This is a genomic window from Companilactobacillus formosensis, from assembly GCF_005405305.1.
Lineage (GTDB): Bacteria > Bacillota > Bacilli > Lactobacillales > Lactobacillaceae > Companilactobacillus > Companilactobacillus formosensis.
Genome location: NZ_BJDU01000008.1, coordinates 66,858 through 124,528 on the forward strand (window position 1 = coordinate 66,858; position 57,671 = coordinate 124,528).

The 57,671-nt window shown below is 34.3% G+C and carries 62 protein-coding genes (2 of these 62 cut by a window edge); 23 read left to right on the forward strand and 39 right to left on the reverse strand.

The window, feature by feature from the left end; genetic code table 11:
* Nucleotides 1-370, reverse strand: partial view of an aldo/keto reductase gene (locus FFM65_RS09775; protein WP_119318564.1) — the 5' end (the start) only. It extends 500 nt beyond the left edge of the window; 370 of the gene's 870 nt are visible here — the first part of the coding sequence; it begins with the start codon at nt 368-370; the stop codon falls past the left edge of the window.
* A 116-nt stretch (nt 371-486) separates the two neighbouring features.
* The gene (locus FFM65_RS09780; protein ID WP_119318563.1) at nt 487-1,143 is read right to left on the reverse strand and encodes a histidine phosphatase family protein; all 657 of its coding nucleotides are present in this window, start codon (nt 1,141-1,143) and stop codon (nt 487-489) included.
* Nucleotides 1,144-1,298: 155 nt separating this feature from the next.
* Here FFM65_RS09780 and lplA point away from each other — a divergent pair, with 155 nt between their 5' ends.
* The gene (lplA, locus tag FFM65_RS09785) at nt 1,299-2,321 is read left to right on the forward strand and encodes a lipoate--protein ligase (RefSeq protein WP_119318562.1); all 1,023 of its coding nucleotides are present in this window, start codon (nt 1,299-1,301) and stop codon (nt 2,319-2,321) included.
* A 314-nt stretch (nt 2,322-2,635) separates the two neighbouring features.
* Here lplA and FFM65_RS09790 read toward each other — a convergent pair whose 3' ends face one another.
* From FFM65_RS09790 to FFM65_RS09830, 9 genes are all read right to left on the reverse strand, one after another.
* Nucleotides 2,636-3,205, reverse strand: coding sequence for a hypothetical protein (locus FFM65_RS09790; protein ID WP_119318561.1), 570 nt, complete (start codon nt 3,203-3,205; stop codon nt 2,636-2,638).
* 57 nt (nt 3,206-3,262) lie between these two features.
* Complete coding sequence (locus FFM65_RS09795; protein ID WP_119318560.1) at nt 3,263-3,448, reverse strand: hypothetical protein; 186 nt, start codon at nt 3,446-3,448, stop codon at nt 3,263-3,265.
* A gap of 157 nt (nt 3,449-3,605) precedes the next feature.
* Nucleotides 3,606-3,794, reverse strand: coding sequence for a hypothetical protein (locus FFM65_RS09800; protein WP_059074792.1), 189 nt, complete (start codon nt 3,792-3,794; stop codon nt 3,606-3,608).
* Between the two features lie 88 nt (nt 3,795-3,882).
* Nucleotides 3,883-4,626, reverse strand: coding sequence for a hypothetical protein (locus FFM65_RS09805; protein WP_119318559.1), 744 nt, complete (start codon nt 4,624-4,626; stop codon nt 3,883-3,885).
* Nucleotides 4,627-4,655: 29 nt separating this feature from the next.
* The gene (locus tag FFM65_RS09810) at nt 4,656-5,429 is read right to left on the reverse strand and encodes a hypothetical protein (protein ID WP_119318558.1); all 774 of its coding nucleotides are present in this window, start codon (nt 5,427-5,429) and stop codon (nt 4,656-4,658) included.
* A complete protein-coding gene (locus tag FFM65_RS09815) occupies nt 5,422-6,135 on the reverse strand; it encodes an ATP-binding cassette domain-containing protein (RefSeq protein ID WP_119318557.1) in 714 nt (237 codons plus the stop codon). The genes FFM65_RS09810 and FFM65_RS09815 overlap by 8 nt, the downstream gene beginning before the upstream one ends.
* A gap of 15 nt (nt 6,136-6,150) precedes the next feature.
* Nucleotides 6,151-6,903: a hypothetical protein gene (locus FFM65_RS09820; RefSeq protein ID WP_162897976.1), complete on the reverse strand. Its 753-nt coding sequence runs from the start codon at nt 6,901-6,903 to the stop codon at nt 6,151-6,153.
* On the reverse strand, nt 6,893-7,633 hold the full coding sequence (locus FFM65_RS09825; protein WP_119318555.1) for an ATP-binding cassette domain-containing protein: 741 nt from the start codon (nt 7,631-7,633) through the stop codon (nt 6,893-6,895). The genes FFM65_RS09820 and FFM65_RS09825 overlap by 11 nt, the downstream gene beginning before the upstream one ends.
* Nucleotides 7,626-8,000 carry a GntR family transcriptional regulator gene (locus FFM65_RS09830; RefSeq protein ID WP_119318554.1) on the reverse strand — a complete coding sequence of 125 codons (375 nt, stop codon included), beginning with the start codon at nt 7,998-8,000 and terminating at the stop codon, nt 7,626-7,628. The genes FFM65_RS09825 and FFM65_RS09830 overlap by 8 nt, the downstream gene beginning before the upstream one ends.
* Nucleotides 8,001-8,235: 235 nt before the next feature.
* Here FFM65_RS09830 and FFM65_RS09835 point away from each other — a divergent pair, with 235 nt between their 5' ends.
* Nucleotides 8,236-8,781, forward strand: coding sequence for a hypothetical protein (locus FFM65_RS09835; RefSeq protein ID WP_137610114.1), 546 nt, complete (start codon nt 8,236-8,238; stop codon nt 8,779-8,781).
* 14 nt (nt 8,782-8,795) lie between these two features.
* Here FFM65_RS09835 and FFM65_RS09840 read toward each other — a convergent pair whose 3' ends face one another.
* On the reverse strand, nt 8,796-9,146 hold the full coding sequence (locus FFM65_RS09840; protein ID WP_119318552.1) for a hypothetical protein: 351 nt from the start codon (nt 9,144-9,146) through the stop codon (nt 8,796-8,798).
* 116 nt (nt 9,147-9,262) lie between these two features.
* Here FFM65_RS09840 and FFM65_RS09845 point away from each other — a divergent pair, with 116 nt between their 5' ends.
* The 12 genes from FFM65_RS09845 (at nt 9,263) to FFM65_RS09895 (ending at nt 21,762) form a co-directional block, all read left to right on the forward strand.
* Nucleotides 9,263-9,469: a hypothetical protein gene (locus tag FFM65_RS09845; RefSeq protein WP_010019015.1), complete on the forward strand. Its 207-nt coding sequence runs from the start codon at nt 9,263-9,265 to the stop codon at nt 9,467-9,469.
* A 171-nt stretch (nt 9,470-9,640) separates the two neighbouring features.
* Nucleotides 9,641-10,933 carry a GTPase HflX gene (hflX, locus tag FFM65_RS09850; protein ID WP_119318551.1) on the forward strand — a complete coding sequence of 431 codons (1,293 nt, stop codon included), beginning with the start codon at nt 9,641-9,643 and terminating at the stop codon, nt 10,931-10,933.
* A gap of 140 nt (nt 10,934-11,073) precedes the next feature.
* Nucleotides 11,074-12,711: a peptide ABC transporter substrate-binding protein gene (locus tag FFM65_RS09855; protein WP_119318550.1), complete on the forward strand. Its 1,638-nt coding sequence runs from the start codon at nt 11,074-11,076 to the stop codon at nt 12,709-12,711.
* Nucleotides 12,712-12,734: 23 nt separating this feature from the next.
* Nucleotides 12,735-13,667, forward strand: a complete 933-nt coding sequence (gene opp3b / locus FFM65_RS09860; protein ID WP_010019019.1) for an oligopeptide ABC transporter permease — start codon at nt 12,735-12,737, stop codon at nt 13,665-13,667.
* Nucleotides 13,667-14,692, forward strand: a complete 1,026-nt coding sequence (locus FFM65_RS09865; RefSeq protein ID WP_119318549.1) for an ABC transporter permease — start codon at nt 13,667-13,669, stop codon at nt 14,690-14,692. Before opp3b ends, FFM65_RS09865 begins: the two co-directional genes overlap by 1 nt.
* A 16-nt stretch (nt 14,693-14,708) precedes the next feature.
* Nucleotides 14,709-15,755, forward strand: a complete 1,047-nt coding sequence (locus FFM65_RS09870) for an ABC transporter ATP-binding protein (RefSeq protein WP_119318548.1) — start codon at nt 14,709-14,711, stop codon at nt 15,753-15,755.
* Nucleotides 15,755-16,681: an ABC transporter ATP-binding protein gene (locus tag FFM65_RS09875; RefSeq protein WP_119318547.1), complete on the forward strand. Its 927-nt coding sequence runs from the start codon at nt 15,755-15,757 to the stop codon at nt 16,679-16,681. Before FFM65_RS09870 ends, FFM65_RS09875 begins: the two co-directional genes overlap by 1 nt.
* Before the next feature lie 414 nt (nt 16,682-17,095).
* On the forward strand, nt 17,096-17,239 hold the full coding sequence (locus FFM65_RS12195; protein WP_161936662.1) for a hypothetical protein: 144 nt from the start codon (nt 17,096-17,098) through the stop codon (nt 17,237-17,239).
* 615 nt (nt 17,240-17,854) lie between these two features.
* On the forward strand, nt 17,855-18,361 hold the full coding sequence (locus FFM65_RS09880; protein WP_059074806.1) for a YagU family protein: 507 nt from the start codon (nt 17,855-17,857) through the stop codon (nt 18,359-18,361).
* Nucleotides 18,362-18,368: 7 nt separating this feature from the next.
* The gene (locus tag FFM65_RS09885; RefSeq protein ID WP_119318545.1) at nt 18,369-19,682 is read left to right on the forward strand and encodes an MFS transporter; all 1,314 of its coding nucleotides are present in this window, start codon (nt 18,369-18,371) and stop codon (nt 19,680-19,682) included.
* 11 nt (nt 19,683-19,693) lie between these two features.
* Nucleotides 19,694-21,022, forward strand: a complete 1,329-nt coding sequence (locus tag FFM65_RS09890) for a replication-associated recombination protein A (RefSeq protein ID WP_119318544.1) — start codon at nt 19,694-19,696, stop codon at nt 21,020-21,022.
* Nucleotides 21,023-21,171: 149 nt separating this feature from the next.
* Nucleotides 21,172-21,762 carry a hypothetical protein gene (locus FFM65_RS09895; RefSeq protein ID WP_119318543.1) on the forward strand — a complete coding sequence of 197 codons (591 nt, stop codon included), beginning with the start codon at nt 21,172-21,174 and terminating at the stop codon, nt 21,760-21,762.
* 41 nt (nt 21,763-21,803) lie between these two features.
* Here the strand turns inward: FFM65_RS09895 and FFM65_RS09900 are convergent, their stop codons facing one another.
* From FFM65_RS09900 to FFM65_RS09970, 15 genes are all read right to left on the reverse strand, one after another.
* The gene (locus FFM65_RS09900) at nt 21,804-22,634 is read right to left on the reverse strand and encodes a PTS system mannose/fructose/sorbose family transporter subunit IID (protein WP_119318542.1); all 831 of its coding nucleotides are present in this window, start codon (nt 22,632-22,634) and stop codon (nt 21,804-21,806) included.
* Nucleotides 22,631-23,467 (reverse strand): PTS mannose/fructose/sorbose/N-acetylgalactosamine transporter subunit IIC, encoded by an 837-nt coding sequence (locus FFM65_RS09905; protein ID WP_119318541.1) that lies wholly within the window; start codon nt 23,465-23,467, stop codon nt 22,631-22,633. Before FFM65_RS09905 ends, FFM65_RS09900 begins: the two co-directional genes overlap by 4 nt.
* Before the next feature lie 23 nt (nt 23,468-23,490).
* On the reverse strand, nt 23,491-23,985 hold the full coding sequence (locus FFM65_RS09910; protein ID WP_119318540.1) for a PTS sugar transporter subunit IIB: 495 nt from the start codon (nt 23,983-23,985) through the stop codon (nt 23,491-23,493).
* A 10-nt stretch (nt 23,986-23,995) separates the two neighbouring features.
* Nucleotides 23,996-24,409 carry a PTS sugar transporter subunit IIA gene (locus FFM65_RS09915; RefSeq protein ID WP_119318539.1) on the reverse strand — a complete coding sequence of 138 codons (414 nt, stop codon included), beginning with the start codon at nt 24,407-24,409 and terminating at the stop codon, nt 23,996-23,998.
* Nucleotides 24,410-24,519: 110 nt separating this feature from the next.
* Nucleotides 24,520-27,078, reverse strand: coding sequence for a sigma 54-interacting transcriptional regulator (locus FFM65_RS09920; RefSeq protein ID WP_119318538.1), 2,559 nt, complete (start codon nt 27,076-27,078; stop codon nt 24,520-24,522).
* A 151-nt stretch (nt 27,079-27,229) separates the two neighbouring features.
* The gene (locus FFM65_RS09925) at nt 27,230-28,051 is read right to left on the reverse strand and encodes a sugar phosphate isomerase family (RefSeq protein ID WP_119318537.1); all 822 of its coding nucleotides are present in this window, start codon (nt 28,049-28,051) and stop codon (nt 27,230-27,232) included.
* Nucleotides 28,052-28,070: 19 nt separating this feature from the next.
* Complete coding sequence (locus FFM65_RS09930) at nt 28,071-28,784, reverse strand: sulfite exporter TauE/SafE family protein (protein ID WP_255311502.1); 714 nt, start codon at nt 28,782-28,784, stop codon at nt 28,071-28,073.
* Nucleotides 28,785-28,822: 38 nt separating this feature from the next.
* A complete protein-coding gene (locus tag FFM65_RS09935) occupies nt 28,823-29,995 on the reverse strand; it encodes a diphosphate--fructose-6-phosphate 1-phosphotransferase (protein ID WP_119318535.1) in 1,173 nt (390 codons plus the stop codon).
* Between the two features lie 90 nt (nt 29,996-30,085).
* Nucleotides 30,086-30,988 carry an aldose 1-epimerase family protein gene (locus tag FFM65_RS09940; RefSeq protein WP_255311501.1) on the reverse strand — a complete coding sequence of 301 codons (903 nt, stop codon included), beginning with the start codon at nt 30,986-30,988 and terminating at the stop codon, nt 30,086-30,088.
* Nucleotides 30,989-31,000: 12 nt separating this feature from the next.
* A complete protein-coding gene (locus FFM65_RS09945) occupies nt 31,001-32,473 on the reverse strand; it encodes a glycoside-pentoside-hexuronide (GPH):cation symporter (RefSeq protein ID WP_245954257.1) in 1,473 nt (490 codons plus the stop codon).
* 184 nt (nt 32,474-32,657) lie between these two features.
* Nucleotides 32,658-33,452, reverse strand: a complete 795-nt coding sequence (locus FFM65_RS09950) for a sulfite exporter TauE/SafE family protein (protein ID WP_119318532.1) — start codon at nt 33,450-33,452, stop codon at nt 32,658-32,660.
* A 100-nt stretch (nt 33,453-33,552) separates the two neighbouring features.
* Nucleotides 33,553-35,013, reverse strand: coding sequence for a lactate racemase domain-containing protein (locus FFM65_RS09955; RefSeq protein ID WP_119318531.1), 1,461 nt, complete (start codon nt 35,011-35,013; stop codon nt 33,553-33,555).
* Nucleotides 35,013-35,882 carry a triose-phosphate isomerase family protein gene (locus FFM65_RS09960; RefSeq protein ID WP_119318530.1) on the reverse strand — a complete coding sequence of 290 codons (870 nt, stop codon included), beginning with the start codon at nt 35,880-35,882 and terminating at the stop codon, nt 35,013-35,015. Before FFM65_RS09960 ends, FFM65_RS09955 begins: the two co-directional genes overlap by 1 nt.
* The gene (locus FFM65_RS09965; RefSeq protein ID WP_119318529.1) at nt 35,882-36,997 is read right to left on the reverse strand and encodes a class II fructose-bisphosphate aldolase; all 1,116 of its coding nucleotides are present in this window, start codon (nt 36,995-36,997) and stop codon (nt 35,882-35,884) included. The genes FFM65_RS09960 and FFM65_RS09965 overlap by 1 nt, the downstream gene beginning before the upstream one ends.
* Nucleotides 36,998-37,015: 18 nt before the next feature.
* Complete coding sequence (locus FFM65_RS09970) at nt 37,016-38,041, reverse strand: LacI family DNA-binding transcriptional regulator (protein WP_010019046.1); 1,026 nt, start codon at nt 38,039-38,041, stop codon at nt 37,016-37,018.
* 350 nt (nt 38,042-38,391) lie between these two features.
* Here FFM65_RS09970 and FFM65_RS09975 point away from each other — a divergent pair, with 350 nt between their 5' ends.
* Genes FFM65_RS09975 through larC form a run of 3 tightly spaced genes read left to right on the forward strand, consistent with a single transcriptional unit; the run spans nt 38,392 to nt 40,163 of the window.
* Nucleotides 38,392-38,931, forward strand: a complete 540-nt coding sequence (locus FFM65_RS09975) for an ECF transporter S component (RefSeq protein ID WP_162897975.1) — start codon at nt 38,392-38,394, stop codon at nt 38,929-38,931.
* Nucleotides 38,921-39,394 (forward strand): DUF1893 domain-containing protein, encoded by a 474-nt coding sequence (locus tag FFM65_RS09980; protein WP_119318527.1) that lies wholly within the window; start codon nt 38,921-38,923, stop codon nt 39,392-39,394. The genes FFM65_RS09975 and FFM65_RS09980 overlap by 11 nt, the downstream gene beginning before the upstream one ends.
* Nucleotides 39,387-40,163, forward strand: coding sequence for a nickel pincer cofactor biosynthesis protein LarC (larC, locus tag FFM65_RS09985; protein WP_137610116.1), 777 nt, complete (start codon nt 39,387-39,389; stop codon nt 40,161-40,163). Before FFM65_RS09980 ends, larC begins: the two co-directional genes overlap by 8 nt.
* 53 nt (nt 40,164-40,216) lie before the next feature.
* Here the strand turns inward: larC and rpiA are convergent, their stop codons facing one another.
* The 3 genes from rpiA to FFM65_RS10000 all read right to left on the reverse strand — a co-directional run bounded on the left by rpiA (nt 40,217) and on the right by FFM65_RS10000 (nt 42,876).
* Complete coding sequence (rpiA, locus tag FFM65_RS09990) at nt 40,217-40,879, reverse strand: ribose 5-phosphate isomerase A (protein WP_119318525.1); 663 nt, start codon at nt 40,877-40,879, stop codon at nt 40,217-40,219.
* 506 nt (nt 40,880-41,385) lie between these two features.
* Nucleotides 41,386-42,108 carry a C40 family peptidase gene (locus tag FFM65_RS09995; protein ID WP_119318524.1) on the reverse strand — a complete coding sequence of 241 codons (723 nt, stop codon included), beginning with the start codon at nt 42,106-42,108 and terminating at the stop codon, nt 41,386-41,388.
* Nucleotides 42,109-42,312: 204 nt separating this feature from the next.
* Nucleotides 42,313-42,876, reverse strand: coding sequence for a guanylate kinase (locus FFM65_RS10000; RefSeq protein ID WP_119318523.1), 564 nt, complete (start codon nt 42,874-42,876; stop codon nt 42,313-42,315).
* Between the two features lie 84 nt (nt 42,877-42,960).
* Here FFM65_RS10000 and FFM65_RS10005 point away from each other — a divergent pair, with 84 nt between their 5' ends.
* Complete coding sequence (locus FFM65_RS10005) at nt 42,961-43,170, forward strand: hypothetical protein (RefSeq protein ID WP_010019054.1); 210 nt, start codon at nt 42,961-42,963, stop codon at nt 43,168-43,170.
* 42 nt (nt 43,171-43,212) lie between these two features.
* Here FFM65_RS10005 and FFM65_RS10010 read toward each other — a convergent pair whose 3' ends face one another.
* Both FFM65_RS10010 and FFM65_RS10015 read right to left on the reverse strand, forming a co-directional pair.
* A complete protein-coding gene (locus tag FFM65_RS10010) occupies nt 43,213-44,142 on the reverse strand; it encodes a hypothetical protein (RefSeq protein WP_119318522.1) in 930 nt (309 codons plus the stop codon).
* A 128-nt stretch (nt 44,143-44,270) separates the two neighbouring features.
* The gene (locus FFM65_RS10015; RefSeq protein WP_059074813.1) at nt 44,271-44,897 is read right to left on the reverse strand and encodes an LVIS_2131 family protein; all 627 of its coding nucleotides are present in this window, start codon (nt 44,895-44,897) and stop codon (nt 44,271-44,273) included.
* A 265-nt stretch (nt 44,898-45,162) separates the two neighbouring features.
* On the opposite strand from FFM65_RS10015, the gene nrdH reads away from it, so the two are divergent.
* Genes nrdH through nrdF form a run of 4 tightly spaced genes read left to right on the forward strand, consistent with a single transcriptional unit; the run spans nt 45,163 to nt 48,963 of the window.
* Entirely contained in the window at nt 45,163-45,393 is a 231-nt protein-coding gene (nrdH, locus tag FFM65_RS10020; protein ID WP_119318521.1) for a glutaredoxin-like protein NrdH, read from the forward strand.
* Nucleotide 45,394: 1 nt separating this feature from the next.
* Nucleotides 45,395-45,766, forward strand: a complete 372-nt coding sequence (gene nrdI, locus FFM65_RS10025) for a class Ib ribonucleoside-diphosphate reductase assembly flavoprotein NrdI (protein WP_162897982.1) — start codon at nt 45,395-45,397, stop codon at nt 45,764-45,766.
* Nucleotides 45,753-47,924: a class 1b ribonucleoside-diphosphate reductase subunit alpha gene (gene nrdE / locus FFM65_RS10030; RefSeq protein WP_119318519.1), complete on the forward strand. Its 2,172-nt coding sequence runs from the start codon at nt 45,753-45,755 to the stop codon at nt 47,922-47,924. The genes nrdI and nrdE overlap by 14 nt, the downstream gene beginning before the upstream one ends.
* Before the next feature lie 13 nt (nt 47,925-47,937).
* Nucleotides 47,938-48,963, forward strand: coding sequence for a class 1b ribonucleoside-diphosphate reductase subunit beta (gene nrdF, locus FFM65_RS10035; RefSeq protein ID WP_057811954.1), 1,026 nt, complete (start codon nt 47,938-47,940; stop codon nt 48,961-48,963).
* Between the two features lie 41 nt (nt 48,964-49,004).
* Here nrdF and FFM65_RS10040 read toward each other — a convergent pair whose 3' ends face one another.
* Complete coding sequence (locus FFM65_RS10040) at nt 49,005-49,448, reverse strand: MarR family winged helix-turn-helix transcriptional regulator (protein ID WP_119318518.1); 444 nt, start codon at nt 49,446-49,448, stop codon at nt 49,005-49,007.
* Between the two features lie 291 nt (nt 49,449-49,739).
* Between FFM65_RS10040 and FFM65_RS10045 the strand changes: the two genes are divergently transcribed.
* The gene (locus FFM65_RS10045) at nt 49,740-52,064 is read left to right on the forward strand and encodes an L-type lectin family protein (RefSeq protein WP_119318517.1); all 2,325 of its coding nucleotides are present in this window, start codon (nt 49,740-49,742) and stop codon (nt 52,062-52,064) included.
* 68 nt (nt 52,065-52,132) lie between these two features.
* On the opposite strand, the gene FFM65_RS10050 is transcribed toward FFM65_RS10045, so the two are convergent.
* From FFM65_RS10050 to FFM65_RS10075, 6 genes are all read right to left on the reverse strand, one after another.
* The gene (locus tag FFM65_RS10050) at nt 52,133-52,516 is read right to left on the reverse strand and encodes a DUF1634 domain-containing protein (protein WP_119318516.1); all 384 of its coding nucleotides are present in this window, start codon (nt 52,514-52,516) and stop codon (nt 52,133-52,135) included.
* Entirely contained in the window at nt 52,516-53,358 is an 843-nt protein-coding gene (locus FFM65_RS10055) for a sulfite exporter TauE/SafE family protein (protein WP_119318515.1), read from the reverse strand. The genes FFM65_RS10050 and FFM65_RS10055 overlap by 1 nt, the downstream gene beginning before the upstream one ends.
* The gene (locus FFM65_RS10060; protein ID WP_119318514.1) at nt 53,358-53,831 is read right to left on the reverse strand and encodes a hypothetical protein; all 474 of its coding nucleotides are present in this window, start codon (nt 53,829-53,831) and stop codon (nt 53,358-53,360) included. Before FFM65_RS10060 ends, FFM65_RS10055 begins: the two co-directional genes overlap by 1 nt.
* Nucleotides 53,832-53,840: 9 nt before the next feature.
* Nucleotides 53,841-54,737 (reverse strand): alpha/beta hydrolase, encoded by an 897-nt coding sequence (locus FFM65_RS10065; protein ID WP_119318513.1) that lies wholly within the window; start codon nt 54,735-54,737, stop codon nt 53,841-53,843.
* 13 nt (nt 54,738-54,750) lie between these two features.
* Nucleotides 54,751-55,941, reverse strand: coding sequence for an MFS transporter (locus FFM65_RS10070; RefSeq protein WP_119318512.1), 1,191 nt, complete (start codon nt 55,939-55,941; stop codon nt 54,751-54,753).
* A gap of 254 nt (nt 55,942-56,195) precedes the next feature.
* On the reverse strand, nt 56,196-57,671 hold the 3' portion of the coding sequence (locus tag FFM65_RS10075) for a helix-turn-helix domain-containing protein (protein WP_119318511.1). 138 nt of this gene lie beyond the right edge of the window; only the last 1,476 of its 1,614 coding nucleotides appear in the window; the start codon falls outside the window, past its right edge — the gene reads right to left on this strand; its stop codon occupies nt 56,196-56,198.

A 57,671-nucleotide genomic window follows, 5' to 3' on the forward strand; every position in this document is an offset into this window, starting at 1 on the left:
ATTTACGGAGAGATAATTCCACTTCTTGACGTAGAAATTCAGGTCTACCTAGTGGTATCCATTCATTAGGACCAGTCCGAACCTGTCCTACTTTATCAGAAATAAAGATTTTATCAGAATCAGGATATTCCTTTAAAGCTTGGGCTAAATAAGTATCGGCTTCCCAAGGTCCATAAGAATCGGCTGTATCAACAAAATTAACGCCCAAATCAAAAGCATTCTTGATCAAATCAACGGCTTGTTGAGGATCTTTATAAGCCCCCCAGACGCCCTTGCCTGTCAATTGCATCGTCCCGTATCCTAAACGGTTAACGACAAAATCTTTATCGAATTCAAATTTTCCTGCATTTTCAACGCTATTTTTTACCATTAAATCAACCTTCCACAAGGAGATTAGTATCCCATTGCAAAGTAAACCGTAATCTTTTTTGGAAAAATAAACAAACATTTGAACTATACAAAAAAACAGCCATTCAAATGACTGCTTTACAGATTTTGTTCAACTTTTTCATTATAATAAACAATTTTTGGTTCAAATTTTTTACCGTCAAAATGAACTTTAGTTAACGACAAATTGTCTGATTCCACCTGACTTAATAAGAATGGAGCATTCATATTGACCATTGCTGTCAAAATTGCACTATGCGTTACCACGATAACTGGCTTTGTTTCGACTGCTAATATTTTTTCAATGCCTTTGCCAAAACGATCCCAAAATTCTTTGCTATTTTCAGCCAGATGCTTAGGATCAAGCTTTGCCAATTTATCCTGCATTTGATTTGCATTCATTTCATCCAAAGTTTCTTCGACTGTTTTGCCGGCAATTTTCTTATAAACTTCTTTTTTAGATTGTCCTTCAAAGCTACCATAAAATTGTTCACGCAACTCTGGCATTGTTATCATATTCAAAGTTTTACCACCAGCGGCCTTCAGTCCATTATTTAATTCTGTTACCGTTTGGATCGAACGATTCGTATCGCTGCAATAAATATTTTCAGAAGTTTCACCTAAATTAACTAGAGTTCGCCCCATTTGATAGGAATCCTTGTGACCATTATCAGTTAAAGGAGTATCCGACCAACCTTGCATTTTGTCTAAATAATTGAAAAAAGTTTCACCACTACGTATAAAGTAAATATCCAATCGATCACTCCCTTAATAAAAACGTTTACTTTAGAAACTATTGTAATCTTGCAACTGATAAAACTCAATTTTCTAAAATTTATCTGCTTAATCGACTTTCTTCTATTATAAGTAAAGGCTTACAATAAAAGCATAAATAAGAAGGAGTGAAGAAAATGTTTTTTATTGATACCTCAAGAAATGGCAAACCAGTTTACAATGCCATTGTGAATCAATCATTAGATAATTATTTAGTCAACGACTTACGGCTACCAGGACACGGTTTGATTTTATACGTGAATAATCCTTCCGTCATCATTGGCGTGCATCAAAACGCTTATGCCGAAGTTAACTTCCCCTATCTCAAAGAAAAGAACATCCAATTAGTGAGAAGAACATCTGGTGGAGGTGCTGTCTACCACGATTACGGCAACTTCATCTTCGAAAATATCGTTATTGGTAACGATGAACACTTCGGTGAATATGACTACTTTGCTAAACCAATTCTCGATGCCTTACATGAAATGGGTGCTACTGATGCCCAAATGCATGGTCGAAACGATATCGTCATCGACGGCAAAAAGTTTTCTGGTATGACGATGTTTAAAGTTGGCGATTCTTTTGCAGCTGGTGGAACCTTGATGTTTGATCTCGACATGGACACTGCCAGTAAAGTTTTGACACCTGAAAAGGATAAACTTGAATCAAAAGGTGTTAAATCTGTCAACAAACGGATCACTAATATCAAATCTTACTTGGATGAACCTTATCGCAGCATGGATCCGGTTCAATTTAAGGATGAATTATTGAAGCATATTTTCAAGGTCGACAAATTATCCGACATCAAAACTTACAAACTAACTGATCATGATTGGGATATCATCGACTCTCGTTTGAAAGACAAGTATGATACTGACGCTTGGAATTACGGTAAGAACCCTGGTTTCACTAATTACGTTTCCAAACACTTCGATATCGGAACAGTTGCCTTCAACTTCTCACTCAAAGATGAAAAAATCTCCGATGTTAAAATCTACGGAGATTTCATCACAGGCGGCGATGTCAATTTAATTGAAAAAGCCTTACTTGGAGTTAAGTTTGAAAAATCAGCTTTAGTCGAAGCTCTATCGAAGGTTGATTTGAAGAATAATCTCGGTAACATCGAACCAGAACCACTAGTAGATTTATTATTATCGTAAAAAAAGCCATTCAGTTGTAAAAGGTTCTTTCTTAAATTAGGTTACCGTTAGATGACGTCTTCCGACAAATCCTAGTTTTATTCAAATTAATACAAAAACAAAATAAGCATCTATTCAGATATAGTCGATTAACTATTATCTGAGTAGATGCTTATTTGATTGATGATTAAAAATCATAAAAGCACTATCTAGTCTGGAATAGCAAAGGCTCCAAGTCGTGCCACATTGTTCCAGCCAAATTTGCTTTGTTATGGAGGACGGAATATTACTAATCGAAATCGAGAAAAAAAACTGTGAAAACTGAATAGCTTTTCTTATACGGTTTGTTCAAGTAACTCTACATCTCGCCCCGATTTAGAAGTGATTTGTTTCAAAGCTTGCTCGATTTTTTCATCTTCTGTAGCATCCATCGACAAGTCCAAAATTATTTCAAATCCATCTGTTGTTTTTAATTCAATATAAAATGGCGTCGCCAAATTGATTAGTAACTTTTGTGGCGCGTAAACATTAAAGAATACTCCACCAACAATATTTTCAGGAACCTTAATTCCTTCGCCACTAACTAGTGAAACCTTGGCAATTCGAGAAAATTCCAAGAATTCTTGGTTAGTTTTTGCTGGCACGATAATGGCTGATAACTTACGATCCAACGTACTGTAATCGTAAAAATAAATTCCTTTATCAGTAACTTCCCAATAGCCATAATTGTCATTAAGATTGATCGAATACAAAAATGGTCCAATGATTAAACACAAAATTGCAAACGCCCCAGCAATCATAATACTGTTAGAAAAAGTATAAATTAAAATCCCAATTATTAAACTGACCGCCACAATGACTAATAACGGTTTGTAACTGACTTTTCGTCCAAATTCTAAATTCATAATATACCTCTAAAAAATTTCATTCCTTTAAGAATACCATTTTTTAGTATATAGCGCTTACTTAATCAGGAATGCTCCTACGACAAGAAAGATTATGCCCATAATTAAAGAGAAGTAGACACCCATAAATACGTATGGTTGAGGATTTTTTACTTTTTCTTTGATGTTATTGTAAGTTTTCCGTCCAACATAAATTTGATAAATTCCCATAATAATTACGATTATTCCAATTAATTCAGTCATTATAAGCGCACCACCTTTTAACTCAATGATATGTCACTATCGAGTAAAAGAAAAAGGTTTGAGATTTTGCGTCTTTGGGGCCATGCAAAAGCTCAAAATCGTGTCGGCTATGTTCCAGCCAATCACAGGACTTTTACGGACGACGGCGTATTAACACCTAAGAAAAATACTTAGAAAAGTTAAACACCGAACTCACTACCGAAACTAGTCCCGTTACGACAATAATTAAGAATGCGATACCTTTTATGCTGCAGACGTCTTCCCAAGGAAACTTCAACAAGAAAGATAATCCTAAAATGCCGATCCAAAAATATTTTACTTTGTAAAAATCACGATTGAAGCTCACACAATCCCTTCTTTACTCCGTCTTTATTCTTAGTTTAGTTGAAAATTACTTTTTTATGCCAAGTTTATCCTGAATCAGCGATTTTTCATCATGAACGAGTTGTCTCTGATAAGTTCTCTAACAAATATAAGTCGATAAGCACAACCGTTATAACGATAAAACCTTCAACCAAACAAAGATTAGTAAATAAATTAGTTGGTACCTTTATGAATCGATACATACTAACAGCTGACATTTCGATTAAGCTCAAATAACTGATTCCAGCGGTAATTGCCACCATGAAGCAGTTAAACATTATTTTGAAAGCTTTTTGATTTTTAAAGGGCAAAATACTTTCCAAACACCCCATTGTTAGATGAATCAAAGTACTGCCGACCAAAATCAAAACAGTTCCTAAGAAAAATATTGCTAAATCTTTCAACAATAATTCTGTTTGCATATTACCATCGATGATCACTCGCAAGAAGGAAGTCTTTCCCATGTAATAATAAAGTGAAATCAGCAACATTCCACTTGAAACTAAGCAATAAGTGATATAAGCAATCAAAGATGTTAAAAAATCACTGAAGAATAACTTCTTATCACTAAGCGGAATCAAGCGATATTTATTGTTATTCAAAACTTGTCGACTGAATTTAATTAAACTGACCACACTCCATAGGTAAAACCCTGCCGACAGTGCAATCAAAAATACCGTTTTATACGACGAATTGAAGCTTATTTTTAAATAGTCAATCGTTATAACGGATAAAATTAATAGAAAATTCCAGCCTAAGATCAAGGCAATGCGTTTGAATTTGTTTCTAAGTAAATCTTTACTCACGTTGTACATAATAAAACCATCCCATAGTCATATTGTTATTAACGGATTGTTTCTACCCAGCGTTTCATTAAATAAATATTGATAAAACTAAAAATCACTAACCAAACAAACATAATTCCTGAAGTAATCCAAATAGCATTACTAAATTGTGAAAGCGTCTGTGCTCCCATGTATCCTGTTGTATAAATCAAGCGATAAACGTAACCTGTTGCAATATCAAAAATCACCGATGCAGCCCAAATTACTACTAGATAAAGAATAAAGGTCACAAACTTTTGCGATTTAAATGGTAAAAATTCTTTGATCCAACTGATTATAAAATGAACCAAAGTAATTCCACTCCACATAACTAAGGCTGTTAAAATCATAAAAATTATTACCCCAAAAGTTAATCCCATTCCAATATTAGAATTAGTAAAACCACTTGGATCGATACTGCCAAAATTGCCAATTGCATATAAAATGACCGCAATAATGGCCTCTAAAATTTGTAGATAGATAAAAGCTACAAAAGTCGTAAGCAAATTGCTTATATATAAGGTCGTATCAGTAACTGGTATCAAGCGATAGTTGTTACTTGTAAATATATGTTCATTTTTGCGTGACAACATGATAAAACTAACAAAATTGACGATTGTGACACTAATAATAAATGTTTCAAAGAAAAAATCGATTGTGGTATTAAAACCACTAGCGATAAGTCGCATAACAAACATGACGATTAAAGCCAAAATATCAATTCCAACGATCCAATTCATCAATCGCCACTTTTCTCGAATTAAATTTTTACTTAAACCAGCGAAATCATTCATTAGGTAAACCTCCTTCGTAGACTTTTTCGTAATACTCTTCGACACCTAAGTGATACTTTTCTTGAATCGATTCGACTGAACGCATTTCATAAACCGTCTTGTCTTTAATAATTACGATGTCATCCAACAAACTAGCAATTTCTGTCACGTAGTGATCACTAATAATGATTGTAGAATCATCCGACTTCCAACGAATAATACTACTAATGATCTTTTTGCGGGACATACTATCGATTCCACTCATCGGTTCATCTAACAAATACAATTTCGTATCTCGTGCTAAAGCTAAAGCAATTACTAACTTACCTAGAGTCCCGGTTGAAAGACTAGATAATCGTTTTGATTCATCCAATTCCAAATACTGAGCAATTTCTTGATACTTTTCCATTGAAAAATCAGGATAAACATTTTGGTAAAAGCTAACGATCTCATCTATTTTAGTATTGCGATTGAAACCACCTAATTCATCGCTCAAACTGACATTTTTCTTAATATTAGCCTTCTTAGTTTTACCATCTACCGTTATAACGCCTTCTTTAATGGAATTAACGCCTGCAATCAATCTCATTAAGGTCGTTTTACCAGCTCCATTTTCTCCTAGGAGTCCGATAATTTTTCCACTGACAATTGATAAGTTGATATTATCTAAAATAGTCTTGTAGTTTTTCTTGTACGTTAAATTGTTTATCTTAAGTAATTCTGTCATTTTATCTCCTCCTTTTTACTTAGTTGCTTCTGACCATCTATTCAATAGATATAAATTCAGAAATGTCAAAACAACATTCCAAGCTACTAATATCAGTAAACTCATATTGAGCATTCTCACGACACTGCTGAAACTAGTAGTAACTTCTCTTATCCCTAGAAGAATCGAAGTGTTGGCAGTAATAGCATTGAACGATACCATAACGGCCCAGATCACGATCAAAGTTAAAATTATTGTTGCAAAAGTTTGTTTTTTAATTGGCAAAAAATCACCTATTAGGGAAACTAACAAACGAATTACGACACTACCAACTAAAATCAACATGATTCCTAAAATAATTGCTGCGACTACTTCAAATTTGAACCAATATTGGCCAGCGCTGAAATCTTTAATCATAATTTGGTCATACGGATTTGGGAAAATCGCATAAGCACCAAAATAAACAATTGCCTCACCAACTAGTAAATAAATTACGGCGAAAAAGGCTGACAAAAAATTGCTGAAATAAAGTCCTTTGTCACTAATAGGAATCAACCGATACTTGCTGCTATCAAAAATATTAATGACCGACATTACCAAAAAGACTACACCGATGATAACAGCCATAAGGACGCCACCAGTCAAACTCGTTGGGTCAGTAATATTGAAAATTTTCTTGTAAAAAATCATCAATAATATGGCTAGCGCATGAAAACCTAAAATCAATGAGATTATTTTTCCACGTTGATGGAATAAGTCTTTATTAACTCGGCTAATACTACTCATCATCTGTACTCCCTTCGTAAACTTGTTCATAGTAAGCTTCAATACCCAAGTGATATTTAACTTGAATTTCTTCAACTGAATCTACTTCATAAATAGTTTGATCCTTAATAATAATCACATCATCCAATAAAGCGGCAATTTCTTTAACATAATGCGAACTAATTATCATCGTGGCATCGTCGTTTTTCCATTGAATAATGCTCTTTATAATCTTTTTCCGTGTCATAATGTCGATTCCATTCAATGGTTCATCCAATAAATAAAGTGGAACCTGACGTGCTAATGTTAAAGCAATCGTTAATTTTTCAGTTTCACCGGTCGATAATTTTTTTAAGTTTTGTCTATCATCAATAGCTAAGAAATCAGCCATCTCTTGATATCTCTCTAAAGAAAAATCCGGATAAACAGTCTGATAAAATTTAACAATGTCTCTGACACGATTGCGTTCAAACCAACTTCCAGCAAAAACATCTTTAAAGGCACTCTTGAGTGAATAAGTCGTACTAACACAAGACTTAATGGCTTCTTTACTGTCAATTCCTGCAACGTTGATCTGACCTGATGTCTTAGCATTCAAGCCAACAATCAACCGCATCAAAGTTGTTTTACCAGCTCCATTAGCTCCGAGTAAGCCGACAATTTTTCCGTTGTCTAAACTTAAATTGACCTTGTCTAAAATAACTTTATGATTCTTCTTATATCGAAGATCTTTAATTTCTAGTACCTTACTCATCGCCCTCATCCTTTTGTTTGACATAGTTTTTAAAGCTATCAATGATTTCTTGGTCGTTCATATTTAATGAATGCAATTTATTATATGTTGCATCAAACATTTCATTAACAATGTGTTTTCTTAATTCGTTCACAATCTGTTCATCCTCAGTTACAAAATTACCTTTACCACGTTGCGGAGTAATGACTTTTTCTTCCATCATCTCTTTAAGTGATTTTTGAACGGTATTAGTATTTGCAGAAAATTGAACTGCCAACTGTCTAACAGAAGGAAGCTGTGACCCTAGTTCATACTCATTACTGATAATCTTGCGATACAAAATATCCTTGATCTGTAAATAAATTGGTATGCTGTCGATATATTCCATCTTTTCACCTTCTCACTGTTCTAGTACACTAATACAGTATAACAGAGCAAACAAAAAAGCAATCGATTGCTGTCGATTACTTTTATTTATTTTCTAGTACGATTTGTCCACGATATTTTTATAACATCCAACAAAAATCATGCTATATTAACATTGAAATTGGGAATGGATACATAGAAAAGACTGATGTATCATGTTAAAATTCGGAAAAAAAGTCAATTACCGACCGCTAAATTTGAGCTTATTTACGGGACTAACGGTTGGGATTTTATTTGGCTCCAATATTTCACTAATACTTGGTGTCGAAGTTGGAATCATCATGTTTAGTGTCATGTTTCTCGGACATTATCTCCTTTTTCTACCGACAATCTTCAATTATTGGGAATCCAGTCCAAAATTTATCCGTTATAGCGATATCGATAAAACTACTAATCGTGTCATTGCCATGGTATTACCTACTAAATTGCCGATGAAGGTAATCGATAAAGCTAAAATCAAGGAGATAACTATTACTGGTTTACCACCAACTTATACCAATCTAACCGCTCAATTCATTGCGGCCGAAGAAGGTAGTTTGATGTATGGATTATTCTTGATGATCAATAATCCCGTCAAGATTCAACTCATTTTAAACGATAAGACTAAAATTAATTTAGATATTTCCAAAGACTACTTCACACATCCACAAACTACCCTCGCCAAATTAAGATTATTTTTAAACGAATTCAAAACTTCGAAAGTTAATTTATCGGAAGAAAATCTCAAATTTATCCAAGAATGAAAAAAATGCTTCTCCTACAATCGTAGGGAAGCATTTTTTGAATTAAGAATATCTATTAAAGAATAAGCTGTCTCGAAACTAGTCGTTCGTTGAGAAATCTGAGAAATTTGTTCCCACAAACGTCTCGAATAATCATTAAAAATCAAATGTTCATCACTTTTAGCATGGTTAACAGATTTGATCAATTCGTTAACTCGCTTGTCAAAGAGTGAACCACGATATTGTTTATTGGAAAGTTCTTGAACTGAGTTGGTTACTAGCTGCTCAATTTCTTGATTAATTACTGATTCATTAATTTGTTTGCTAAAAGACTTCTCGAATTCAACTAATAACGACAGCAATAATTTTTGTTTTGAATTATCCATTTGTATTTTCACCCGTATATTAATATAACTGATTTCGACTAGAATAGATACCATTTTTGTACGATTGTCTGGTGTATAATAAAACGTATACATTTTATTAATTATCAGGAGAAATTATGAATAAACAATTCTATAAAACAATCAATTTTTGGTATGGCGTTGCCATGCTAGTAGTCGGTATTATCTTTATCGATCACTCAACTGAATCAACTTGGCTTTTGATTGATGCTATCTTCATCATTGCCGCAGTAGTCTTCTTCTTATTAAGTCTCTTTCACAAACCAAAGCCCAAAAAAGAAAACGACCGCAATCCTTTAATGTAAAAAGCTATTTCTACCTATTATATAGCTTCAAAAGGTCTTCCATGTTATTATTTAAACAGTTTACTGAAAGGATGGTATTTCATCATGAGTACAAAAATTAATATCATTGCAAATAATTTATAAAAAAATGGCATTGTTACCCTGGGGTAATTAGTGCCACCAGGAGGAAACATGAAAGAATCTAACTTAACTTTTGAAAAAACACGTGTCATCATTGCCGGAGTCAGCCATTTACAAGCTGATTTTGAATATACGATGCAAGAACTCGCTTCACTAGTCGAAGCCAACAATATGGAAGTCGCTGATACGATCATCCAAAATGTCGATACCGTCAGCGGGGCTACTTACTTTGGTTCTGGTAAAGTTCACGAAATCAAGGAAATTGCCAATGCGGATGATGTTCAAATTGTCGTTTTAAATGACGAATTGACACCTTCTCAAATCCGTAATCTTGAAAAAGAAACTAAATTAAGCTTTATAGATCGAACAGAATTAATCTTACAAGTATTCTCAACTAGAGCTCAAACTAAACAAGCTAAGTTGCAAGTTGAAATTGCCAAACTTCAATATCAGTTGCCACGAATTCATCCATCAGGCAATCCTTTGGATCAACAATCTGCTTCTGGTGGTTTAGCTAACCGTGGTGCTGGTGAATCAAAACTAGAACTTGATCGTCGAGTTATTAGAAAACGAATCACCGCTTTACGTAACGAACTCAAAACGGTCGATAAGACTATCAACGTTCAAAGTAGACGTCGAACTAATACTTCTCTACCATTAGTTTCTTTAGTTGGTTATACGAATGCTGGTAAATCAACGACAATGAATGGATTGTTGAATTTCAACAAAGAAGATTCTCAAGACCGTAAGGTTTTTGAAAAAAATATGCTTTTCGCCACTTTGGATACTAGCGTTAGACGAATCGACTTGGAAGACAATACGAGTTTTCTACTTTCCGATACAGTCGGCTTTGTTAGCAAGCTACCTCACAATTTAGTTGAGTCCTTCAAGACCACTTTGAAGGAAGCCCAAGCAGCTGACCTCTTGATTCAAGTTATCGATGTCAGTGATGAGCATTGGAAGAATATGATCGACGTTACTGAAAAAACTTTAAAAGAAATCGGCGTGACTGATAAGCCAATGATTTACGCTTTTAACAAAGCTGATCTAAAAGAAGGTCAACAATTCCCTACTATCGAAGGCGACAATATTTATTATTCAGCCCTTGATAAAGAATCGATCGAAAAATTAGTTGATTTGATTAAATTAAAAATCTTCAATAACTACCAAAAGGCTGATTTACTAATACCTTACAGCGACCAAAAGATCACGGAAGAAATTTTACAAACCTCTCAAGTACTCAAAAAAGAGTTCACGAATGATGGTTCTTTGATTACTGCTAATTTAAGTCCCACAGAATTAGAAAAGTTTAATAAATATATCAAAGCAGAGATGTCTGAATAACAGATTTCTCTGTTTTTTTTTGCATTTTTGTCCATAATGTATTATTATTTTATAAACATTAGAATTTTTCTAATTAAGGGCATTGTGTTTTAATATTCATTAGTTTATTCTAAGAATAATTACTTTAGGGAGGTTAAACAATGAAATTCAAGAAGAAGTATTTACTTGCATTGTTACCGATATTTCTATTCGCATTAGTTCTGAGTGGCTGTGGTTCTTCCGCTGAAAAAGACAACAAAGATACCCTCTCAATCAGTTCTAGTGATGTTATTGCAACAATGGATTCATCTATGAACACCGATGTTATCGGAGCTCAAAATTTAACTAACACTATGGAAGGTCTTTACAGATATGATGGTAAAGATTTACAACCTGCCATAGCTAAGAAAGTCGTTAAACCTACTAATGGCGGTAAGGTTTATACTTTCCATCTAAGACATACTAAGTGGTCAAACGGCAAACCCGTAACTGCTAACGATTTCGTTTATGCATGGAGAAGAACCGTTGATCCAAAGACTGCTTCACAATATGCCTATATTTATACCGGTATTAAAAACGCTGACAAGATCAGTGCTGGTAAAAAGCCTGTAAATTCATTAGGTATCAAAGCTTTGGATAAATACACACTTCAAGTTACTTTGGAAGATGCCATTCCATACTTTAATACTTTGATGGCTAGTTCTACTTTCTACCCACAATACAAACCAGCAGTAGAAAAAGCTGGTAAACAATATGGTTTGAAGAGTAAAGGAATGGTCTTCAATGGACCTTTCAAACTAGTTAACTGGTCTGTTTCAAGTAATAGTTGGACTGAAGTTAAGAACAACTCATACTGGAACGCTAAGGCTGTTAAATTAAAGAAATTAAAATATTACGTTGTTAAGGATGCTAATACTGGTTTGAATCTTTACGATACTAACCGTATCAACCGTCTAGAAAAACTTGGTGGTGACACTGCTCGTCAAGTTTCAAACTACAAGACATTCTCAATGGATAAACAAACAGGTAACTTCTATCTTGAATTTAACCAAAAGAAATACAAATTCTTTAAGAATCCTAAGATCAGACAAGCTATCTCAATGGCTATCAATCGTGATCAATTAACTAATAACGTTCTTGGTAAGACTGGTGGTATCGAACACACAATGGTTCCAGTAGGCATGTCATACAACCCTACTACTAAGGTCGATTTCACTAAGGAAAAGATGCTTCAATCTTCAAATAAATATACTGAATACAATCCAACCGAAGCTAAGAAACTTTGGAAGGAAGGTATCAAAGAAACTGGTCAAAAAGATCTCAGCTTTACCCTTCTAGGTGATGATACTGATGGTGCCAAGAAACAAAACGAATACCTTCAAGGTCAACTAGAAAAGAACTTACCTGGATTGAAGATCACACTTCAAAACGTTCCATTTAAGTCTCGTCTAGATAAATCAACTAATGGTCAATTCGATATCGTTGTTACTGGTTGGAATGCCGATTATCCTGATCCTGTTACATTCTTGGATCTATTCACAACAACCAACTCACAAAATAATGGTAAATATTCTAATAAAGAATACGATGAATTGATCGACAAATCTAAGACAACTGATGCTACTGATGAAGATGCTAGATGGCAAGACCTTCTTCAAGCAGCTAAGATTTTAGCCGATGACGAAGGGGTCGTTCCTTTGTATCAAGCATATCAAGCCAACTTGACTAGAACTAACGTCAAGAATTACCGTATGACACCAAATGGTAGTTACAACCTTGTCACTGTCTACAAAAAATAACTAAAGGTGAGGGAGATTAAATAATGACTAAATATATTCTCAGAAGAATTTTTTATTTATTCTTGACCCTCTTCATTATTGCGACAATAACTTTCTTCCTGATGAAGATGCTTCCTGGTACACCGTTCTCTAACCAGAACCGTATGTCCGCGGAACAATTGAAGATCGTTAAAGCCCAATATGGATTGGATCAATCAGTATTTGTTCAATATGTTCGTTATCTTGGTGGGTTATTACAAGGAAATCTTGGTACTTCCTTCCAATTCAACAATGAACCCGTTACATTATTAATCGGTCAAAGACTTGCTCCATCAATGCAAATTGGTGCTCAAGCTATGATTGTTGGTACTATCTTCGGTATCTTGCTTGGTGCCGTTGCTGCTATTCGTAAAAACACATGGGTTGATACACTTGCAACATTCGTTTCAATTCTTGGTCTATCAATTCCATCTTTCGTTTTAGCCGTTTTACTTCAGTTCTACCTAGCCTACAAATGGAAGATTTACCCAGTTGCTCTATGGGACAACTTCCAATCAAGTGTCCTTCCAACAATTGCTCTAGCCGCATTGCCATTAGGTACTGTTGCTCGTTTCATGAGAACCGAAATGGTGGACGTTTTGAGTAGTGATTATATCGAATTAGCCAAATCAAAAGGTAACTCTAACTGGAAAGTTGTTACAAAGCACGCTTTACGTAATTCATTGATTCCAGTTGTTACTATCATCGGTCCAATGGCTGTTTCTGTTATGACTGGTTCCATGGTTGTTGAGAATATCTTCTCAATTCCTGGTATTGGTGAACAATTCGTTAAATCAATTACTACAAATGATTACCCTACTATCATGGGTCTTACAATCTTCTATTCATTCTTATTAATCATAGTTTACTTGATCGTCGATATCCTTTATGGACTAATCGATCCAAGAATTAGACTAGGAAACGGAGGTAAAGAATAATGGAACAAATTCCTCAAATTCCTAAGGAAAAATTTAAATTAGTTCATGATGATAACAACAAAGAGCAAGAAAAGCTTGGTACTCCTTCACTAACTTATATGCAAGATGTTCGCCGTCGTTTGTTCAAAAACAAGGTCGCCGTTGTCTGCTTAACTTTGTTATCAATTATCGTTTTAATCTCTGTCTTTGCCCCAATCATCGCACCACACAATCCTAATGCTCAACAAGTTACTATGTCTAACTTGCCTCCTAAACTAGGTCAATTGAACATCCCTGGATTCAATGGTTATCAAAACATGGGTGGTCACATGGTTGATGCTTATAAGCAAGCTGGTGCCCCTAAAGATGCTTTCTATCTTCTAGGTACTGACTACCTTGGCCGTGATCTTCTTTCAAGAATCATCTACGGTACTAGACTTTCACTAGTCGTTGCTGTTCTTGCTACATTAGTTGATCTTCTAATCGGAGTGCCTTATGGTATCGTTTCTGGTTGGAAAGGTGGCAAAACTGATACATTCATGCAACGTATCGTTGAAATTGTTTCATCAATCCCTAACTTGATCGTTGTTATCTTGATGATGATCGTTCTAAAACCAGGTCTAACATCTATCGTTATTGCGATTGCGATTACTGGTTGGGTTACAATGGCGCGTCTGGTACGTGCTCAGACCTTCCAGTTGAAGGAACAAGAATACATCTTAGCTGCTAGAACACTTGGTGAATCATCAACTAAGATTGCTACAAAGCACTTGATTCCTAACCTATCTTCAACAATTATTATTCAAACAATGTTTACAATTCCGAATGCCATTTTCTTCGAAGCTTTCTTAAGTTTCATTGGTATTGGTATTCCCGCACCAAACGCATCATTAGGTACACTTTTATCAGATGGTCAAAAAGCCTTCAGATTCTTACCTTATCAAATGTGGGCTCCGGCTATTATCTTGAGTATTATCATGATTGCCACTAACCTTCTTGGTGATGGTCTACGTGATGCCTTTGACCCACAATCATCTGATCATTAACTAAGGAGAAATCGAAATGGAAAAAATTCTAGAAGTAAAAGATTTACATGTAGACTTTGATACCTATAACGGTACTGTCCATGCCATTCGTGGTGTTAACTTCCATTTAAACGCCGGTGAAACCTTAGCTATTGTTGGTGAATCTGGCTCTGGTAAGTCCGTTACAGTTCGTGCCGTTCTACAATTATTGGCTTCTAACGCCAAAATTTCTAAAGGAGAAGTTCTCTATCACGGTGATGACCTTCTTCAAAAAAGTGATCAGGACATGGATAAACTCCGTGGAAATAAAATTTCAATGATTTTCCAAGATCCCATGACTTCACTTGATCCTACTATGACAATCGGTAAACAAGTTGCGGAACCACTTTTGATTCACAACAACGTTTCCAAAAAAGATGCCCTCCAACGTGCTGAAGAAGTGCTTCGCTTGGTTGGTATCCCTAATCCTAAAGCTAGAATGAATGATTACCCTCACCAATTCTCTGGTGGTCAACGTCAACGTATCGTTATTGCGATTGCTATCGTTGATTATCCTGAAATTCTTATCGCTGATGAACCTACAACAGCCCTTGATGTTACCGTTCAAGCGCAAATCATCGATCTACTAAAAGAATTGCAACAAAAGATTGGTACTTCAATCATCTTCATTACCCACGATTTAGGTGTTGTTGCTGGTATTGCTGACCGTGTAGCTGTTATGTATGCGGGACGCTTCGTTGAATACGGAACTGTTAACGAAGTATTCTACAATCCTCAACACCCTTATACTTGGGGCTTACTTGATTCCATGCCTACTCTAGACACTAGCGAATCTGATCGTTTGAATTCGATCCCTGGTACCCCACCAAACCTCTTGAATCCCCCAAAGGGCGATGCATTCGCTCCACGTAATAAATATGCTTTGGAAATTGACGAAGAAGAGCAACCACCATTCTTCAAAGTTTCTAAAACTCACTATGCAGCCACTTGGTTGCTACATCCAGATGCACCAAAGGTTACCCCACCCGCCGGCATCTTAAAACGTTTTGAAAAATTCCAAAAGTTAGGAGGCAATGCTAAATAATGGCAGATGAAAAACAAGTAATCGTATCCGTAAAACATCTAAAACAATATTTCAACATTGGCAAGCCTAACGAAGTTAAAGCTGTTGATGACGTTTCATTCGATATTTATAAAGGTGAAACTTTTGGCCTCGTTGGTGAATCTGGTTCTGGTAAGAGTACTACTGGACGTAGTATTATCAGACTTTACAATCCAACTGATGGACACATTTTCTTCAATGGCCAAGACATTAGTACTATCAAGGCTCATGGAACCAAGATGAAGGAATTCCGTCGTGAAATGCAGATGATTTTCCAAGATCCTTATGCTTCATTAAACCCAAGAATGAAAGTTAAGGATATCATCGCTGAAGGTCTTGATGTCCACGGTTTAGTTAAAAATGATGAGGAACGTGACCAAAGAGTCCGTGAATTGCTCGACATGGTTAACTTAAACCCTGAACATATGACTCGTTATCCATATGAGTTCTCTGGTGGTCAACGTCAACGTATCGGTATTGCCCGTGCTTTGGCCGTTGATCCTCAATTCATCATCGCCGATGAACCTATCTCAGCCCTTGATGTTTCTATCCAAGCCCAAGTTGTTAACTTGATGCAAGATATTCAAAAGAAACAAGGACTAACTTATCTCTTCATCGCCCATGATCTTTCCATGGTTAAGTACATCAGTGACAGAATCGCTGTTATGTACCGTGGTAAAATCGTTGAATTAGCTGAATCCAACGAAATTTACAACAATCCATTGCACCCCTACACACAAAGTCTTTTATCAGCTATCCCCGTCCCTGATCCAGAAGTGGAGAAGAAACGTACTAGAATCGACTTCGACCACAAGAGTCCTTTCAAAGACGATCAAAGACTTCAAGAAGTATTACCTGGCCACTTCTTATATTGCAGTAATGAAGAGGCTAAGAAGTATCAAAAATAGATTAGAAAATGAGTGCAGACATTTCCTAATCTATTCGACAAAATCCAAATCCAATACCAAACAAATATTATTTTACATAAGGAAAGGAGCTAGCCATTTGGCTAGCTCCTTTTGTATTTGCGTTTGTCATAAGCAATTTCTTCTTTCTTTTTAAATTCTATATATTTAAGGGGGAGGATAAATATATTGAAAAAATCTTGTTTTAATTTTTAATTATCTATTTTAAATGTTTCTTGTATAGTCATTGAGTCACCTCTTGTTTCTTGACTATGCTTATATAATAACGGCCAAATATGAAGTAACAATTGGGTTTTTGAGAAATAAATCGTAAGTAATTGTGAAGAAAAATCGACATTTAGTATTGTAGAAAACCTCGATTAGTGTAGGTATTCCGTCCTCCATAGCGAAGAGAATTTGGCTGGAACGATGTGGACACGACTTGGAGCCTTTGCTAAGCCCAGAACCGGGCAAAGTCTTCAAGCTCGGTCTTATTCTAAGCAACAAGTTGCTAAGAATAATCTCACATCTGAGCCAATTTTCTTCGCTATTCCGGACTAGATAGTACTTTTATTTTAAATTACTGAAATATAAAAAAATACTAACTGATTGATAGTGACAGCATTCTAAGACTAACTTAACTTGAAAAAGCAAAAAACTCGCCATTTCGACGAGTTTTCTTTTTTGTGATATTTGCGGGGAACAAATATCAAATTGTTTTTTAGGAAATTAATTTTTTATATCTTTAGGGGGGAGATATTTGAAAAAGCTTTTTATCTATGTGTTTATAAGGGGATTAAACTTTTTAAAAATAGAGTATTTATATAGGGGTTTATTTCTATTCATGTGTAAAGTGAGTTATCTAAGAAAATAATATCTTACGAGCGGTTTCCAATTTCATCCGGTCACTTCTTTCAAGTAAATTCTTTATTAGGGGGGGAATTCATAATTTATATTTTTAATAATCTTATAACTAAGAACAAATTGCTTTGTTGCTTTGTTATTTGACTATGCTTATATAATAGCGGGGATTTATGAAGTAATGATTGCTAAACTACGAATTAATTTATAACAATTTATGAAGAAATTATGACGTTATCTCAAGACTAATTAACTGAATTAGCATTTGAGCTGTTTTATACTTAAATTAAAATAATAATAAAGTGAGGGATTTTTATGAAATTAACGAAAGATCAAAAAGTCGATTTGAAAGCAGCCATTGTTGCGGGGACAGCTGCTGGTATCGTTTCTGGATTTGTCAAACTAGGATGGGAAAACGTCTTACCACCTCGTACTCCCGAACGTGATGCCGTCAACCCTCCTCAAACTTTGATGGAACAATTCGGTATTCCAAAGAAAATCACTCGTGGAACTTACACTTACTCTGAACAAAAAATGCCTTGGGCTAGTTTCTTAATGCACTTTGGTTTCTCCACTTCATTTGCCATTATTTATGAAGTTTTGTCAGAATATAAACCATTTATTAGAAAAGGATCTGGTGCAATTTTCGGTTTGGCCATCTGGGTAGCCTTCCATATTGGTATCATGCCTATGATGAAGACTGTTCCTAGTCCTAAAGATCAACCAACTGAAGAACACCTATCAGAGGCTCTCGGTCACATTGCTTGGATGTGGACCAACGATATTGTCGGCCGTGAACTCTATCGTCGTTTAACTAAGTAGGACGCTCTTGAATAAATGGAAAACCTCATTAACTGAACGAATCAGTTATGGTTTAAGTGATGCGGCGGATAATCTTGTCTTTCAAATGATGACCACCTATCTATTATTCTTTTACACTGACGTTTTTGGATTGACTGCCAATGAAGTAGCCATTCTATTTGTTGTAGCTAGAACCGCTGACGTCTTTGAAAGTTTAATTATTGGTGTGATGATCGACAATACCCACTCTAAATGGGGCAAAAGTCGTCCCTTCTTTTTGTGGTACTCATTTCCTTATGTAGTATTCGCTGTTTTGACTTTTGTTACGCCTAATTTCCTTCCACACTCTGGGAAACTTATTTGGGCATACGTTACTTATTTAGGCTTAGGATTCTTCTACACAGCTGTTAATTTACCAATTACTTCAATCTTGCCAACAATGACTAACAATGAACAAGAAACAACTCTCTTAGGCGTTATCAGACAATTTTGTGGTAGTTCCGTTCAAATTATCGTGGCTGTCTTTACGATTCCTCTAGTTAACTTATTTGGCCAAGGAGACCAAGAAAAAGGTTTCTTAGGGACAATTATTCTCTTTGGTATCATCTCATTAATTTTGATTTTAAATACCTTCTTCCATGTTAGAGAACGTTACACTAACAAAGAAATCAGTCATCAACCAATCTCCGAAGTTTGGAAAATGCTCAAGCAAAATAAACCTTGGATCGTTATTTCCATCGTTATCTTCTTATATTGGTTGACGACTTCAATTAAGAATCAAACGACAATTTATTACTTCAAATACGTCATCCATGATGAAAATTTGGTTTCCATCGCTAACAGTTTTACTTTCACAGCTTTAATTGGCGTTGTCGCAATTTACTTTGTTTCGGCCAAATTAGGTAAAAAGAATACAATGCTATTAGGAATCATCACTGCCTTTGTCGGTCAATTGATTATCACTTTTGCCGCTTATACGACCAATTTGCCAATTTTATTTATTGGTATCTTCATCAACTGTATCGGTGGTGGTTTCATTATTGGACTAGTTTCAATTATGATTGCAGATACGATTCGTTATGGAACCGCAATGGGTATTCAAGCCGAAGGTGTCTTAGCCTCGACTGACGATTTTGGCGTTAACTTAGGTTTGGGCCTCGGTGGTTTGATTACTGCTGAATCGTTGCAGCTTTCTGGTTACGTTTCAAATAAAGCTCAGACTGCTGCCACAATTTCTGCCATCAATTTAAATTACGCTTTAATCCCCTTAATTTTATATGTCATCATGTTTTTAATTTTATTGGGATACAATGAAAAGAAAATTATTCAAGCAATTAAGTAAAGAAGGCAAATATGCAACAAGAATCTCTTTTTGCCAATTCAAATAACGATGACGATAATACTCCCCTAGCAAATCGGGTCAGACCGACGACGTTAGAGGAGTTTGTTGGTCAAAAACATTTGATTGGCGACAAAAAAATCTTACGAGAAATTATCGATCAAGATAAAATCCCTTCATTAATTTTCTGGGGGCCTCCTGGGGTTGGAAAAACTACTCTAGCTGAAATCATCGCCAAAAAAACTAAAGCCAACTTCATTACTTTCAGTGCCGTCACCAGCGGGATCAATGACATCAAAAAAGTCATGAAAGAAGCTGAGCTAAATCGAGAAATGGGGCAAAAAACTATCGTCTTCATTGATGAAATTCACCGTTTCAACAAAGCTCAACAAGACGCTTTTTTACCTTTCGTCGAAAAAGGCAGTATCACTCTAATTGGTGCTACAACGGAAAATCCTTCGTTTGAAATCAATTCTGCGCTACTTTCTCGCTGTAAAGTTTTCGTTTTAAAATCATTAACTCAAGATGATTTGATTGAATTATTAAAAAATACTTTGAATAATCCCAAAGCTTTCCAAAAAGAAATCGATATTCAAGACGATACCTTACAATTAATTGCCGCTTACGCTAACGGTGATGCCCGGGTGGCTTTGAATACTTTGGAAATGGCTGTTATCAATTCTCAAACAAAGGATGACAAAATCACAGTTGATATTGATGATATCCGACAATTGCTCAATACTAAGTCACTGCGCTACGACAAAAATGGTGAAGAACACTACAACATCATTTCAGCTTTGCACAAATCAATGCGCAATAGTGACACCGATTCAGCGATTTATTGGACTACTCGGATGCTCGAAGGTGGCGAAGATCCACTGTACATTGCTAGACGTTTAGTTCGATTTGCATCAGAGGATATTGGTTTAGCTGATACGAACGCTTTAAACGTCGCTATTAATACTTTTCAAGCTTGTCAGTTTTTAGGAATGCCTGAGTGTAACGTCCACTTGATTGAGTGTGTAATCTACTTATCAGTCGCTCCAAAGTCAAACGCTACTTACAAGGCACTCTTAAAAGCTCAAAAAGATGTTAAAAAGTATGGTAATTTACCCGTTCCTCTACAAATCAGAAACGCTCCTACTAAATTAATGAAAAATCTTGGCTATGGTAAGAACTATAAACTAGCTCACGACTATCAAGATAAATTGACAACCATGCAAACAGTTCCTGATGAAGTTTTAGGACATCAATATTACTCTCCAACTGAACAGGGACGAGAAAAACTCTTCAAACAGCGAATTGATTACATAAAAAAATGGCATGAAGAACACAACAAATAAACCAAAAAAACTCTTATTGGAGTCTTTTCGGTTTATTTTTATACTAATTTAATTTCTTGTTATTATTCTATGAATAAGTTAGCATAAAGTCTGTAATAAAGTACGTTTACATTTTTCTATTTTCATAAATGTTCCTTAGGAGATTCAATATGGATACAAAACAGTTATTAAAATTACTTTTAGAATCACTCTATAAATACCCTATATTACAACAGACTTTATCAAACAATTCTGAAAATAATAAAAAATCTCTCGCCTCACTTAAGCCTTTAAGTTATGCGTTCAATAAAATTAAAGCTTTGTCAGCCAAAACTCTAATCTTCGCTCTCGTTGTTTATGCTTGGAGCCTTTTAGTTTTAATCAGTATTGGTTTGTTTAGCTTAAGAATCAGTCCCTACTTTAGCTTTTACCTAATTCTTTTTTCATCCCTTTTATTCTTACTAATTTGGATAGTTCAAACGTTATTGTATGGCATAATGTTTATTCTAGAACGAAGAATCTTAAAGGATTTCAAAGTATACAAGACTGAAGAATACATAAGCAATTACATCTCCGATGGAGAAAAGCACTTCAATATCCTTAACAAAAAAGAATATAAAGATATTCCTGAAAATCTACTCAATTTGATTAAAATGGATGATAGAATCTTAAGTTCTGATTTTCAATCAAAAGGTCTAATTACTGAAATAGTAAATGTAAATTCAAATAATATTATTTATCTTCAATTCGAACCAAAATAAGAAAAGAGCCTTAATCAAGTCGATTAAAGCTCTTTTCTTATTTATACGATACCTATCAAAGCTAATACAATTGCTAAAACCATTACTCCGAAAAGTACCAAGTTTGGATTTACTCGTTTATTTAATGCATATAAGCATAATAATGTTAAACATAGAGGAACTAAGCCGATAAAAATAGAATCAAGATATTGTTGCAGTTCAATCGCTTTTCCATTTTTAATTGGAATTGAAAGAGTTGATTTAAATGTGACCATTGATGATGTCATACCACCAATCATCAACAATCCTAAGGTACTTGCACCCTTAGTAAGCAACTTCATTACACCACTATTATCCATCTTTTCTAGGAACGTTGAACCTAATGAATATCCTAAAACCGTCATCTTATATCGACAGTACAGTGCTGGAATGTTAAATACCAAAAGAAATACTATTGGTCCTAAAATTGAACCATTTGCAGCCAAACTTAGTCCCAATCCGGCAGCAATAACACGTAAAACTCCCCAGAAAATAGAATCTCCAATCCCAGATAAAGGTCCCATCAACGCCGTTTTTAAGGCAACGATTGAATTTCCGTCCATATCAGGATCTTTACTCTTTTTCTTTTCCATTGAAGCTACTAATCCCATAGCAAAAGTACCAACATATGGCGTTATATTATAAAAAGTCGTAGCTCTTTGCAATGCTTCTGTATGTCCCTTTTTATCATCCTTATAAAAAGAATTCAATGCTGGTAACATCGTCCAAACAAATCCAGGAGCTTGTTGACGTGTTTGACCACCGGCACGACCGGCAAAACAGCTAATGGATCTCCAAAAAATGCTATTAACTATACGCTTATCTTCTTTAGTTAAATTACTAGTTGTTTTCATTCGAAAAAGTCCTCCTCTTCATCGTTTGAATTATTAACGGTTTCGGTATTTGTTGATTCAACATCTGACGTTGATTTATTCTTTTGTAGTTGTAAGAACTTCCAATCATTAGTAGAAGAAATAACAACTAAAATAGCTCCAATGGCAGCAACTGCAACAAGTGGAAGCTTCAAGTATGCTACTAAGATGAATCCTAAGAAATAATAAACTGCTAATTCTTTACTCCATAACATTTTCAAAAGAATTGCAAACCCTACTGCTGGTAAAAATCCACTCATTGTTGTAAGTCCAGTCATAATAACTGGTGGGATACTATTTACAAATGTTTGTACCGAACTTCTTCCAACTAATATTCCAAAGAATACAACTAATGCAAATAAGAAAAATCTGAAGAACCACGCACCAAAATGAATTCGAACAATTCCTTTACCATTATCTTTAGCTGCATATTTATCCATGAAAGGAACTAGAAAACTTAACACTACATTGTTAACAAACATTGTCATAATCCCAGCTAAAACTCCAATTGGAACGGCAATTGCCAATGCGGCTTTAGGACTAACTCCTCCTGTTGTAAGACTAAACACTACCGCAAAAACTGTGGCTGCAGCCGGTTCAGCTGAAACAGCACCACCAATATTTACAGCACCCATGAAAATTGCTTCCAATGAAGCACCAATGATAACACCCTGTGTGACATCACCTAATAGTAATCCCGTCACGGTACCAACAATTAATGGACGTTCAATCATACTTACCCCAAGGATCCAATTACCACCAAAACATAAGAAATATGACAAAGCACCCAACATAGCGATTGTTAATGTACTCATTTTTTCTCACCTCATTTTTTAAATTAAATGTCTTTTATCAATGACTCCAAACTAGTTTTGTGATTGCTTGGAAGAATTTGATGATAAGCTGGAATATCTTTTTTAATTAATTCCTTTATTGCTTGTAACTCTTCCTCATCAGCAAACAACGATGAATTCAATCTAACTCTTTCTTCTCCTTCTTTAGGATTAGTAATTCTACCTATATTTGCAACATTAATTGATCCTACTTCACAATTCTTAACAATCTCCAAAGCATCTTTTACATTTGAAGTTAATACAAATAGTCTCATGTCTTTAGCACGTGGATCGTTAAAAATTCTCTTTGAATCTTCTACCGACTTGATCAATAACTTAACTCCAGTAGGCGTAGCCATTTTTAACGTCATTTGTTGCAAATTATTAGTAGCTGCTTCATCATTAGCAACTACAATATGAGTGGTATTAAATTCTTTAGTCCATACCAAAGCTACTTGTCCATGTATTAATCTCTCGTCTACTCTAATTGAAATAATCATAATAATCCTCCTAAGCTAAAAAATCTTCTTCTGTTTCTTTTATAGAATTGTCTTTTAAACTAACCATTTCCACTTGGCTAGATTGAATAATATCGTTCAATACATCTTCATTAATTGGTCTAGTTTCTAGTAATACTGAAAGTACAACTGGTAAATTCACTCCGGAAATCAAGTAAATATTCTTTTTATTATTCAGTTCTAAAATAACTTTTTGATTAACGCTACCACCTATTAAATCTGTAAATATAACTCCCTTTTCACCATTCAAATCATTAATAAATTTTTGAATATCAAAAATATAATTATGGTCATCAACGTAAGCATCAATAACAGTTATTTTAGAACCCAATCCTGTTAAAATATCCAATGAACTTTGAAGGCCACTAGCTAAGTGACCATGCGTTGCTATTAAAATTTTATTCATATTTCTTTTCATCTCCTAATTCTTTTCATATTTATATAAGCAACTTTTGTGCCAAGCTGTGTATCCTTTATTATTGCAACAAAAAAGAAGCTAGTGTCCAAATCTGAACACTAGCTTCTTATCGTTCTAAACACTTCATATATTAGTGACAATTCATAGTCATTTACATCAACATTATATTTACGTTCTAATGGTCTGAATATGTCTCTAGATATATCGATAAACTTTTTTTCATCCGGCGTAGGTACTACCTTAGGAACATCATCATTTCTATCCAACATTAATCTTTCAAACATTAAAGCAATATGCATGTAGAAATTAAGCTTTACTTTGCTACTGAGCTTAAAGCAATAATAATTTTCATATCTAGTAATAACTTCTTCCACTTCTTTAAGAATAACTCTAGGATTCAAGAAGCTTAATCTTTCACTGATCCCTTCGAGAGAGAAAAATCTAACAAAATCTTCATTTAATAATTCAATAGACTTGGTATTCAAATGTCTCTTTAAAATATTAGTTAATTGCTGCTCTCCTTCTTCATCCAACAAGTCATAAATATTGATATTAGGAATCTTAAACGTATTTGGCAAAGTCGTTGTTGTTAAAATCAGAAAAGTAGTTTGGAAATATTTTTCATCATGAGACTTAATCTTATGTTTCAATTCATGATAATCAATCGTATTTATTTGAATATCTTTAGAAAAATATGGTGCCATGGTTTCCTTCAATTTTTCCGAAATACCCATTCCCGAAATACATGAAATAATAATATTCTTTCGATTTGAGAATCCTGAATAATATTTAGAATGAATCTTGTATTCCGTCTCTGCAGCAGTTGCTATTGTTTTGAATCGGACTCCATTTTGGATTTTTAGAGCAACATCCAAAGCAATGGCGGTTGTTAAATTATCAATTACTAGCAATTTCCCTGAAATATTATTTTTTACTTCTGAATAAATTTGATTCAATGAACCCATGTCAACAATCATTACTGTGCCGTCAGAGGTATCATACAAATCCAACAATTTTTTAGTTTTTTCTACTATTTCATCAATATTGGTATCTATTGGCATATCAATAGCATCTAAAACATATTCTCCACACAATTGATTAACCACAGATTGTATACTGGTTGCCGTATTATTCCCATGTGCCAACAATAAACCATGTACCTTTAATCGATCATCCACATAACTAGTTAATAGAATCGTCATCATTAACTCCACTAATTCAGTTACGTATTTATTATTGAATGTTTTTAAAAAACTTCTGGTAACATGTAACGATCTCGGATATATCTTAGATATTCTTTCCAAAATATTATCCACTTTATCATTATCATAATTTAAATCCATTTGACAGAATAAATAAATTATTTTAACGACACCATTAGCACACGGAATTCCATACTGATTTAATATCACTTCATCAAAGCGTTCTTTAAATTTTAAATAATTGTACATGTACAGCTCTGGTTTGAACGGAATTGTCATATTCAATAATTGATCATTCACTTTTGTGGATATGAGCTCGAACTCTTTTCTATCAGATACGTCAGACAGCTTTTTTAATATTCCATTGACCATCTGTTGCAACTCATCATCAATTTTCAAATCAGAAAAATTATATTTTAAATCAGGATTTAACGTAACATAATCTTCGTCAAAATCACTATCTATGAACGTAGATTCATCTATATAAACAACATCTGTATTCATCTGTGTCTTATAGGCATTAGCACACTTCACTTTAATCAAATTCTTTATCTTACCAATATTTCCTGTTGACTGTTCCTTAACTATTTTATTCAAAACATTTTGACTGATTTTAATCGTCTTTCCCATTCTTTTTGCTTCTTGATAAAATATTTCGTAAGTAATGTTTAATCTTTCAATCTCTGGTCTATTTTTAAAATCAGGCAAATTTATAGTTATCGAAATTCGTCTCTTAAAAGTGGTTAATAAAACATCGTTGACTGGCTCTGTTGTAGCAAACAACAACCTAACTTTGGACTTTCTAGTATTTTTATTTTCACCTACTCTTCTAAATTCACCACTATCAATGAAATTGAAAAGTTTTTCCTGATTAGCATTAGACAGTCTATGAACCTCGTCTAAGAACAAATAGCCTCCATTAGCTTGTTCAAGCAATCCAGATTTGTCCATTTCAGCTCCGGTAAAAGCTCCTTTAACGTATCCAAATAAAATACTAGATAGAAGCTCAGGATTATTAGCATAATCAGCACAATTTAAGGTTAAAAAGGGTGCATTGGACTTAATTATTTCATGCGAAATTGAATACTTATAAATTTCTTTAGCTAAAAAGCTTTTACCAACGCCACTATTCCCAGTAATAATCATACTCAATCCATTGGGTGGATAATTTATCGCTGACTCGCATTGTTCAATGGTTCTCTTTAGGCTTCCCTTCGAGCCAATGAAATCATCGAATGAATATGGTTTTTTTGAATTTCTTAGTGATTCTGACAGAGCCCATAAAACCGGTCTGCCATCTATTTTTTTTATTTCTTTATCCTGTTGAAGCAAATTTAAATAATGACTAGTTACCGATCGGCTTAAATCAAACTGGTCAGCTACCTTTTGTGTTGTTATTGGCAACTGTTTTTTATTTTTTCGTAAAAAAAGTAATATTTCGTCTTGCGTACGCATCCCTTTACCTCCTCCTCATATACTAAAAAAGAGAGAGATTATCGCGACTAATAATCTCCCCCAAAAAAAATGCTATTCATATAATCTATTTACCGGTAGATTATATACAATTTTTTATTTTGTATCAATTGTTATTTATTTTTTTCAAAAATTAATCCAATGTATAGTCAGCAACACTCTTAGAAATATACAATGACATATTCTTATGTAATTGTAATAACGATACTGGGAATGAAGCACTTGGCTCAGCACATGCAGCATGACGAACAACGCCTCTGTGCCAGTCACGGAAACATCCTAGTACAATTCGCTTTGCAGTGAACATTTCTTTCATACCAATTGTGATAGCACGATATGGCATTTCTTCCATAGCACCATGTAAGTCATTACATGAATTTGTAGCACGTGTTTCTTTAGTAATATTCAAAGTACGTGTTGGCAAGTTTAGGAATTCTTCATTCGACATATCTGGTTCAGGTTCATTAAAGGCTACGTGACCAGTAATACCAATACCACCTACTACTAGATCCAATTTGCCTAACTTCTTCAATAGATTTCCAATTTCATCTAGTTTATGTGGGTTTGGAAATACACGTTGATTTTCAGGAACATTTAGTTCGGGTTCAATTTGACTATAAAGTTTCTTTTCCATTACTCCATGGAAACTTAAATAAGAATCGTTTGGAATCCATTCATTATTGTCATCCAAATATTCATCCATATTAATAAACCAGCACTTTTTCAAGCTAAGCTTATTTTTATTAACCATTTCAACAAAATATGGATATTGTCCAACAGGTCCAACAGGATTTACAATGACTGAAATATCATCCTTTTCATTGTTTTCTTTGATCGTATCAAACATGATTTGAGCCAATTCTTTAAAAATCGTTTGATTATCTTCTCTCACAATTACTGGAAAATGTGCTTTCTTTACAAATTCATCTGCAGAATAACCATAATACTCTTTCATCAATATATCCTCCTATTTATTAACCAAATACTTGTACTAAAATTGTTGCACCAGAAACTATCAATAAACCATTTACTAGTCGATTGAACTTTAAGTTATCCAAAAATTTATTTACATAGTTTCCAACGATGATCGATATTACTAATGGAATAATGCATAGTCCTGTTAAATACAACGACTTTTGGCTAATCATGTGATCTAATTGGAAAAATAATAGTAAAACAATATCAATTATTAGCCAAATAACTGCTAACGTTGCACGATAATAACGTCGATCTTTAAAATGTGAATTAGCCAACACTACTACCAAAGGTCCCCCCATTAAAACCATACCTTGCATAATTCCAGCCCCAATTCCAAAAAACAAATTCTTGGGGATACTACTTTTTTTATTTACGTTTTTTTTAGTTAAGTTCCAAATCGCATTCAGAATAATTACTATTCCCATAAAAATTAGCAATAAATTCGTGGGAACTCTATCCGCTACAACCATTCCTATAGTAATTCCTATGGTCATTAAAAATACTACTGTCCATAAAAAATGCCAATCAATGAACTTATGGTCTGTATATAAAATCCAAATACTCCAAAGTAACCCAATTAAAGTAATTAAAACTTTTGCATCTGATAAACTGATAATCAAAGTTAAGAACGGTAATGCTAACATTGATCCAGCAAAACCTGTTATTGTCTGTACAACATGGGAAAAAAAGACAATAAATAACACATACATCAAAAATTCTATAGATATCAAATTATTACTCAAAACGCTTAATTAAAATTTACAATTGGAAAATAATCTGTTTTTAACAGCATTGGATTAAGCCACTCAGCAAAATCTGAAGTAATCCCATTCTTATCTTCATTAATAAATTTCAAAGGTAATTTGCGTTCTGTCATCATAACGTCATCAAGATTTACTAAATCGTATCTTGCACTATATTTTCCATCATTCATATCACGGAAAATCCCAACCATTTTATCAGTTTGATTATTAATTGCTGCCATGACAGCTCTTTTACCTACTTCAACAGCTTCATTTCTATCAATGGCTGATTGCAAATATATAGAACTTCTTCCAGCCAAACCAGGTTTCTCATTACGTGCCTTAATTTTTAATTTTTTGATAACTTCGTTTGCTAAGTAATTCCCAACTTCACCGTAATAAACCGATCTACCTTGACGAAATATCTCCGGAACTATTGGGTCGCCATTTGCCTTCTTTAATCCCTCACTAACAACTACAGTTGCATATCCCTTTTTATCATAAATAGCTTTAACATCCCTCAAGAATTTTTCCTCGTCAAAAGCACATTCAGGGACATAAATTAAATCAGGTTGTAAATCGTCTCCGTTAGAAGAACAACAACTGGAGGCCGCTAACCAACCAGCATTTCTTCCCATAACTTCAATAATACATACATGAATTGGTAACGAATGAACATCAGCCACTATCTCACGCGTAGTTTGAATAATGTACTTTGCAGCACTCAAATAACCTGGCGCATGGTCAATAATATTAATATCATTGTCCATTGTTTTAGGAATACCAATAACTTTAATATCTACATTTCTTTTTTTACATAATTTTGATAAATTCCCACAAGTTCCCATTGTTCCATTTCCACCGGACATAAGAACATATTTAATATTATTTTTTATAAGATGATCTATCATTTTTTCATAATCAGTATCGCTCAATGGATATCTTGAAGAACCTATTGCAGTACCAGGTGATGTTAATAAAGAACTGATTTCTTCACTTGTCTTATTACCTAAGTCTATAAATTTATCTTTTAATAAACCTTCGACTCCATTTTTTGCTCCATAGATTTTATCAATGATGTCTTTGTGTTTTTGTGATTCTATAACCACACCATACAAAGAACTGTTTAAAACAACTGTGGGACCACCGCCATGAATTACAAGTAAATTATTTTTCAATTTTTCACTTCTTCCTAACTTATTCTTTAATTACATTTTTAGATTAATAGAACACTATTAATATTTGCAAAAAATAAATGCAAACGTTTTCTAGCCTATTTTCATTGAAAAATATGCTTTAAAGCTTTCTTCTGGAACTAATTTATTTATGCCTTCTTTATGCTCATACTGATTATCACTATCTAAAGTGTCATCAATACCCCACCACGGCTCAATACAAACGAATTCTCCATTTTTAGGGTATGTAGACCATAGACCGACATACTTTGCATTTCCAGTGTTGAAAATTATTTTTTTCTTTATGCTATTGCTCTCTATAGCTATATTTGTAGGGCCGTCCAATTCATAAACTAATGCATCATCCTTAAATTTTTCTCTACTTAATTGAAAGTTTTGATTTGAAACATCATACTTATTATTAATGTCAGCATAATGATCTTTCATTGGAATCATCTTCCGATTTTTTTGTGGATTAAATATTATTTCAAAATCACTATATTTAAGTTCTTTTTGAAATGGCACAGCAAATCCAGGATGTGCACCGATTGAAAAATAAAGAGTTTCTTTATTATCTATATTTTTTACAACATAAGAAACGCTTAGTTCCTTTTCTTTTAATTTATAAATCACATCTAATTCAAATTTATATGGATAAATTTTATGGCTAAATTCATTGTCGGTTAATTTTAATACCAATTTAGATTCTTCATTTGAAACCAAAGTGAATTCTTCATCTCTCGCAAATCCATGCAAAGTCATTTTATATTCTTTGTTATCAACATAATAATGATCGTTTTTCAAGCGTCCAACAATTGGAAATAGAATGGGTGCTTGTCTTGGCCAGATGTCTTCATCAGATTGCCAAATATATTCTAAATTACCCGAGTCTCTTATACTTTGTAACTCTGCTCCCATTGAGGAGACTTTAACCGTTAGAAAATCATTTTTTAATTCATACTGCATGTCTTTACAACGCATCCCTTCAATACTCACTTATAAATGTGATTAGTCTTCAATATGTCTTCTCTCTAAATCATTCATAATTTCCGTATATTTATCTTCAGTTAATGGATAAAATAACATCAAAATAGTTGTTAGAACTGCCATTACTACGGGATAAATGAATACCAATCCTCTAATACCTGCAATCGCTTGTGCAGTTTGTACATGATTAGGAACATAGCCAACGGCACTTAACACAATACCAGGAACTAATCCAGCTGCGGCTTGAGATAACTTTCTAAAATAAGTATATGAGGAATAGACTATACCCTCTGATCTAACGTGTGTTTTCCATTCACCAAATTCCACAACATCAGATATTAAAGCCCAGTTCAAACCAGAAGTAAGTCCATAACCAAAATAAGAAATTGTTGTAATTATCGTATAAACTACGGCATCTCCAGTTACGAAATAACCTATACCATCAGAAATCGCCCAAATTACACAACCAATAATAAATGTACTTTTTTTACCTATTGTCTTTGTAAGCCATGGGATACATACAGCTGCCAATGTGGCTGAACCCATTGTAAAGAATGCCATATAAGAAATAATAGTAATATTATGCAATGCATATTGTGCAAAATAAAATTGTACCGCCTGTTTAACATTGAACGCTGAAAATGAGAAGAGATTTGCTAGACAAAGAATTAATAATGGACCATTTTTAAAAACAGAACCGTATGACTTGATAATCTCTTTAAATTCAGAAGTACCTTCTTTAGATTGTTCTGCAAAATCTTTTTGTCGCTGTTTTTCATCTTCATATCTTTCTTTAATACTTGAATAGCAAAACAATTGACAAGCAATTCCTCCAATTGCAAAAATTATTGCAGCCGTAGAATATCCCATATGTGGACTAGGCATTAGCAAAACTATTGGCATAAATGCAACTGTAGAAACTAAAGTACCAATATTAGATCCAACGGTTCTCCAGCTTGCTAATTGAGATCTCTCAATATTATTTTTTGTCATTGTTGGTTGCATAGAACCATATGCAATATTAGAAACGCTATATACAGTTCCAAACAAAATATATGTGATATAACACCATACTTCTTGCATCTTTAACGTAAAGTCAGGTACCGTAAAGTTAGCAATTAAGAGTAACCCTAAAGGTAACGCTGCCCATAACATAAAAGGACGGAACCTTCCTCTTGGACCAATTTTCTTTCTATGATCTATTATTGTACCTACACCTATATCTGCAAATGCATCCCAAATCTTTGCTACTAAAAATACTCCACCTGCACTAACGGCTGGTAAACCCAACACATCAGTCATATATTTCAATAAATATAATTGACCCATTTCAAAAAGAAAACCATTTCCTAAATCACCAGCTGCATATCCTAGCTTCTCTCTAAATGTTAAAACTTTAGGAAATGATGTCGTCTCTACAGTTTCATCTTTATCCTCTAAAGAGGGATTCATTACCATTCCTTTCACCTTCCTATCAATTAATGACTTAATCATATCTTCAAAATGTTTTTGAAAACAAAATATTAATGAAAACGTTTTCTTTAATTTGATATATAACCTTTAAACCCTTGTTATTTAGTAAAACCCAGCTATACCTTGCCCTCCTTTCAATCCAGAAACATTATATATTGAAAAAAAAGATTATTTTTAAAAAATCATGCAAACGCTTTCTTAAAATTTACATTTGAATAATCAACTTAGTTATATTAAAAACATTAAGCACTAAAACACCAATAATCGTAATCTTATAAATGTATAGAACTAATTTTGAACTGATTTTATTACTGATGACCGCACCAAAATAACCACCTAGAATGGCAGCGAAAAAGATAAAAATCATATTCATCATTGAGATATTCATTACTGGAATCATATCTATGCTACTTGCCAATTTAGTTATTTGGGAGAAGAAGATGGTAATAATTGAATAGGTCGTGGCCATTTTAGGGGCGAAAGAAAACAGTGAAACTAACAACGCAACGTTAATCGGTCCCCCACCAATCCCTAATAAAGTTGCTACAGTTCCTAGGAGAATACCGCTGAGAAATAAAAACAAATTCATATGTTTTTCTATAAATGATAAATGCAATGGTCGAGTATAAATCAACGCTACAATTAGAGTAATTATCAACAACACAATTTGAATGATATTAACGATGCTCTCATTGCCAAAAATTTTAACCAAAAGCACTAATAAAGTATCGCCTAAATACCCACCGATCATGGAGCCTACAGCCAGTCTCAGGGCTTGTCCCCATTGGATATTTATTCCATTTTTATACTGTTTATATGTGGACACAATCGACATTATGAAGACCGCAAAACTGGAATAGAAATTAATTGCTAGTAAGCCACTTCGGCCTAAAGAATCCATTATTGGTTTTATAATGACTCCTCCACCCATTCCAGACATAGAACCAATGATATTGGCACATAAAACTACGAAAAAATAAATAATACTCGTCACTAACATATTTGCTCACTTCTTTCTGATAAATAAATCCCTACTAATGAAAATGTCGTTAATTCAATTACGAATTAACGACATCATCTTTTAAAACTTTTTAAAAAATTTATTGAATTTCTGGATCTTCATCCTTCATCATCAAATGTACAGCCATTGTAGAGAATGTCTTAGGTAAAGCTAAAATGTTAGGATTCTTGCCAACATATTTCTCTTCAGCATCTTTAAGTGCTTCTTCGAAAGTAGCTCTAGTCTTCAAGCCCATTTCACGTGCATAGCCAGGTTTTTCTGCACCGACAATATAAATTGCAGAAGTGTCTTTTTCAGCCAAACCAGCACAAGACATCATTGAGAATCCATGGAATGGGTGGAATGAGTTTGTATATCTATATCTTCTGATATATTCCTTATTTGTTGCGTAGTACTCACCCAAACGATTCATATCAGACAATTTATTCATATTCAACTTATCGTTTGACCAATCATTATACAATTCATGCATGTATGGCCAACGATTTTCATTAAAGAAACCATTACATAGAGAAGCACAGATAATGACACAGTGGTCACTCATAATACGCTTATGTCTAATAACTTGAGCAGATAAGGCTTGCATTAGCATAATTGGATCTGTTCCCATTCCATCCCCATAATGGAATTTTTGAGGCATACCAAATACCAAGACGTCATATTTCTTTTCGGCAAATGGAATATAAGTTTTAATATTGGCAGTCTTCCATGCTACTGGTTGCATTTCTTTTGCCCAACCACTGTTAATTTCAATTTGACGTGATTGAGTATCTAGAACAGCATCGCAACAGAAGAATTTCTTACCCATACTCTTTTCTTGCCATTGACCAATTTCGTCAAACTTGTGGCGCATCGTTGAGTGTGTACTTACAGGCACAAAGTCATTCTTGTGCATAACACTAGGTACGTGATGGGCAGCAATTGATCTCCAAGTATTCAATCCTGTAGCACAGTGCTTGTATCCACCGGAATATCCACCATAAGGATTACCTTGAGTATGACCAACCATGATGGCAACATCACTGTCATAAACATATTTATTTAAGAAGACACGATCTCCTTGAGGGTCTGTTCCACAATCTACTAGATGTTCAGGATCTTCACTATCATGATTCTTAATTTGATTTGGCCAGAATGAATAGAAGATGTCGTCTCCCAAAATAGTATGAATTTCTTGTTCTGTATTCTTTGGATGTAGTCCGTTAGAACAAATCAGAAGGATATTTTCGTGTTTAACACCAATTTTCTTCAATTCATTAAGGATAACTTTGATAGCTACCTTACGGTGAGATGTAGGTTGGTTTCCACCTTTAACGATATCTGGGAAGATAATAGTAACCTTAGAATCTTTATTAGCTAATTTATCCAAAGGATCCATGCCAATTGGATGGTGGATTGATTCCAAATATGCTTCTTCCAATTTATCTTCTGGTATATGTGGAGGATCTGGAACTGTCACTCCTGGAACAAAAACATCTGTATTATCTGGTAATTCGGCAGACATTGTGCCTGCGCCGTATTCAAATTCAAATTTTTTCATTATTTTTTACCTTCATCATATTTTTTTACAATCTTTATAAAATCTTCTGGATAAAAGCCGATATTGTCTGAGAAATTAGTTAAAGCAATTAATCCACCATCAATATCTGGTAATTCCGCAATATTTAAAGCATTCGTTTCTTTTAGGCCACCTCCATAAAGAATTGGGATATCCTTTATGATTGAATGAATGTATTCAGCAACTTCTTGAATTTTGTCTGCTGACGGAACTGGTCTATTAGGACCTATAGCCCAAATAGGTTCATAAGCGATTTTTAGCTTGTTGATATCTACTTTGGAGAAATCTAATGATAATTGTTTTTTTAATACCGCTTTCCAATTATCAGAATCCCTTTCTTCAGCACTCTCACCAACACAATAAAGTACGTTCATACCTACTTTTTGCGCATTAATAATTTTTTCTTCCAAGTCTTCTTGGATGGCTTTTTTGTTTAATTCTTCATCTGAAGAAACTGAGTTTAAAAATTCTAATTCATAAGCACGTTCTTCACTATGACCAATAATTGTATCCTTGATACCAATAGAAGCCATTGAACTAGCAGGTCTGTAAGTAGTAAAAGCTCCAATGTTATTGTTACCAACCACATCTTTACTGAATACTGACTGACAGCCAATTTGTAATTGTGATTTTGAATCTAAGCGATTTAATGTAGAAATCAAGTAGCCTTCAGGAATGTAAAAAACGAATTCGTAATCTAGTGGGGAGAATTGATTAACCTTATTAGTTAATTGATTAGCAATTGCATTAAACCAATCTGAACTATTGGAATAGTCTAAATCATTTACACCACCTAAAGACTTTAAAATATCAAATCTTTTTAAATTTACATGAATATATGATTTTCCCATTATTTAAACTCCATTACTTTAGGAGCCATGCCCAGCATTCCGAAATTAACAATCAATTGACCCATAATTTCTTGCGTACCCAAATTAACTGCACGGTTAATTTCTTTTAGCGCTGGAGTATCGGCTTTATTTTCTGTAACTAAGTCCATTACCGGTGCCAAGAATGTTCTAGGATCAATATCAGCTTCATTCTCTGCTAGTAACTTATAAATTCCTGCAGTTGAAGGATCGGTAACGATTTTTGGATTCTTCTTGCCTAATTCTCTAAAGTTTCTAGTTGTTGCTAAACGAATATCACTATCGATATTGATTTTGTTAATTCCACAGCCAATAGCTTCCTTCAATTGTTCGATAGGAATACCACCAGTACCGTTAACGTTTCCACCAAGATTATTAATTTCTTCAACGATATATTGTGGAATTGTAGAAGAACCGTGTGAAACTAAGTTCACATCAATACCTTCAGAAAGTAAGATTTCTTTGATGGCTGTAACAATTTGCATTCTAAGTTTAATATCGCTTCCCTTGTTAGCACCATGCTTAGTACCATAAGAAATTGCTAGTGAATCAACGCCAGTTTTATTGATAAAATCTAGTGCTTGCAACGGACTTGTATAACTAGAATTCTTAGCAAAAACATGATCTTCAACACCAGCAATTGTTCCCAATTCACCTTCTACAGTTACGCCGTATTTATGTGCATAGTCAACAACCTTTTTTGTAAGTTCAACATTATCTTCATATTCGTGAGCGGATCCATCAATCATAACTGATGTATATCCGCTATCGATACAAGCTTTAGCAACATCAAAAGTTAGTCCATGATCCAAATGTAAAGCGATGGGAATACTTGCTACTTCAGCTTTTTTTGCAACATAATCAGCTAATAAATCGGCACCTTTTTTAATGTCATCAAGATTACCATTTTTAAAATCAGCTTTTCCACCGATAAAGGCATTTCCCAATTGTGCACCTTGTAAGAATAATGGCGCTCTTAATGCTTCGTGAATTTGAATAGCTGCATCCACTTGTTCCTCTGTATTTACGTTAAAGGCTCCCTGTGCGTAATGATATTTATCAGCCGTTTTTAAAAAGGCATTTCCATTTATTAACATATTTTTTCTCCTAACAATTTATTTAATAGATTTAACGGTTTGACGCTCTAATAATTGATATGGCAATTGAACCGTTACCGGGATATCTCTTACTCTTTCAATTCTTTCCAACAACATTCTTAAGCTCATACTTCCTAATTCAGTAATTGGTATATGAACAGTTGTCAGTAAAGGTGTGAAATCTTGAATTAAATCAATATCGTCGATACTAATGACTGATACATCATCAGGAACCTTATAATTTAATTCCGATAAAGCTTGAATAGCGCCGATTCCTGAAATATCATTTCCACAAAAAATTGCGGTATATTTGGGATCATAATGTTTCAATATTGCAGAATATGCGCTTTTGATCGTAAATCTACACTCAACAATCGCATCTCTAGGGGTCTCTAGTCCAAGGAATTTCATCGTGTTCATGTATCCTTTGTATCTTCCTTCTCCTCTTACCTCCCCTAGATACATAATGTTTTTATGACCTTGATCACCTAGATAATTGACTGCAGTTACAGCGGCTGAATATCCATCGCAAACAACTTGATCTAAATTGCTATAAAGTAGTTTGTTCAAACCAACATATATGTATGACGAAATATTCATTTTGACTTTGTCCAATAACCACTGATCAAATTTTCCCAAAATTACTACTCCGTCTACGGGATGATTCTTAAAAAATTCCTTAGCACTACTATTACGAAGCGCAGCTGATAAAATTACGAAATCAACTATATGGCCTGCTTTAACAGCTTCTTTAGTAATAGTTCTAGAAATTTTCATAAAGAATGGATTGTAATCATCCTTATCCAATCTGGCAAAAATCACTCCGATTTTGTATTGCTTAGTTTTTGAAGAAACATTTCCCTTTTGCAAACTTTGCGCTGTTTTGTTAGGAATGTACTTGTAATTTCTAGCAATTTCCAAAATCTTGTCTTTTACTTCATCTCTGGCTACTTTCTCTGATGTTCCATTCAACACTCTTGAAACGGTTGAAACAGAAACACCTGCCATATCTGCAATATCTTTTAAAGTCACTCTACTACTCATACTTCATCACCTTTTTTAATTAAAAGATAATAAGAAAAACGCTTGCCTCCCTTACAAACAAAAAGTTTATCAGCAAAAAAAGCAAAATTAAGAAAAATGAATGCAAACGTTTTACTAAACCTTTTTTTATAATTTATATCGTAAATTTCTGTTTATTGAACTAATGAAAATATTCAACGCTTGAATAAAAATCAAAGTTCTCGATTACTTCATCTATGATTGTATATGGCATATGCCAATAATTAAATATTTTTATCGCAAACGTTTGCTTAACAAAAAAGTTTGCTTTATTTCGAATTTGCTATAGTAAAAATCATAAAGAAACAAATTATTTGTTGGAGATGATTTTTATGAAAAGAACAGAAGCACAAAAAATTTCAATCGCAGCACTTATGATTGCATTAGGATTAATAATCCCATTCTTTACTTCACATATGTTTGGAGTTCCGGGAACTATTCTTCTACCAATGCATCTACCTATTATCATCGGTGGCCTAGTTTGTGGTCCTTTGTACGGAGGAATCATCGGTTTCATCGTTCCAGTATTATCTAGTTTATTAACTGGGATGCCCGTTGTTTATCCGATGTTACCTTTGATGGCTGTTCAATTGATTTTCATGGGAATGTTTGCTGGACTATTTGCTAAACATTTCAATACTTTGATCTCTTCTATTGGTGGAATTATTGGTGGTTGGGTTGCCTATTCTGCTATGCTTTGGATTTTGATTCAAATTTCTGGTCACGCTATGAATATGACTGTTTCCAGTGCTTTAGTAATGGGAATCCCAGGTATCGTGATTCAATTAATCGCTTGTCCTTTAGTAGCCAAATTTATCAACCATCTAATGAAAACAACTATTAGTAGTAAAGAGAGTAATTATGCTAAATAAAGAAATTAGTGAACCTGTCATTTTAGAAGCACTTGATTTAATCAAACAAAATAAAGCATCTTGCGTTTTAGTAAAAGATGGAAAAATTGTTCATATTGAAATAGGTATGGGAATTTCACCTATACTTTATTCATATATGACTTATCCGGATCTTTTTGAAGGGGCAACCATTGTCGACAAAATCGTCGGTAAAGCCGCTGCAGTTATTTCCATACTAGGCAAAGCCAATGAAATAATTGGACTTACTATGAGTGATTCTGCAATCGAGTACCTTTTGAATAAAAATAGTTCCTTTAGATTCGTTAATTATGTTCAAAAAATTCAAAATCGTACTAGAACGGGCATTTGTCCTATTGAGCAATCCGTTATGGATATCGACGATCCAGCAGAAGCATTTTTGGCGCTGCTTAACAGACTACAAGATCTTAAAAAAAAAGTAGTAATTAAAAAAATCTGTGAATAAATTATATATAGATTGCTCGACCGGTATTGCTGGCGATATGCTAACAAGCGCCCTTTTAGATTTATTGGATAATGAACAACAACAAAATTTTCTAAAAATTACTAATAATTTATTGGCTAATGCTAAAACCACTTACCGTCGTATATGTAAATTTGATATGGACGGTTCTACAATCGATGTTATCGTTGATAAAAATCAAGAAGAATTCAGTGAAGATGTACATGAAAAAAAACTGTCGTCATTAAAAGTTACACAAAATTCATTAGATGAAATACAACCCAATCAGATTATTAAAAATTTTGATATATCAAAAGAAAGTAAAAAACGTATCATTGATATTTTTGATTTACTAATGGATACCGAAAGTTTTGTCCACCACACTCCTAAAAAACACGATATTCATTTCAATAAAATCGGTAGTATTGATGCTTTGATTGATATTACAAATATTTGTCTACTACTAGAAATATTAGATATTGAAACAATCGTGGCATCTTCAGTGAATACTGGTTACGGACAAGTTAAATACAATCAAAAAGTATTCTCTGTACCCGCTCCTGCAACAAAAAAGATTCTTGAAGATATTCCAAACTTTCATTCTGATATTTACGGTGAATTGTGTACTCCCACTGGAGTTGCTGTATTAAAGCAAATCACATCAGAGTATATGAATTGGAATAGCAGTAAAAATAATATTAAAAAAATTGGAATAGGCTTTGGACAGAAGAAATTCAATAGACCAACATTCGTAAAATGCATTCTTTACTAAAAAAACGCCTCATACTTATTAGACAAAAATCTAATAAATATGAGGCGTTTATTTTATATATCTTTTTTCACATGCTTTACACCATCATCAGTTGCTAAAAGCGCATCTGTCACAATATCTTTAAAATAAGAAGTTCCCATCACACCGACCATTGATCCCAATTCAGCGTCAATTTCATCGATATAAGACCAGTCATCAAAATGACAATCTAATAGTCCATTACCATTCTTTGTTCGAACCATCCCAGCAATATCACTGGATTGGCGAATTTCTGCAGTACCACCAAGTTTTTCAACCGCAGCGATAACTTGTGGCATGGCCAAATCTAAAATTTCCAAAGTTAATTGAATATCTGGATTTAAAACTTTAGTAAATCGAGCTTCTGGAGCCAAAATAATGTAGCGTTTGGACAAGTTAGCATAAAGTTTTTCAAAAACGTGGATTCCACCGTTACTCTTCAAAGCATTCAAATGATGATCCAAACTGTCACAACCATCGAAGGCCAAATCAAAAGTAGTTACTTCTTCTAGCGATGTTACTGGTAATTCAAATTCCTTACATAAATCCCTAGTAGCTTCAGAAGGACTGGCAATCTTAATATCTAATTGACTATCCTTAACTGCTCGAAGCAAGCGACCTACTGTCCGTCCACCTCCGAAACTAACAGTCATCTTTGGCTTAATCATTTTTAAAGCTGATTCAATTAACTTTTCCATGATAATCTCCTTATTTTTTAATTCAGTTACATTTTACCAATTAGACGAAAAAAAGCCTGCCAATAGGCAAGCAAATGTGATATTCATAAGTATGATAAATATCGCTTCTTTCTTTTAGAGTTACGGGGAATAACTCTGTAATTGACTTCATATCTATTAGGGGGGGAGATATCTGAAGTTTATTTTTAGGGGATTAAATTTTTTAAATATATGTTTTAAGGGTTTGTTTTTCTATTCATTGTTTTCAATAATTATCTTTTTAAAAGGGTTATCTCTATTGGGAAGTTATCTAACCATCCGGTCACCTCTTTGCTTTTTGACTATGGTTAAATAATAACTTACAAATACGAATAAATTTGTAATAAAATGTGAAGAATTATTGAAATAGAGGGTGAAAAGATACGCTTAGATGTTGAGCATTTGCCTAACTATAGTAATTTTCTCCATTAAAAAAGGACCACCCAAACGGATGATCCAATGCGAATGATTTAAATTTTGAATTTATATTATAGAACCTTAACAGCGAATGAAGGCATGAAGTAACCTGAGATTGTTGAAATCTTAACTGATTCGCCTGGTTGTGGTGCAGCGATGTATTGGTTGTTACCTAAGTAGATAGCTACGTGGTAAGTTGAACCTTTGCTACCCCAGAACAATAGATCTCCGGCTGATGCTTGAGAAACAGCTTCTTGTGTACCAGCAGATTCTTGAGCTACTGTGTATGAACCAATGCTCTTACCAGTTGCTTGTTGATATACGTATGATGTGAAACCTGAGCAGTCAAATCCTGCAGGTGTCTTACCACCCCATACATAAGGTGTACCTAAGTATTGTTTTGCAGTACTGATAACACTGTCAGCAGTTGAAGCTGAAGTTGTGTCTGAGTTTGATGCAGCTTGTGTAGTAGCTGTTTGTGTAGTTACATCACTACCCTTAACCCATTCGTCTGTAGCAACAAGATACCACATGTTACCTTCGTCATCTTTAGCAGCTTCACCAACGCGCCATGAGCTGTTTGAAGCTAATGCACGACCAGCACTCTTAGCTGATGATGATGGTGATGTATAAAGCATTGACATGTTCTTTGTTGTTACAACTGAAGGAACGTTTTCTGTAATGATTTGTGTTGCGGCTTTAGTTGTAGTAGCGTTTGATAGACCTAAACCTGTAACTGCTAATGCTGCAGCTGCTGTAAATGAAACTAGACTTTTTTTAACGTTTGTATTCAAAATTGAAATCCCCCGTAATGGTTTACTTTTTTAATTTTTAAGTTTTTATTAATTATTAATTTCTTATCACTCAACGATGACTATAATACTCTATGAATATTGCAGAATTGTTACAACAATTGAATAAGAATGTTACACTTTGTTATTCACAAAATAGAAGGCGCTAATCACTGATATATCAATGATTAGCGCCTTCTTGTGAAATTATTTTTTATTAATTTTTTCGTTTTTTAGTATTTTGTTGACGTTTTCTTTGGTTTTTTCGATGTTTTTGTTAATAATCTTATAGCATTTGCCTGATAATTCAGCGGGAATTTGCAGATCCCGTTGGAATTCATCGCTATTAATTCGAGCTTTAAGACGATGAGTTTCATCCCCACGATTCTCAAGACGTTTTGTCACAGTTTCCAAATCGACTTCTAAGAAAATCACGACCGCATTCTTGCCGTACTTCTTTTTATATGAAATAGCACCTTGAGTATCAACGACAATACTTGCTGTGTCGTATTTCTCCCAAGTTTTATTGAGACTTTCTTCTGAAGAACCGTACCAATTGCCACTATATTCGACTTTTTCGAGGTAATGATTCTTTAAAAAGCTTTCTTTTGTCTCAAAATAGTAGTCAATCCCGCTTTTTTCGCCTGCACGTGGTAATCTAGTAGTGTGAGTAATGACACTTGGTATATGATATGTATCTTGCAGATATTTACTAATGGTAGTCTTGCCGGTTCCACTAGCACCGGTTATAACAATAATCTTTTTATCCATTTTGGACTCCTATAATTTGAAATATTTCTTCTACTATATTATTATACTAATCTGTTAATTAATTAATCCGAGGAGACTTTACATATGAAAATTGAAGACCTAAAAGTTGGTAATGTTTACGATTGCTCCGTTGATGAAGATATGGATTATCCATTCCAAGGTAAAGTTGAAAAGATTTATGAACATTCAGCTTTGATGGAAATTGTTAAAAATGATCCCAAAGATAACTCCAACAAAATGGAATTGAACAACAAGATTGTTGTCAGCATCAAGAAAATCAAAAAAGCTAAGTAATTAATATCAAGGCAGTGTTTCCCTTTTGGAAATGCTGCTTTTTTAGTCGCCTTCATTTAAATCAAAGTCATCATACGTATCATAATAATCGTCATCTTGGTCGTCTGCAAAATCATACGTCTTAGATTCTCCTTTATTATTCGTTGATTGATGATATTGATGTGTCGGCTCTTCAATCCCCATCTTTTTTAAAGCTTGCTGTTTAGGATTTTCCTCCAAATAATACAGTTGATTCGTTGCATCATCTTTCAAACAAGTGGCCGATATTTTGGAAAAAGTAACGTAGTGTTCAGCTGAAATATTATCGAGATTCAAAGTTTTTAACACGTACTTTCCATTTTTAATCAAAATCTCCGTTTGAAAATATCGCGGAAACTTCAATGAACCGTCATTTTGAACTATTGCTTCATAAGAATTGCGAATTCCAGTATTGAAACTAATATAATCACGAAAATCCAAACTATTAACGTAATATTTAGTATCCAAATCCCTTGGAGATAAGCGTAATTCAATTGGCAAAGAACCCAAATGATACGACTCTTTATCTAAAGATTTTAAAGCCGCTTGATAATCATCATTACTATCAAATAATTCTAAATCTTGATTATCCAATAAACGAACTTTTTGAAACAGATTTCCATTGTATAGTACATAAGTATTCTTTTTCAAACGACGATACGAAACGTCCGACAATTCTTCAGTTTCCTGACCACTAGTTAAATCATTAAGTAATATTTTATCTGACTTAATTAGCAACTCTGACAATTGATCACTTTTATCCGAAGAATTACTAATCGAATATTGATAATAAGTATTTTGGAGCTGTTCTGGAATTCCTTTGGTAAAATCCAAAGTTTTCTCAACTCTCTTTTTAGTAACATTAGTCTTCTTTTGAGGATGGTGTTTCACTTGCGAACATCCCCCAATAAAAAATACTGCCAATATTACTACTAAACCCCATCCTTTTTTCATAGAATCCCCTCATATTAAGATAGCCTTTAGTCTAACATGAGGTATGGAGATTTTTTCCATAAATAATTATTTATATCAAAATCGAATAAAAATCCCACTAGAAATTATGTTCTAGTGGGATTTCTTAATTATTTTTCAACTTCAATAAATGATCTAGCAGGAACCCTCAAAACACGATATTCCATAGCATAGCGATTAGCTTTCAAACCTAAACCATTGATGAAATTGTTCTTATATTTAGCTTGTACAGTAATTACATAAGCATATTGATATTTAGAATCTAGTTTTCTAATCTTCTTCATTGGCCAGTCCAAATGGATGCCTGAAACCGTAAATGGCAAAGTAGCATCTGAAATGGTTGAATCACGACTAGAAACAGTATAAGTCGAATTGTTCAACCAATATTGATATACATCAGTACTGGAGTTAGATTGTTTTTTATCGATTTTTACATAGTATCCTTGACCGTCTTCAGTCGTTTGTACGATCATCGGATCATACTTGTACGAGACTGATACAGCTTCTTTATCAGTCAAATCAACTCTCGTAAATAAACTCGTATACAAGAGTCCACTGACCATTAAAATTATTACTACAATTTCTAGCAGATCTGTCAAAATCGTCTTCCAAGTAATTTTTCCCTTTTTAACAACTAAAATATTTAAATGACGATTTCTAATATTGAATACAACAAAAATTAAGAGCGCAATTACAATGATCCACGCTATAATTCCTACAAAATTCCAAGAATTCATAGTCTTCTCCCAACTAAAATTAATTGTCTTAAACACTTCATAACTTTATAATAGTCATTACGCTAATTTTACCACGAATCGAAAAAATAATTGAAATAGAGATGCAAAACGATACAAATTCTGTGGGCATACTAGTTTGCGCGTTTTTTGTAATGACAGTATAACCACGCTATATCGTGTATGCATCCGTTACAACGAGTACAATATATTGTGTTTATATTTTTTAATGATTATACTAAATGAGAATATGAGAGGAAGTAATACTATGAACAACGTAATCGTCTATAGCAAAAACAATTGCATGCAATGTCGCATGACTAAAAGATATTTAAAGGAACATAATGTACCTTTTGAAGAAAGAAATATCAATCAAAATCCACAATATCTTGATACTCTAAAACAACAAGGTTTCCAAAGTGTTCCTGTCGTTATGAATGAAGCAATGGACCCAATCGTCGGTTTCCGTCCAGACAGCTTAAAGGAACTAGTTGGATAAAATGAACCTAGCTTACTACTCTATCACTGGTCAAACTAAGCGTTTCGTTGACAAGTTGGGAATAGATGGATATGAAATAACCGATGCCGATCCGTTTTATAAAATGGATCGGTCATTTATTCTCATCGTGCCTTCTTATGACGACGACATGATGGATCCTGTGATTGATTTTCTTCAATATGAAGATAACGCTAAAAATTGCGTCGGCGTAGCTGGTGGAGGAAATCGCAACTTTAACACCCTCTATAACCACACAGCTAAAGACATCGCTGCCGCTTTGAATGTTCCTGTCGTCTTCGAGTTCGAATTCAATGGAACAACTAAAGATGTCGAAAATTTTAAGAAAGTAGTGAATAAAATTGGGATTAAATAACCTCGATGCAACCAAACTCAGTTATTTCAAATTGAATAACGAAATCAACATCCCCGTTGATGGCAAGATTCCTTTGAACAAGGACAAAGAAGCAATCCAAGCCTTCTTTAAAGAAAATGTTCAACCTAATACGAAAAAATTCGATACTTTCAAAGACCATATCGATTTCCTAATTGATGGTGATTACATCGAAAAGCCTGTCATTGATAAGTATCCTTTGTCATTTATCGAGGACCTTTACCACGACTTACTAGATCAACATTTCCAATTTCAATCATTTATGGCAGCATATAAGTTTTATAACCAATATGCTCTCAAAACAAATGATGGCGACCTCTATTTGGAAAATTACGAAATGAGGATTCTTTTTAATGCTCTTTTGTATGCTAATGGCGACCAAGATTTAGCTAAAGCCTTAGCCACGGAAATGATTGCCCAACGTTATCAACCTGCAACGCCTTCATTTTTGAATGCTGGTAGAAAACGTCGTGGTGAATACGTCTCTTGTTTCCTATTGCAAGTAACTGATGACATGAATAGTATCGGTCGAACAATCAACAGCGCCTTACAACTATCACGTATCGGTGGTGGAGTCGGAATTACTTTATCCAACTTACGTGAATCCGGTTCACCTATCAAAGGCGTTGAAAATTCATCTTCCGGTGTTTTGCCAGTCATGAAGTTACTCGAAGATAGTTTCAGTTACAGTAATCAACTAGGACAAAGACAAGGTGCCGGAGCCGTCTATTTGAACGTCTTCCATCCTGACATTATCGACTTTTTATCTGCTAAAAAAGAAAATGCCGACGAAAAGGTCCGTGTTAAGACTTTATCCCTTGGTGTGATCGTTCCTGATAAGTATTATGAATTAGTCCGCAATAATGCTGATATGTACTTATTTAGCCCTTATTCAGTTGAAAAGGTCTACGGTGTACCTTTCTCATACATCGACATCACTAAAGAATACGACAACTTAGTCAATGACGACCGTATTAAGAAGTACAAAATTCCTGCCCGTGAACTAGAGGATGAAATCAGTAAACTCCAACAAGAATCTGGTTATCCTTACGTCTTGAATATTGACACTGTCAATCGTGCCAACCCTATCGACGGTAAAGTTATCATGAGTAATCTTTGTACCGAAATTCAACAGGTTCAAGTTCCTTCTGAATTAAATGACGCCCAAGAATATTTGAAATTGGGTACTGATGTCAGTTGTAACCTCGGTTCAACTAATATTTTAAATATGATGGAAAGTCCCGATTTTGGTAAATCAATTCGTTCCATGACTCGAGCACTTACTTTTGTCAGTGATGCTTCAAATATTACTGCTGTTCCTCCTGTTGAGAACGGAAATAAACTCAGTCACGCTATTGGTTTAGGTGCCATGGGCTTGCATACTTTCTTAGCTTGCCATCACCTCGAATACGGTTCCCCAGAAGCAATTGAATTCATCAACGTTTACTTCATGTTGCTTAACTACTGGACTTTAGTTGAAAGTAACAACATTGCTAAAGAACGCCACGAAACTTTCGCTAATTTTGAAAAATCTAAATACGCTGACGGCTCATATTTCGACAAGTATTTAGCTAACAGCTATGCTCCAAAATTGGATACAGTTAAGGATCTCTTCAAGGATATCTTTATTCCATCAACAGCTGATTGGGCTGATTTGAAAGAAAAAGTTGCTAAAGATGGTCTTTACAATGCTTATCGAATGGCCGTTGCTCCAACTGGTTCTATTTCTTATATCAACAATACTAGTGCCAGCTTGCAGCCAGTTACTCGTCTAGTCGAAGAACGTCAAGAAAAGAAAAACGGTAAGTTATACTTTCCAGCTCCTTTCTTGAGTAATGACACGATCAAATACTACAAATCAGCTTACGATACTGATATGCGTGAAGTTATCGATACCTACGCTTCAGCTCAAGAACACATCGATCAAGGAATGAGTTTGACTTTATTCATGCGTTCAGAAATCCCTGCTGGTTTATACGACTGGAAAGGTGCTACTGAAACTAAGCAAACGACTCGTGATCTAAGTATTTTGCGTAACTATGCTTATTACAAGGGCATCAAGTCACTTTACTACGTCAGAACTTTCACTGAAAATAATGACGAAATCGGCAGTAACGAATGCGAAAGCTGCTCAATCTAGGAGGATATTTTTAATGGTTGATACATATTACAAGTCAATGAACTGGAATAAGCTTGAAGACCAAATCGACAAGGAAACTTGGGAAAAGTTAACTTCACAATTTTGGCTCGATACAAGAATTCCTCTTTCCAATGATTTAGACGATTGGCGCACCTTAAGCCCCGCAGAACAAACCGTTGTCGGTCACGTTTTTGGTGGTTTGACATTGCTAGACACTTTACAATCTCAAGACGGTATCCAAGCAATGTTAAAGGATGTTAGAACTCAAGCAGAAACTGCTGTCTTCAATAATATCGAATTCATGGAGTCTGTTCATGCCAAGAGTTATTCTTCTATCTTCAGTACTTTGAACAGTGCCGAAGAAATTGAAGAGATTTTTGACTGGACTGATCACAATGAATATTTGCAAAAGAAAGCTAAATTCATCAACGACATTTATCAAAATGGCGATCCACTACAAAAGAAAGTTGCTAGTGTTTTCTTAGAAAGTTTCCTATTTTACTCAGGTTTCTACACACCTCTGTACTATCTTGGCAATAACAAACTAGCTAACGTTGCCGAAATCATCAAGTTAATCATTCGTGATGAATCAGTTCACGGAACTTACATCGGTTATAAATTCCAACTTGGCTTCAACGAATTGAGCGATGATAAAAAAGCCGAAATGAAAGACTGGATGTACGATTTACTGTATACACTTTACGATAATGAAGAAAAGTATACTCGTGACCTCTATAAAGAAGTTGGCTGGGTTGATGAAGTAATGGTTTTCTTGCGTTATAACGCTAACAAAGCCTTGATGAACCTCGGTCAAGAGCCGCTCTTCCCTGATGGCAACGCTGAAGATGTCAATCCCATCGTTATGAACGGTATCTCAACTGGAACTAGCAATCACGATTTCTTCTCACAAGTTGGTAATGGTTATTTGATGGGTAAAGTTGAAGCTATGAAAGATTCTGATTACGATATCGGAAGAACTGGCGACAACAAAACACCTAACGGTAGTTCACTCTTTGACAAAGTTAAAAAATTAAAATAAAAAAACGTCACTCCTGCACTCACAGGAATGACGTTATTTTTTTACTCAGTAATATTCTTAAACATTTTCTTAGATAGAGTTTCCAAAGTATTCCACTCTTCATCGGTGAAACCACTCTTTTCAATCATAATCTTAGGAAGATCATTAACAGATTCACGTTTTTGAACTCCAGCATCTGTCAAATGAACATTAACTACTCGTTCGTCAGATTTACTACGTTCACGAATTACTAAATCTTCTTTTTCCAAACGCTTCAAAAGTGGCGTTAAAGTCCCAGAATCCAAGGACAACAACGCACCTAATTTCTTAACTGTTAATTCTTTATATTCATACAAAGCCACTAAAACTAAATATTGCGGATAAGTTAATCCATTTGCACTCAACCCATCATGATACAATTTCTGAATTGCACGTGATGTCACATATAAAGAAAAACACAAGTGATCATTCAGAGGGATTGGCCGACTTACGTTTATATCAGGCATAACCACGCCTCCTTATCATTAATTTATAATCCATATTCTATTCCTTTGAAAAGAAATTGTAAATAATTTGATTTGGTACAATTAAATTGTCTTCAAAAAGATATTTTATTGGAATATCAGTATATAATTATATTATTTCACAATATAACTGATATATTTTTATACTTTTATTTAATATATTTTATATCATAATATAATGACTATTTTATGCTAAAACAGCAACTATTATTCACAAACCTGTTACAATTTTCATGGATAATGACAAAATGTCTTTGATGTGAGGGTTTTATTATGAACAAATATAAAATTAAATCAAATACACTTTATATTTTTTTATTTATTATTTTTGAGGGACTATTAATACTTTTCACTTTGACTCAAACTGCTTTGGCCGCCACGGACGTTACTCCCACTAACAGTGTCGTCGATGCCGGTAACCAACAAAATTATACGGATGCCTTAGCAAAGACTCCCAAAGGTTTGCATTGGAGCGATAAAGATTTCATTAAGGCAAACTTTGAGGATAACTCGGCTGAAATCGTTAGTTCGACTAATCCTGCTACTTCAAATACCAGTGTTATCAAAATGACTAATAGTAATTATCAAGTTGGAGGTATTTGGAGTAATTTATCCGAAGATAACTTCTTCAATATTAACGAAAACCAAACCGCTTCTATGTGGCTTTATTTCGGTTCGTACAAAAATTCAAGTTATCCTGACAGTCTCTTCCCTGGTGACGGAATGGCTTTTGTCATGCACAATGATCCACGAGGAACAAATGCTCATTCAATCGGAAAAAACAAAGATGGTACAATCGTGCCCGGTAATGGTGAAACTTTAGGAGTTTGGGGAACAGATTGGGACTGGAATGAAACTAATCCTGCTAATATTGCTAAAAATGCTGTTCAAAACAGTTTAGCAATTGAATTTGATACCTTCGTCAACAAATTAACAACTTATAAAGATATTTCTGGTGAGGGTGTTTCCTTTGATGCCCAAGGAATTAATGGCCAACACATTGCTATCGGTTATCCTGGAAATCCATCTGATGGAACTTTCCCAATAAACACCTACTTCCACAACTCCATAAAAAAGCCTGCTGGCGATACTAGTGGTGGACCCGCAACTAAAAATTATTTTACTATGTTACATTTGGCTGCGACTGATGGTCTAAATTTAGTCGATAACAACTGGCATCATTTAACGATTCAATGGACTAAACCCGCCGCCAACAGTAATCTTGGAACTATTACTTACAAATATGATGACAAAAATACCGATGGAACACCAACTAATTCAGCTAAAACTGCTTCAACCGTTATCGATACTAACCAATTCAAAAGCACTGATGGCAAGCTATATTGGGGCTTTACAGGATCAACAGGTAAATATACTGAAAACAACTTACTAGTCTTCGAATCTTTGCCATCTTTCGTTGATGCACAGGCAACTGCCGATATTCATAATGACACCGAAAACACTGAGGTAAAAGCTGGTGGTCACGTTAATGCCAATGATGAAATTACTTACAATTATAATTTAAAATATATTGGTTGGACAAGAGAATGGGCCAACATCAAAACTAGAATGCAAATCCCTGAAAATATGACCTTTACTAGTGGTGAAATCACCTACGCTAATGGTGAAAAAGAAACCATCCCTAGCAGTGTATTCGCTGATACTACCGACCCTAATCACTTAAATTATCAATTACTCCAAACTTTAAATAAGGATAATCGTACTGCAACAGTTTCTCTTCATGGTAAAGCCGCTAAAACTACAACCAACACTTTGACTGTACCATCTGCTCACGCCCACTTTGATGGAGATAATTTAATCACTGATACTGATGCACCTTCATTTGTTATCGATCCTAAATCAATCACGCTTGAAAGTTCCACTCCATACATTATCAAAATCAAAAAGGGTGAAGATGCTCAAATCAAAGCCCATGTTAATTACTTAGGAACTAATGCTACTCCTGATTTAACCAAATTAACCGTTTATCAAAAAATTGGTAACCAAGATTACATCGCTCAAAAAGGACTTATCGACTCAGCTGGAGATTTCACTTTAAACATCCCCAATTCACAATTAAATGCTTCCTCTACACCAGTTTCATTTTATGTCAAAGATGATTCTGGAAATCTTGGTCAAACCAACACTTTGGAACGGACGATTCAATTTGGTGGGACAGTTTACTTTGGAGAAGTTTCTAGCAATGTAAAATTTCAAAATATCAATCTTGGTAACAAAAACAAGCTGATACCTAGAATTGATGATTGGAACGTTCGTGTTATCGATAGTCGTGAAAAAGGTTCAAGTTGGACTGTTCAAGCTACAGCTTCACAACTAACTAATATTGATACCAAAAAACCTTTTGACGGTAATTTGGTTTTTAAAGAAACGCCTGACAGTCATCCAATAAATTTAAGCAGCACCACAAATATTGCTCAACATACTAAATCTGATGATCTAACAGAAACTAATAATATTACCTTACCTTGGACTAATCAAAATGGAATTCTATTAGCTCTAAACAATAACGTTAGTCCTGCTGGTCAATATAACGGCGTTATAAGTTGGACTTTATTGGATTCTCTAGCAAATAAATAATCTTGATTTTATTCATAAATCACTTCAAAAAAATAAACCTCAGAGATTTTTCTCCAAGGTTTATTTTTTTAACTCCGATATCCCATAAACATAGCGAACATCAGAATAACTAAAACGATTGTAGTAATAATAACGTATAAATTGTCATGTTCTTTATAAAAGGCATAAATTGAAACGACTACCCGCAAAACTGGCGTCAATATCAATAAGAAAACACCCAACATAATCACAGCATATGATTTACCAGCCATGATGCCGGCAAAAATATCTGAAAATCTTCGTGGAAAGTCAACCATAGCTTTACCATTTTGCATAACGGTTGGATAACCAGAGCCATTCATAAAGTATAAGCCCATACCTATCAAAATAACGATAGCTGAAGCAATAACACCGATTCGCAAAATCTTACCGATAACTACTTCAACTTCTCGAGTCTCTTTATGTGTATCCATTAGATGTTCACCCCGAATCCTTTAAGAGCCATTTGCACTCCCATGTAGAGAATAATTGGAATAAAGATCATTCTGATTACTCTTGGTTTCAAAACTTGCATCAATCTAGCACCAATCGTAGCACCAGCTAAAACACCAATTGCCAAAGGTGCAGCAATATCTGGACGAATTGAGCCGTTAAAGAAATATACTGTAGCACTAGCAGCAGCCGTTACACCCATCATCAAATTACTAGTAGCACTTGATGGTTTTAAAGGCATCTTCATAATTGTATCCATAGCGATAACTTTGAAAGCACCACTACCAATACCTAATAATCCACTAGCTAAACCGGCAGCCCACATCATAATGAAACCACCAGGAACATTCTTCATTGAATAGTCGACCTGTTTTTGCTCCGACTTATCATAATAAGTACTTGCTAGTTTAAACTTATCAACAATTGGATCATGACCAGTGAAAACTTGTTCACCTTTTTTATCGAACAATTTTCGGATCATATTGTAAGTTGAGTACAATAAGAAAAATCCGAACAAAACATACAAGAAACTACTTGAAAATACTCCTACTAACAAAGCACCCATAATTGCTCCGACGGTAGTAGCAATTTCCAAAAACATCGCGACACGCAAATTAAGCATATCATCTTTCAAATAGGCAATAGTCGAGCCAGAACTTGTCGCAATAACTGAAATGATACTAGCACCGATGGCATATTTGATATCTAGACCCATCATAATAGTCAAAACCGGCGTAATGATCATTCCACCACCAATACCTAAAATTGCACCAAGAACTCCAGCCCCTACTCCCATTATTAAGAGTAGCAACATTGAATTCATTATTTTTCCTCTTTTTCTTCTTCCTTATTATTAAAATTCTCTACGGAAGTTTCATAGTTACTTTTCATTATATCCATTGCGTGTTTAATTTCAGCATTTTCAAGTAAATTTTCTGAAATTAAATCGATATGAAATTTTGAGGCATTTAAATAATCGCAAACAGTTGAAAGATAGATCTTAGTGTCTACTTCAGCATCATCATCGAAGAAATGAGTGACTTTCTTAGCATCATCGAATGGTAAATTGATAACACCTGTTTCTAGATAAAAATTGATTTCAAATTCAGCATCGGCCACATGAATCAAAACTTGTGAAAGTTTATTATCGGCAGCGTCCTTTTCCAGTTGTTCTTTAGCTTTATTCAAAGACCAAAGATCTTCTTGTAATAAATCATCCTTACTAATTTCTAAACTAGTTTGGTTAAATTTTCCTTCTTGAACATTCTCGATAAAATCAGTAATTTTTATTTTCATTTTCTTCTCCTAAAGATACTTTTTGAAAAACTTATCCACAACCTGTTGGTAATTTTTCGAATCAACGTAGTAGCTGCGAATGTGAACACCAAGGCTTTCATACGACATTTTTGGGAATTGTCCACATGTGGATAACTCATTTCTCATTTTGAAAGGCACCGTAAAATCATTTTTTCCATGCATGAACAATATCGGCAATTTATTTTTTTCTAATGCCTTGCGACAATCTGTCTGTCGATACGAAAAACCAGCTCTTAAGCGTGACATCAATGAAATACCAGCAATCAATAATTTACCTTTGATATGGTATCGTTTTTGACAGTGATAACTCAAAATATCTGCTGCACTAGTATAGCCAGAATCCTCGATTATTAGTTTAACATTTTTTGGTAGGTCATTGTCTGTTGTCAACATAACAGTTGCTGCTCCCATTGAGGCTCCAAACAAAACAATTTTATCATCCGGGCGTCTGTGCAAAACTTCTTGAATCCAATCCAGTAAATCCTGACTCTCTATATAACCAAAACCAAGATACTTACCTTCACTTTTACCAGCCGCTTGATCATCGATTTGTAAGACATTGCAGCCAAGTTTATCGAACAGTTGGGCATGAACATTCAACGAATTGTGATCAACACCAAAACCATGCACTAAAATAACCGTTGTCTGTGCATCATTATTGGTAAACCAACCGTATAATTTACTGCTATTGTAATGCGACTCTATTTGCCATTCATCTTTATTCTTTGCTAAAAATCTAGCCGTACTTTCTTCCAAACCTTCATCCATTTTAACCTTAGGAGCTTCTGAACCTAAAGCTTTAGAACCCCTTTGTTGAATATACAAAAAAAAGGCGTTCAGAATTAGAACGACTAGCAATAACAATATCAACAAAATAATTATCATGATATTACCTCACTTATCCTAATTCTTTCACACCTACCATTGCGATAGCAACAATAATCATCGAAATAGTGATACCAACGAACAATGTTGAAAAAGACATTGCTGTGATGATCAAACTACCTGCATAAGGTCCAATTGCTCTTCCTAATGAACCAAAAATACTGTAGAAACTTTGGAAAGTTCCACGATTTCGATTAGTTGACATCTTACTCAATAAAGCTGGAATAGTTGGGAAAACCATTGATTCACCAACAGTTAAAACTAACATACTAATGATGAAAGCTAAATATGTCTTGGCTCCTGGAAGTAACAAGAATGATAATCCCATAATGATTGTTCCTAAGAAAATTTGATATTTCAATAATTTGAAAATCTTTGAAACTACACGATTCATTACTGGTTGAATAATCAATAATGAAGCAGCATTTACTGTAAATACCAAACCATATTCACGAGTTGTATAACCTTGGTTTAGCATATAGGCTGACAGGTTACTATCCCATTGAGAATAACCTAGCCAAACGATAAAAATCGATGCACAAATCACAAAAATATTTAATCTGAAACGATTTACACCAATTTCAATTCTTGGATCCTTAACGTCACTACTTTCATAACGTTGAATATCATCGTCATCTTGTTCACGAACGTGATCTAAGACGTTAGCTTTTAATACCAATATAACGGCACTGATTACAAATAATAACATTGGAATGAAGAAAGTGAGAAAGATACTCCACTTAAAGATAAATCCAACCGCTGTTGAACCAATAGCAATTCCGATATTAGCAGCTAAATACATATTATTAAAAATCACTCGACTATTACCAGTCATTTGTTCCGCGATAAAGGCGGTATAAGCATTGACGGCCGTATAGACCAGTCCCATTCCAAATCCTAACGTGAACAACATAATCGCATATGTTGGCCACACATGATGTACTGACATACCTAATAACGATATAATTGATATTCCATAACCAATGTATAACGTTCCACGCTTGGAGAAACGATCAAACATAAATCCCCCCAAAGCATTTCCAATCATCATAAAAGCTGAATATACCATTAAAGCAAATCCTGCTGTTACTAATGATTCGTGTAGATTCTTGTGAATAAATATTGTATTCACTGGCAAAATAAATCCCATTACTAAATTGAATGTGATATTTAAAATTAATAGCCACAATCTTTGAGCGCGCATCCTTTTCACCTCTTCTATTTAATTTTTTCAATAAAAAAACCATGGCCAAAAAGATCAACCATGGTTTTAGTTGGTAGTACTCAGATGAGTAAATAGTTTGCTGTTCACATCAGCGCTCTATAGATATCCCTCACAATCCGGTGAGTAGTGCTTGATACCCTACCATCATAAGTGCCGTCCAAATTCGACGGCTCTCGACTCATCGCACAACCTGTATCATAATATATTCTGAAAATAGTTGCAACACTTTTCACTTAAAGATTTGGATTTTCAGTAACCTTTTCTTCGGTCCAAATCTTATATATCAAGTTCAACAAGCCACCCATTTGACCATCAACGCCATTATACATCCAACGATAGATGCAGGCATCCTTTTTCATTTCATCAGCTGGTGGGTTGGCACTATTAGCCGTTACAACGATATCAGCCTCTTTAGGATCACTGACGATCTTAGCATATGGCAATGATTGTAGAGTAACTGCCAAGTCTGAATATACTAAGAAGAATGATTCTAATTCCAAGTAAACTTTAACTTGAATGTTTTTGTTATAAAGTGAGAAGAAACGGTAAGCAATTGCATAAATAGCTTCTGAAATTTGTTTAGCTTTGCCATTTAATGATTGATACTTATCACGCAACATCAAGTGTTGGACGGTTGAATAAATCTTGCTTTCTAGACCTTCATCATTCAACTTGCTGATAGCATCTCCAAAGCCTGAATACAAATTCAAAATTTCAATGTAATTGTGATCTAGTGCTAGAACACCGATAATACATGTCGTCAAATTGTATTTATATCTCAAAAATTCACTGTGTGACATAGCCATATCAGATACAGTTTGTTCCACGTCGATTGGAATAAGTTCCAAGAAATCATCAATAAAGTTAGCAAATAGTGGATTATATCTAACTAATTGTTTCGAAACTGATTGTAAATAATCCTCTGAAACTTCAAAAGTTGCTGGAACACACATTAATAGAATATAAAAATCAGCTGATTGGAACATTTGCTCTTCGTAACTGACATCTTCCTTAATAGCACGCTTCAATTCTCTAACTTTTTTACTACCAGTATCCCCTTCAAGCATTGAACCGGCACTTTCAAAAATATTAGGGAAAGGATAATTGATGACATTCAAAGCGTCCATATTTTGAACGTGATTGCCCTCAATGATTCGATACAAGTGCGCCATAACGACATATGCATAAAACATCTTCGTAATGTGATTAGTTGGCTTAAGGCGATATTTATCCAAAGCAATATCAACAACTTTGAAAGCCGTTTTTTGTGTGAAGTCTTCAAATGGCCATACGTATCCCCTAGTAGCATTCCAGTACAATGCAGCGATAGCCAAACGAATTGATTCTTCATCACCTACGAAACGCATTGGTTCATAAGCAATTCTGACACCAAAACGTTTCAAATAGCCTCTCATAGGCTTTAAATGACGTAAAACGGTAGCCTTGCTACTTTCCAAGGTTTCATAGAAATGTTTAAAAGAAGTTTCCTTATTCTTAACAATAGCGTCCAAGAACAAATAGCCGTCAGAATTAGTTGTCAAAAATGCATGATAAGCATCTCTAGTGACATTAAACATCTCTTCCGTACTGTATTCGTCCTTATCTAGGATTCTCTTAAAATCTTCTTGAATTCCTAAAAAAGTATTGTAAACACTGCCGTAACTCTTATTCATTTGATAAGCAGCCTTACGTAAATTGATATCCTTAAC

Excerpts from the sequence above, each read along its gene's own strand:
- lplA (WP_119318562.1), top strand. The coding sequence starts at position 1,299 with ATGTTTTTTATTGATACCTCAAGAAATGGCAAACCAGTTTACAATGCC.
- FFM65_RS09790 (WP_119318561.1), bottom strand. The coding sequence starts at position 3,205 with ATGAATTTAGAATTTGGACGAAAAGTCAGTTACAAACCGTTATTAGTC.
- FFM65_RS09795 (WP_119318560.1), bottom strand. The coding sequence starts at position 3,448 with ATGACTGAATTAATTGGAATAATCGTAATTATTATGGGAATTTATCAA.
- FFM65_RS09805 (WP_119318559.1), bottom strand. The coding sequence starts at position 4,626 with ATGTACAACGTGAGTAAAGATTTACTTAGAAACAAATTCAAACGCATT.
- FFM65_RS09810 (WP_119318558.1), bottom strand. The coding sequence starts at position 5,429 with ATGAATGATTTCGCTGGTTTAAGTAAAAATTTAATTCGAGAAAAGTGG.
- FFM65_RS09815 (WP_119318557.1), bottom strand. The coding sequence starts at position 6,135 with ATGACAGAATTACTTAAGATAAACAATTTAACGTACAAGAAAAACTAC.
- FFM65_RS09820 (WP_162897976.1), bottom strand. The coding sequence starts at position 6,903 with ATGATGAGTAGTATTAGCCGAGTTAATAAAGACTTATTCCATCAACGT.
- FFM65_RS09825 (WP_119318555.1), bottom strand. The coding sequence starts at position 7,633 with ATGAGTAAGGTACTAGAAATTAAAGATCTTCGATATAAGAAGAATCAT.
- FFM65_RS09830 (WP_119318554.1), bottom strand. The coding sequence starts at position 8,000 with ATGGAATATATCGACAGCATACCAATTTATTTACAGATCAAGGATATT.
- FFM65_RS09840 (WP_119318552.1), bottom strand. The coding sequence starts at position 9,146 with ATGGATAATTCAAAACAAAAATTATTGCTGTCGTTATTAGTTGAATTC.
- FFM65_RS09845 (WP_010019015.1), top strand. The coding sequence starts at position 9,263 with ATGAATAAACAATTCTATAAAACAATCAATTTTTGGTATGGCGTTGCC.
- hflX (WP_119318551.1), top strand. The coding sequence starts at position 9,641 with ATGAAAGAATCTAACTTAACTTTTGAAAAAACACGTGTCATCATTGCC.
- FFM65_RS09855 (WP_119318550.1), top strand. The coding sequence starts at position 11,074 with ATGAAATTCAAGAAGAAGTATTTACTTGCATTGTTACCGATATTTCTA.
- opp3b (WP_010019019.1), top strand. The coding sequence starts at position 12,735 with ATGACTAAATATATTCTCAGAAGAATTTTTTATTTATTCTTGACCCTC.
- FFM65_RS09865 (WP_119318549.1), top strand. The coding sequence starts at position 13,667 with ATGGAACAAATTCCTCAAATTCCTAAGGAAAAATTTAAATTAGTTCAT.
- FFM65_RS09870 (WP_119318548.1), top strand. The coding sequence starts at position 14,709 with ATGGAAAAAATTCTAGAAGTAAAAGATTTACATGTAGACTTTGATACC.
- FFM65_RS09875 (WP_119318547.1), top strand. The coding sequence starts at position 15,755 with ATGGCAGATGAAAAACAAGTAATCGTATCCGTAAAACATCTAAAACAA.
- FFM65_RS09880 (WP_059074806.1), top strand. The coding sequence starts at position 17,855 with ATGAAATTAACGAAAGATCAAAAAGTCGATTTGAAAGCAGCCATTGTT.
- FFM65_RS09890 (WP_119318544.1), top strand. The coding sequence starts at position 19,694 with ATGCAACAAGAATCTCTTTTTGCCAATTCAAATAACGATGACGATAAT.
- FFM65_RS09895 (WP_119318543.1), top strand. The coding sequence starts at position 21,172 with ATGGATACAAAACAGTTATTAAAATTACTTTTAGAATCACTCTATAAA.
- FFM65_RS09900 (WP_119318542.1), bottom strand. The coding sequence starts at position 22,634 with ATGAAAACAACTAGTAATTTAACTAAAGAAGATAAGCGTATAGTTAAT.
- FFM65_RS09905 (WP_119318541.1), bottom strand. The coding sequence starts at position 23,467 with ATGAGTACATTAACAATCGCTATGTTGGGTGCTTTGTCATATTTCTTA.
- FFM65_RS09910 (WP_119318540.1), bottom strand. The coding sequence starts at position 23,985 with ATGATTATTTCAATTAGAGTAGACGAGAGATTAATACATGGACAAGTA.
- FFM65_RS09915 (WP_119318539.1), bottom strand. The coding sequence starts at position 24,409 with ATGAATAAAATTTTAATAGCAACGCATGGTCACTTAGCTAGTGGCCTT.
- FFM65_RS09920 (WP_119318538.1), bottom strand. The coding sequence starts at position 27,078 with ATGCGTACGCAAGACGAAATATTACTTTTTTTACGAAAAAATAAAAAA.
- FFM65_RS09925 (WP_119318537.1), bottom strand. The coding sequence starts at position 28,051 with ATGAAAGAGTATTATGGTTATTCTGCAGATGAATTTGTAAAGAAAGCA.
- FFM65_RS09930 (WP_255311502.1), bottom strand. The coding sequence starts at position 28,784 with ATGTATGTGTTATTTATTGTCTTTTTTTCCCATGTTGTACAGACAATA.
- FFM65_RS09945 (WP_245954257.1), bottom strand. The coding sequence starts at position 32,473 with ATGATTAAGTCATTAATTGATAGGAAGGTGAAAGGAATGGTAATGAAT.
- FFM65_RS09950 (WP_119318532.1), bottom strand. The coding sequence starts at position 33,452 with ATGTTAGTGACGAGTATTATTTATTTTTTCGTAGTTTTATGTGCCAAT.
- FFM65_RS09955 (WP_119318531.1), bottom strand. The coding sequence starts at position 35,013 with ATGAAAAAATTTGAATTTGAATACGGCGCAGGCACAATGTCTGCCGAA.
- FFM65_RS09960 (WP_119318530.1), bottom strand. The coding sequence starts at position 35,882 with ATGGGAAAATCATATATTCATGTAAATTTAAAAAGATTTGATATTTTA.
- FFM65_RS09965 (WP_119318529.1), bottom strand. The coding sequence starts at position 36,997 with ATGTTAATAAATGGAAATGCCTTTTTAAAAACGGCTGATAAATATCAT.
- FFM65_RS09970 (WP_010019046.1), bottom strand. The coding sequence starts at position 38,041 with ATGAGTAGTAGAGTGACTTTAAAAGATATTGCAGATATGGCAGGTGTT.
- FFM65_RS09975 (WP_162897975.1), top strand. The coding sequence starts at position 38,392 with ATGAAAAGAACAGAAGCACAAAAAATTTCAATCGCAGCACTTATGATT.
- FFM65_RS09980 (WP_119318527.1), top strand. The coding sequence starts at position 38,921 with ATGCTAAATAAAGAAATTAGTGAACCTGTCATTTTAGAAGCACTTGAT.
- rpiA (WP_119318525.1), bottom strand. The coding sequence starts at position 40,879 with ATGGAAAAGTTAATTGAATCAGCTTTAAAAATGATTAAGCCAAAGATG.
- FFM65_RS10000 (WP_119318523.1), bottom strand. The coding sequence starts at position 42,876 with ATGGATAAAAAGATTATTGTTATAACCGGTGCTAGTGGAACCGGCAAG.
- FFM65_RS10005 (WP_010019054.1), top strand. The coding sequence starts at position 42,961 with ATGAAAATTGAAGACCTAAAAGTTGGTAATGTTTACGATTGCTCCGTT.
- FFM65_RS10010 (WP_119318522.1), bottom strand. The coding sequence starts at position 44,142 with ATGAAAAAAGGATGGGGTTTAGTAGTAATATTGGCAGTATTTTTTATT.
- FFM65_RS10015 (WP_059074813.1), bottom strand. The coding sequence starts at position 44,897 with ATGAATTCTTGGAATTTTGTAGGAATTATAGCGTGGATCATTGTAATT.
- nrdH (WP_119318521.1), top strand. The coding sequence starts at position 45,163 with ATGAACAACGTAATCGTCTATAGCAAAAACAATTGCATGCAATGTCGC.
- nrdI (WP_162897982.1), top strand. The coding sequence starts at position 45,395 with ATGAACCTAGCTTACTACTCTATCACTGGTCAAACTAAGCGTTTCGTT.
- nrdF (WP_057811954.1), top strand. The coding sequence starts at position 47,938 with ATGGTTGATACATATTACAAGTCAATGAACTGGAATAAGCTTGAAGAC.
- FFM65_RS10040 (WP_119318518.1), bottom strand. The coding sequence starts at position 49,448 with ATGCCTGATATAAACGTAAGTCGGCCAATCCCTCTGAATGATCACTTG.
- FFM65_RS10045 (WP_119318517.1), top strand. The coding sequence starts at position 49,740 with ATGAACAAATATAAAATTAAATCAAATACACTTTATATTTTTTTATTT.
- FFM65_RS10050 (WP_119318516.1), bottom strand. The coding sequence starts at position 52,516 with ATGGATACACATAAAGAGACTCGAGAAGTTGAAGTAGTTATCGGTAAG.
- FFM65_RS10055 (WP_119318515.1), bottom strand. The coding sequence starts at position 53,358 with ATGAATTCAATGTTGCTACTCTTAATAATGGGAGTAGGGGCTGGAGTT.
- FFM65_RS10060 (WP_119318514.1), bottom strand. The coding sequence starts at position 53,831 with ATGAAAATAAAAATTACTGATTTTATCGAGAATGTTCAAGAAGGAAAA.
- FFM65_RS10065 (WP_119318513.1), bottom strand. The coding sequence starts at position 54,737 with ATGATAATTATTTTGTTGATATTGTTATTGCTAGTCGTTCTAATTCTG.
- FFM65_RS10070 (WP_119318512.1), bottom strand. The coding sequence starts at position 55,941 with ATGCGCGCTCAAAGATTGTGGCTATTAATTTTAAATATCACATTCAAT.